Origin of the sequence: Reichenbachiella versicolor (assembly GCF_003171675.1) — a bacterium.
In the GTDB taxonomy this organism is placed as follows: domain Bacteria; phylum Bacteroidota; class Bacteroidia; order Cytophagales; family Cyclobacteriaceae; genus Reichenbachiella; species Reichenbachiella versicolor.
This window is the reverse complement of sequence record NZ_QFZQ01000014.1, coordinates 1-57,671: the sequence shown is the minus strand read 5'-3', so window position 1 is coordinate 57,671 and position 57,671 is coordinate 1. Positions and strand designations below refer to the sequence as shown.

The window sequence follows — 57,671 nt, the reverse complement described above, 5'->3', positions numbered from 1 at the left end:
AGTCAACCCAATGGTAAATGACATTGCAGCTCCCATTTTAGTTTTAGCAGCTTCATACGGTCGTCAGACAGAGATGAATACACAGCGCCTTAAATATTATCTAGATCACCGTATGGCACAGCAAAATTTAGATTATTGGTATGAAGTCGCTTTATACAAACATACCAAGGGAGAAAAAGAATACTCTATGAATTGGTATATGTCAGAGGACTGTCGTAGACGAATGGATTTGAGATTTGATGAACAAGTTGAGCAAGGAGGTTCGATTTATAGATTTATAGCCGACTTTAAGAGACAAAAAAATGCCGTTAAATGACTATTGGTTCAATGAATCGTTAAGGTTTTTCGATTATTGCCCCTAATGGCTATAAAGACCATTTTTTTGTTATTTTTGCTCCGTTTTTGAAAACAAGCATTACAGCACAAAAAATATGTCTCAAAGTATAAAGCTTAAGAAGGGGTTTGACATCAACCTCAAAGGAAAAGCTGAAAAGAAAATCGCAGAGCTCGCGCAGCCTGAGACTTTTGCTATTAAGCCGACAGATTTCTTGGGAATGTCACGTGCCAAGTTGCTAGTCAAAGAAGGTGAATCTGTGAAAGCAGGGACTCCTATTATGATTGACAAAGCAGTGGAGGACGTGTTCTATTGTTCTCCTGTCAGTGGTGAGGTCGCAGAGATTGTTAGAGGAGCCAAGCGAAAAATCTTGGAAGTAAGAATCCTAGCTGACAAAGAAATCGAGTATGAATCTTTTGGTCAGCAAGATGTAAGCAGCCTAACTAAGGCAGCTGCTATTGATTTAATGAAGAAAAGTGGCGTCTGGCCAAATGTCATCCAAAGACCTTTTGGGGTAGTGGCTGATCCAAATGACACTCCGAAAAGTATCTTCATTTCAGCTTTTGATACTCACCCACTAGCTGCAGATCAAAATTTCACCCTTCAAGGAGACGAAAAATATTTCGAAGCAGGAATTGAAGTTCTTTCTAAACTGACTGAAGGTAAAATTCACATAGGAGTGAACAGTGAGTCAGCGGACTTCTTCAAATCTTCAAAAGCACAAGTAAACACGGTAAGTGGCCCGCACCCAGCAGGTAATGTTGGAGTTCAGATTCACCATGTTGATGCGGTCAATAAAGGTGAAACAGTCTGGACGGTAGCTCCTTTTGGTGTAGCTCAGATAGGGAAACTTTTCTTAGAAGGAAAATATGACGCATCTAGAGTGGTTGCTTTTACCGGATCAGAAGTTTTAACTCCTCAGTACTACAAAACATATACTGGAGGATGTATAAATAAAATGGTTGATGGTACTACCAAGGATGGATTTGTTAGATTCATATCAGGAAATGTACTGACAGGTACTCAGATCAACTCTACTGGTTATCTAGGGTTCTATGACAATCAATTGACTGTTATTCCAGAAGGCGATCAGTACGATTTTATGGGGTGGATTCTTCCAACTACTGAGAAGTTAAGCTTTCATAAAGCTTTTGGTCTTTTGTCTTTCTTAGGAGGAAAGAAGAAAGAGTTCACTTTGACTACCAATATGAGAGGTCAACATAGAGCTTTCGTTCAGTCGGGAGAATTTGAGAAAGTAGTTCCCATGGATGTACTTCCTACTTATTTGTTGAAGGCAGTATTGTCAGAAGACTTTGAGCAAATGGAAGGGCTTGGAATATATGAGGTCATAGAAGAAGATTTAGCGCTATGCGAATTCATCGATGCATCTAAGAACGATGTTCAGGCGATCTTGAGAGAAGGTTTGGATTTGGTTAGAACTAGTTAAGAATTAGAGATGAAGTTTATAGAAGATATTTTTGCGAAAATTCGCCCAAACTTCGAAAAAGGAGGAAAGTGGGAGAAGTTCTACTATGTATATGAAGCGCATGAGGTGTTACTATTAGCTCCAAATAAGACCACAGGTCCTACAGGAGCTCAAGTTCGTGATGCTATTGATCTGAAGCGTATGATGATGACAGTTATCATAGCTATGATTCCGTGCTTGATATTTGGTATTTGGAATGCAGGTCATCAACATTATATTTCTATCGGAGAAGTTGCTTCTTTAGGAGATAAGTTTTTGACAGGTGCAATATTAGTCGTTCCTATTATAGCGGTTTCTTACGGAGTCGGTCTAGGAATAGAATTTACATTCGCTACGATCAATAGACACGAAGTGGCAGAAGGGTTTTTAGTATCTGGTATGTTGATCCCTTTAGTTATGCCTGCATCTATTCCATTATGGCAAGTAGGTTTAGCTACAGCTTTTGCAGTGATACTAGGTAAGGAAGTGTTTGGAGGTACAGGTATGAACATATTGAACGTTGCGTTGATAGCTAGAGCTTTCTTGTACTTTGCTTATCCATCTCAGATATCGGGTGATGTTTGGACTTATTTTGGAGATGCTTCACCAGTAGAAGGGTTTTCAGGAGCGACTCCATTGGCAATTGGGGCTCTTTCGGTAGAAGGAACTCAATCTATGGTCAGTCTACTAGATGCACACTGGTATGAAGGAATGTTTAGTTTCCAAAATATGTTTATTGGGATAATGCCTGGAAGTATCGGAGAAACATCTACTTTGATGTGTTTAATTGGAGCTGTTATTTTAGTAGTGACAGGTGTAGGAAGCTGGAAAATCATTGTAAGTGTTTTTGCAGGTGCTTTTGGAATGGCTACAATCTGCAACATTTTTGGAGCTAACGAATACATGTTACTCCCTGCTCATTATCATTTAGTGATAGGAGGTTTGGCTTTTGGAGCTGTTTTCATGGCTACTGATCCAGTATCAGCTGCACAAACTGAAACAGGTAAATGGATTTATGGATTCTTGATCGGTGCATTGACAATCATCATCAGAGTTTTCAACCCAGCATATCCTGAGGGAATTATGTTGGCAATATTATTAATGAACGTTTTCGCTCCATTAATTGATCACTATGTGGTAGGAGCTAACATTAAAAGAAGATTGAAACGTGCAACAGTCTAATACATACATACTCGTTTTTTCCGCTGTATTGACAATAATACTTGGCGGATTGTTGTCTGGTGCTAATCAGTTTTTGAAACCGTTCCAAGACAAGCAAGTAGAGCTAGATACTAAGAAGAAGATCTTGGGTGCTGTAATGGATATCTCTACTATTGAAGATCCGAATGCGATTTTGGCGCTTTATGACGAAAGGATTTCTTCTACTGTTCTTGACATTAACGGTGACGTGATGGAGAAAGATGAAAAAGGGAATGCTTTGGTAGCTGAAAAAATAGATTTTCAGAAGAATCATAAGAAAGATATTCAGACTAGACCATATCCTATATTCATGTTTATGAATGAGTCTAATAAAGAGCAAGTAGATGCTTACATTATACCTATGTTTGGTGCAGGTCTTTGGGATTGGATATCTGGATTCGTAGCATTAGAGTCTGATTTGAATACTGTGAAAGGTGTTGCCTTTGATCATAAGTCAGAAACACCAGGTCTAGGTGCTAGAATCACGGAAGAAGGTGTGAAAGCTCGATACATTGGGAAGAAAATTTTTGACGAGCAAGGTACTTTACAGTCAGTGTCCATGGTAAAAGGGGAAAAAGGAGATCCTTTGGATGAACATCATATAGATGGTATGTCTGGTGCTACTTTGACTGGTAAAGGAGTGAATGCTATGTTGAGCGATTACTTTGGATACTATTCAAAGTTTATCGAAAAAACTAGAAATGCTTCTGCAGTAGTAGCTGAGCCAGTTGCTGAACCTGTAGCTGAGGCTCAGGAGGTAGAGGTTGTTGAAGAAAATATTTAAAACTGTATTAATAAACTGATATGAGTACAGAAACATTGGAACAACCAATAGTAAAAGAGCCTGCAGAGCCGCTATTGTCCAAAAGAAGAAAGAAGTTTATCACTGATCCATTGAATGATGACAACCCCGTAACTATTCAGGTTTTGGGTATTTGCTCTGCACTGGCAGTGACTGTGAAAATGCAACCTACTTTGGTAATGTCGGTTGCCGTGGTATTTGTAATTGTGTTTTCTAATATGATCATTTCATTGATCAGAAATTTGATCCCATCTAGGGTAAGAATTATCGTTCAACTAGCGATCATAGCAACACTAGTAACATTAGTAAGTGAGGTATTGAAGGCTTACTTATTTGATATGTATAAAGTATTAGGAGCATTTGTTGGATTGATTATTACAAACTGCATTGTGATGGGTCGATTAGAGGCATTTGCAATGGCCAATAAAGCTTACGATTCAGTATTGGATGGTTTAGGAAGTGGCTTTGGATATGCATGGATCATTTTGGCTGTGGCATTTGCTAGAGAGCTTTTTGGTTCAGGGACGGTATTTGATATTCCAGTATACGATACTTTATATAGTATTTCTGGCGGGATAATCGATATCCAAACGAATGGTTTGATGGTAGATTCAATTGGTGCCTTCATGGTGTTAGGAATTATCATCTGGGTACAAAGAACTAAAAACGGATACGTAGAGCACTAAGAGCATGGAAGCATTAAATATTTTCATAAAAAGCGCATTTATTGACAACATGGTCTTCGCATACTTCTTAGGTATGTGTTCTTTCCTAGCAGTGTCTAAGAAAGTGTCTACAGGTCTTGGCCTAGGTGCAGCTGTAATCTTTGTATTGACGATGACCGTGCCGATCAACTGGTGTCTTCAGGAGTTTGTCTTGAAAGAGGGTGCATTGACGTGGATAAGCCCGAGTTTCGAGACAATTGATTTAACATTCTTATCATTTATCATGTTTATCGCAATTATTGCGGCAATGGTACAATTGGTAGAGATGATTATCGAGAAGTTTTCTCCATCGTTATACGGATCTTTAGGTATCTTTTTACCATTGATCGCTGTAAACTGTGCAATCCTTGGAGCATCACTCTTTATGGTTCAAAGAGATTATACAATAATAGAGGCTACTGCTTATGGATCAGGGTCTGGTTTTGGATGGTTTTTAGCCATTATAGCTTTAGCCGCTATTAGAGAAAAATTGAAGTATTCTCATATCCCTAATGGATTGAAAGGGCTTGGTATTACTATGATATTGACCGGGCTTATGGGAATTGCATTTAAGTCATTTATTGGTATTGTTCTATAATTAGGATTTATTTCAATGTTAAAACCCTGATTTCGTATAACGGAATCAGGGTTTTTTTATAAAGCTACTTAGGAGTTTAATGTTGTTATCTTATCAAGACCCTTCTTAAAAGAACACTAATTCAACAATGATATATGATGACAGCTCTGTTAAATTTTGACTTCAACGGTTACAGCTTTACAAACCATTTCCCAGAGGTGCTCTAAAGGTATAATTTCAAAGTCTCCAAAAGGGTTGTGAGATTTTTTCTCCGACATTTTAGTCAGATAACTTTCTACTCGAGGTATAGTTTCAGAGACATTGTAGTTACACTTCCTAAGTGTAACTAACAATTTGTAAAACTGCTTCTCTCTACTGTATTTGCCAGGATCACTTAGTTTTTCTGAGTAGAATTGGTCAATAGAATCCATTTTAGCTTCGGCAGTTTTAAAGCTATCTTTCAATGCGTGTAAGAACTCTATGACTAGTAAAGAGATAATATAACCTTTTTGCTCCTTGAAATATGACCTTTTGGCAATATGAATGTCAGTAAACCTGATTCTTTTTTGAATTTCGAGTTCCGGTGCAGCAAAGTTTAGATATAATTTAAACAACTTCCATCGGCTAGTGATTTCAGTTGAAACCTTACTAAACCCAGTATTCTTCCAAACATTTTTTAAAATAAGATGGGCTTCTGCGTAATTTTTGTCGTGCAAGGCCAGTAAAAAATTCAATTCAGCTTTTAAATACCATGAGTTAGTGGTTTTGTCTATATCAGTGTAGTCACTTTTAATGACCTCTAAGCCGTTGGAATATTCCTCCAAGAATAGCAATGCTTTGGCCTTTAGAAGCGAATTTTGATTGTAATCAAATAGCTCTTGATTGATAGACATGTTTCTTACTTCAATGGCAGCCTTGTCCAAGTAAGATACTAATCCAGTGAAATCCTTTTCTAAGAAATACTTTGAAATTTTAAGTTGATAAATAAATTCAAAAATACTGAAAGCATGTGTTGATTCATACAATTTATCTAGTTCGGAGATTATTTGCAGAATTACTGGAAGACTCGTATTTCTTGAGTGTATGCTCTTTGATAGTAGTAGCTGCGCTCTGAGAAAATTGTCTTCAGCTTCTTCTTCTTTTCTTTTTTTGTTTCTTAGATCTTGAAGATCCTTTACCGTTTGATCAAAATCTGTTGGTTTATGAAGTGCTGACAACATTTTTCGACGAAGCTCCATAGCTTCAACAAGTTCACAAGTGAATTGACATTCGTTTCCAATAACTAATACCTTATTGAATAACTTTTCAGACATGTCCAATTCTCCCAATTCAAATAGAATTTTCGCTTTGTGAAGATATTCTTGACACTCGAGTTTCTTCTGAGTTTTGAAACTGAAATCTGGCGTTTCAAAATCTAAATGATAAATAAGATCAAATAGCTTATACCGTAGCCTAGACTTAAGCATTCTAAAGCGCTGGTCATAAATGTCTGCGCCGTACATATTTTCAGCAGTAACTTCATCATTAATGAACTCTCCGTTCAGGACACCATTATATAGCTGCTGTTCTTTTCCAGGGTCTGATACATTGCCTGATAGGTCAATAACATCAAAATTACTTTTTAGTCTACTATTTATAAGCTTAACTAACTTGTTGATTTCTTTCATGCTACTCTAAGTATTGGGGCCAACCCACATGGAAGATGTAATCTATATACTACTGAATTAGTGTACAGATTTTCCATAGCTTGGTGAATTCTTCGTTTGCAATATATCACTAATTGGTTTTTGAGAGAATACTTTGAGGAATATCTTGGTAAAACAGGACTACTAGAATGTGAGTTATTTGCATTTTTTTTGATTTTATTAAAACAGTACATAGGATTCGCACTTTCGATTAATTTTACTGGTATAACGTCTTATTGCGGTAGTTATGAAAAAAATCAAGCTTTATTTTTATCTCGTCTATGTAGTTTTTTTGGCGTTCTCAACATTTGTTGCTCTTAAACATGAGGATTTGGTGTTGATTTGGAGTTGGGATCCGATTGATACATGGACCGGATTAATTCGTTTTGTTCTAAAGCTTGGAGGAATTGGTTTGGTTCTACTTGTTCTTGAGGTGATAGTTGAGAATATTCATATTCTTTCTAAAAACAGGAAGATAAAGTCTCTAGAGAAGGAAATATTAGAGTTGAAAGCTAGAATGTATGATCAAAGTAATGAAGAAGAGTTGGTAGTTACTGAGGAAGATGATCCTTCTGAAGAAGGAGATGAAAAAGACGAAGAGAAACGAAAAGAGAAATTGGATTAACCTAATATGTTAGCAAAAACATTCGGTAGCGCCGTTTTTGGCGTTGATGCGCATGTGATTACGATCGAAGTCAATGTCACAGCAGGTACAAAGTTCTATATGGTAGGGCTGCCAGATTCGGCAGTTAAAGAAAGTGAGCAGAGGGTTGAATCAGCGTTGAAGCAAAATGGCTATCATATGCCACGAACTAAAGTAATAATTAATTTAGCTCCAGCTGATATTAAGAAAGAGGGTTCAGCGTATGATTTACCTATAGCATTGGGAATAATGGCTGGATCAGAACAGCTTTTCGCTGAGAATCTAGAGCAGTATATCGTAATGGGTGAGCTGGCTTTAGATGGTTCTGTTAGACCGATAAAAGGGGCCTTGCCAATTGCTATTGAGGCTCGTAAACAGGGGTTTAAGGGATTGATTTTACCAAAACAAAATGCTACTGAAGCTGCTATTGTTGACAAGCTAGATGTTATTGGAGTAGACTCACTTACGGAAGCAGTTGAACACCTGTCAGGGGAGAAACCAATCGAACCAATTGTATATGACACTCGAGATATATTCGAGACTCAAGTAAATGAATACGCAGCAGATTTCTCCAATGTACAGGGACAAGAGAATATTAAGAGATCTCTAGAAATAGCAGCTGCGGGAGGTCATAACGTTATTATGATTGGACCTCCTGGTGCTGGTAAAACGATGCTTGCAAAAAGACTTCCTTCTATACTACCTCCCTTAACGTTACATGAATCTCTTGAAACGACGAAGATTCATTCTGTAGCTGGTCAGTTAAAAGAAGATTCTTCATTGATAGCTTCAAGGCCATATAGGAGTCCACATCATACCATTTCTGATGTAGCCTTAGTTGGAGGAGGGGGTGTTCCTCAACCGGGAGAAATTTCTTTGGCAAATAATGGTGTTCTTTTCCTCGACGAACTTCCAGAATTTAAAAGGACTGTATTGGAAGTGATGCGTCAGCCCTTGGAAGAAAGGAAAGTAACAATTTCTAGAGCCAAGGTTTCAATAGATTTTCCGGCCAATTTTATGTTGATTGCAAGTATGAACCCTTGTCCATGTGGGTATTATAATCATCCGGAAAAAGAGTGCGTATGTGCTCCTGGAGTTGTACAGAAATATCTTAATAAAGTAAGTGGACCTTTACTTGATAGAATTGATTTACATGTAGAAGTAACCCCGGTATCATTTGATCAACTTACTGATGATCGAAAAACCGAGTCTAGCGATGAGATTAGGGAACGTGTTATATCTGCGCGTTTGATACAGTCTGAAAGATTTAAAGATCATCCTGAAATATTCAGCAATGCAATGATGAATTCGCAAATGGTGAAATCAGTATGTCAGATTAATGCAGCAGGGAAAAATCTATTAAAGACCGCAATGGAAAGACTCGGTTTGTCGGCAAGAGCCTATGATCGAATATTGAAAGTTGCACGAACAATAGCGGATCTGGATGGGAAGGATGAAATTTTAATTGAACATTTGGCAGAGGCTATTCAATATAGAAGTCTGGACCGTGAAGGGTGGGCTGCTTGACAAGATAGAATATACCTAAGACTAGAAATAATTTCGCTGTAAAAACGCAGTTTTATTTTTAGCACCTTTAGAGTAGATTAGCGCAAACTATAACCCACGAACCCTAAACGTTGGAATTATGAATAATGGAGAGAAAACACGCTATTCTGATGAAGAATTGAAGGAATTTGAAGTCTTGATCAAAGAAAAATTAGAAAAGGCGTGGAACGAATTGAACTATATCAAGGAGTCTATTACTAGAAGTAAAGATTCAGGTACTGATGGTACTTATGGAAATGTAAAGACTTTAGAAGATGGAGCTGATACTGCTGAGAAAGAGAGCTTAAATCAATTGGCAGCACGTCAGCAAAAGTTTATCACCAATCTTGAGAACGCACTGGTGAGAATTAAGAACGGCACCTATGGTATTTGTAAAGAAACTGGAAATTTGATTAGTAAAGCTAGGTTAAGAGCAGTTCCTCATACCACCATGTCAATAGATGCTAAGATGAAGCAAAACGGTTAATATTTGGACTTTCTCGTAAATCATATTGAGGCATTGATTTTTTGTGCGCCGAAACCCATAGAGGTTAAGGATATGAAGGAATGCTTGAGTGAAATGTTTGAGGCAGAGGTTCCAATAGAAGATATTGAACAGGCGATTGGGATACTTCAGGAAAAATATAAAGAAGATCAATACTCGTTTGAGCCGATACAAACTGGAGGAGGGTATCAATTCTTAACCAAACCGGCTTATCAAGCGAGTATTGGTATTTTACTGAAGCAACAGTCTAAAAAAAGATTATCAAATTCTTCTTTGGAGACACTAGCTATCATAGCTTATCGTCAACCGATCACTAAATCTGAAATGGAGCAGATTCGTGGAGTGAATTGTGACTATGCAGTTCAGAAACTATTAGAGAAAGAGCTTGTTGAAATCAAGGGTAAATCGGAGGCCATTGGACGTCCTTTGATCTACGGAACAAGTGATAATTTTATGGATTATTTCGGGATTAACAATATTAATGAGCTCCCAACCTTAAAAGACTTCTCTCAAAAAGAGAACGAGATCGGAGAAGCAAGTGAATAGCATTCCATAGTTTTGCAGCAAAATTGGTCAAATGCGAAGAACTCCATCAAAAAATAAGAATACAGATTCAAAAAAAACTTCTTCTATTACCTATCCAGCTAGGTTGAATAAGTATATAGCCAACGCAGGTATATGCTCTAGGAGAGATGCAGACCTTCTTATTGAAGAAGGTAAAATCAAACTGAACGGTAACATTGTAACTGAACTTGGGACCAAAGTCGAGAGAGGGGATCAGGTAATGTTTAATGACAAAGTGATCTCGCCACAAAATTATGTTTATGTACTTCTTAACAAACCTAAGGATTATATCACGACTATGGATGATCCACAGGAAAGACGCACAGTTATGCAACTGGTTGAAGGAGCTTGTGATGAGAGGATATACCCAGTAGGAAGATTAGATAGGCAAACTACGGGGCTACTATTGTTTACTAATGATGGAGAACTTTCTCAAAAGCTGACTCATCCATCATACAAGATAAAGAAGATTTATCAAGTTGGGCTGGATAAACCAATTACTAAACAACATGTAGAAGAAATAGCTGCAGGCATCAAGCTGGAAGATGGTCCGGTATCTGTTGATGATATAGTTGTGTTAGATGAGTCAAAAAAGAATTTGGGAGTTCAGATTCACGTTGGTAAGAATAGGATAGTAAGAAGGATTTTTGAGCACTTTGGATACGAAGTGACGAAATTAGACCGAACGCTGTACGGTAACCTTACTAAAAAAGAACTCCCAAAAGGAAAATGGAGAATGCTTACACCAAAGGAAGTGGTTCTACTTAAAAGATTATCATAGGAAAGCCAGTGATGAATTTTCATCATCACTGGTCGTCTGTATTTTTCTCAGCTTATTTGATAAATACTTCTTTAGGATCTTGAGTGGTTTCATTTCCTAATTTGTCAATAGCTTTTATTTTATAGCTAATTAATCCTTTAGTGCCTAGGACTATAGGTTTAGTGTACAAAATTTCGGAACCTTGATTTATAGAGTAATAAAGCTTGTCAGTGTCAACTACAGCATCTGTTCCAGATAGGAATAGTTTTATTCCTTTTGGGTATACATTGATTACTTTTCCGTCCTTTTCATCAAGTGCTATTGTTCCGATTTTCTCCATACTTACTGTAGCTCCTATTTCAGGACCGGTATTATCTATTACAAAAGAGAATGATTTTGTATTTCTATTATTTACACGATCAGTTGCGTAGAAATCTACAGTGTAGAAACCTTCTTCACTTATTGAAAATGGATCAGAATATGTTTTTCCTTCACCTCCATTCACTTTATACCCAATAGTCCTTACTCCGCTTTCCTCATCGAATGCAGTTAATGTGACTTTAGATTTACTGGTAATAAAAACGGTATCTCTATTTTCATACTTTTCACCTTTAAAAGAAAAGCTAATTTCAGGAGCATCCATATCTATATCTAGTGAGCTTCTATTGAAGTTAGACTCCTCTATACGACCTTCCAATTTGTTATTTACTTTGTCTGTAGCATAGTAAGTTACAATATGGTTTCCTTTGGATTTGTCTAAAGTAAATGGCTCATAGTACCTTTCTTCTTTAGCTCCATCGACAGAATACATAATATTTTTAACTCCAGCTTTATTGTCTTCAGCGATGAGTTTTACTTTAGTTCTTGTAGAAACAAATACTCGACCTCTGTTCTGATATTGATCGCCAACGATAGAAGCATCTACTTTCGGTTCTTGTCTATCGAGATAAAAGTCGATTGTTTTCTCTTGCTCTTTATTTCCAACTTGATCATACCCATAATAGGTAATCGTATGATTTCCATCTTCCAGTCGAGATAATGAAATATTGTTGTAAAAAACTTTTTCGGTACCATTATCTATCCTAAAACCAATTTTCTTTATTCCGGAAGCCATATCTCTAGACTTCAATGTAATTGTTGTTCTAGGGGAAAAAATCATTCCACTTCGATCCCCATTTACAATGTATTCTGTCATAGGTGCAGTAGAGTCAACTCTAAATTGGAAAATTTTTATGGCTTCTACATTGCCAGTATTGTCAGCTGAATAAATTTTAATATCATACTCTTTATCTTCTGTGAATGTTTGCGCTCCTTTAAATTCTAAGAAATCAGCATTGTTGATAGAAACAAAAGTCTTTTGAACACCGGAATGCTTGTCAAAAGCTGTACTATTCATTTCTAGGGACTTGCCATAAAATACTTTTCCATCCCTTGATTTAAACTTATTAGCACCTTTGAAATTAACCGTAGTTACAGGGGCAGTATTGTCTCTATATACTTCAAACAGGACTTCTGTTTTAGGAGAGATTTGTTTCAATGTGGAATCTGCAGCCCAATTGGTACGGAAGTAGTTAATACCTTCCGTGTCTAGATAAAGGGGGTTAGTGAACTGCGGATGTATTTGGCTCTCTAACCGTTGAGCGTTTTTACCCTCAGGGTTGTCTGAAATAAAAATATAAACAGGCTTTTTACCGTGCCAATAGAGTTTATTGTCTTCGCCTATATAATGTTTAGGTTCAATATTCGGTTTAGTTTGCGAGTATGCTACAAAGGGAAGGAGTAGAATCAACATCAACGCCTTTTTCATCATATTATTTATGTTAATATGGGTAAAAAATTTCAACTAAGAATGCTTTATTTAAGCATGTAAGATCAAGAAAAAATTATTAACATCGCATATGCTTATTAATAAAAATAGGCTATTCATTTAAAATAAGATTCTTGTTAAAAACTACCTGTTTATCCATCGTATTCACCTTAATTTTTCTATCTGGGCAGGCCCAGATAGATCTAGCAGATCGTCACTATGAGCAAGGAGACGAGTTTTTGCTTTACAACAAACATGATAGTTCGGTTTATCATTTTGAGAAAGCCAGAGAGATTTATCTTAAGGAAAGTTACTGGAGAGGAGTTGTAGCGTCAGACAATAAAATTTCAGAAAACCTTTGTGGGACTTTTGAGTTAGACGAAGCCCTTAGATTAGCTCAAGAGGCTTTTGATATGGCAAAGGAGTATTTAGGTGCGTGGGATATCGAACGTGCAAATGCTCTTAATAATATTGGTAATATTCACTATCTCACAGGGCGTCATGAGTTAGCACTTAAAGAGTATGAAGAGGCTTTAAAGATTGCGAATCATGAAGTGCATGATGAGGTGCTTTTTTCTGCTCCTACTAGTTTGGGGATTGGGAATGTATATTTCGGTAAGCACCAATACGAAGAAGCATTTAGACATTTTCAAACTGCACTTGAATCAAATATTAGGATTTTAGGCAAGGATCATCCGTATGTTGCTAATTCCTATTTGAGCCTAGGTAATTTGTATCGAAATAAAGGTTCTTACAATCTTGCGACTCAGTATTATGAAAAGGCATTATCTATTAATAAAAAAGCTTTCGGAGAGAATCATCCAGATGTAGCAACAACTTATGTCGGCATCGCAGATATATATAAAACTAGTGGACAAAATGATTTAGCACTTCAGTACTACAGACAGGCTCTCGTTATTTATCAGATGTTTTTGCATGAAATGAATCCAAAGTATGGGGCGATCTTCTTGGGTTTTGCAGATATTTATAAGAATAAGTCAAATTATGATAAATCACTGGAATACTATCAAAAAGCCGTTAACCTCTTTGAACAGACAATAGGTTTAGAACATCAGAGTACGGTTCGCGCGTATCTTGGAATGGGTAATGTATATATGTACCAAGAGAGATTTAGAGAAGCACTTGATTACTATAATAAGGTGATGGAAGTCAATTGGAATCTAGTAGGGGAGAATCATGTCAATACTGCTAGAGTCAATAATAATCTTGGTAGTATCTATTATTTCTTTGGTGATTTTGAGTTGTCAATACGTTATTGTGAAAGAGCATTGAAAATTGACAAGGCAATCCATGGGAATACTAATCCTGATGTAGCAGCAGACTACTATCAATTAGCTAGAATCTATGGTGAGACTGGCAGAATACAAGAAGCACTCAACTACTGTCAGGAAGCTATTAATTCCAGTATTATCGATTTTGAAGAAAAAAATATCTTCGTTAATCCGGTATTGACCAATTTCTTCAATAATTACGAGCTGATGCTATACATGAGTTATAAAGCAGAATTGCTTGAAGAGGGATTTAGTCGAAGTAAAAACGTCAAAGGACTTGATGTTTCGCTCAATAGTTTTGTGAAAAGTGATAGTCTAGTAGAGCAGATTAGACAAACTTATTATGATCGTCGAGACCAAATTCAACTTAGTAAACTTTCATCTAAGGTTTATGAATCATCTGTGAATGCCTCTTATGCATTAATGAATTTAATATCTCCAAGTAATGTAAGTTATATAAGTCCTGATGCTACGTATAAAAACAAAAAGGCGGAGTATGAGAATAGGTTTTTCTACTTTACTGAAAAGAAGAAAGGAGCTATTTTGTTTTCATCATTGGCAGAGTCCAATGCAAAGTCATTTGGAGGGTTACCTGATGAATTGCTCGATAGAGAAATTGAACTTAAGGAAATAATAAACAGCTACACTCAAGAACTATCTGCTAATCCAGATAGTGCCATGCTAGAATATTATCAACGTGAACTATTCAAGGCTAATAGACAATACGAAGAGTTGATCGAACGCATGGAACATGATTATCCAAAGTATTACGACTTAAAATATGATGTTAGTGTTACCCCTCTTGAGGATATTAAGTCATTTTTGGATGACTCTACTATGATGCTCTCGTATTTTCTCACTTCTGACAGTATTTATATTGCTCAAATTGATAATCAGGAAATGAGAATCGAGAAGAGATATAAGAAAAAAGATTACGATAGAAGTGTGAAAGCTATACGAAAAGGAGTTCTCTTCAAGAGTAATGAAATTTACCTTAGATATGCTAGAGAAATGTATGAACAGCTGTTTCCAAAAGATGTTCCAGATAGAATTAAGAATATAATAATCGTCCAAGATGGTATTATGGCAACTATTCCTTTTGAGCTGTTATTGACCGAGAATTTTCCAAATTCTGATAATATTGACTTCAGTAAATTACCCTATTTAGTACGAGATTACAATCTTTCATATACGTTTTCGGCGAACTTACTTTATAAAACCTTTAAAAATGAGAAACTCATAAGAGCCAAGGCTGATCAGGAAGGAATGGTGTTAGCACCAGTTACTTTTGGTCACGCAGTGGATGCATTGAAAAATGCTAAAAAGAAATCTTACGATGATGATCAAAAAGCATATAATCTGAGAAGAGGTATTAATATGCCTACTTCCGAATTGATTCCATTGCCAGGTACTGAGATAGAAGTCTTGACAATAGATTCTATATTTCACGATAATGGTAAAATAGCTGATGAATTCATTTATTATGACGCTAAGGAAGAAGTGGCAAAGTCAGGAGAGATGGGTAAGTATAAGTATATTCATATCGCTTCTCATGGTTTTGTAAACCAAGATGAGCCAGAATTCTCGGGAATTATGCTGACTATGGATACATTGACCAATGAGGAAGATGGTATTTTATTTTCGGGAGAAATATACAATATAGACCTGAACGCAGAGTTAGTAACACTATCTGCGTGTGAAACAGGTTTAGGTAGAATTGAAACTGGTCAAGGAATAATCGGATTGACCAGAGCTTTAATATACGCTGGAGCAAAGAATTTGACAGTTTCTCTCTGGAAAGTGTCAGATGCTTCAACAAAAGATCTGATGATTAATTATTACAAGAACTTTTTACCATTCCATGTGCCCAAAGAATTTGATCAAAGCTTGAGTTATTCCTACGCGTTGCGTAAGGCAAAACTCAAGATGATTGATCAAGGTGGGCAGTTTGCCCACCCATATTATTGGTCTCCATTTGTTCTAATGGGAAAATAAGTGGCTTATTCAACAGTTTCTTTTACCGGCTTTGGTTTAAAACCATTTTTGTACTTTTTCTTTCGTGTTTTCCACACTTTGTAGTTGTCTTTATTGCCGACTTCGAATTGGAATGACATGTGATCAGAGCTTGTTACCCATTCAAGATTCGTTGAATCATTGTTTTTTGGATTATTATCAAGATGAATAATCATTGTAAATTCGGAAGGCATCACATTTATACAAAATGCTCTGGCAACTTCTTTGTGTGGATAGACAGTTTTGCGTTTGCCCTCATCATCTAGTAAGTCAAGGAAAAAACATTTACACGCTTTGTTCCAGCGCTGTTTCATGATTTTAGACTTGAGCGTTACCAGATTCTCAGAACCTTTTCGCTTTATTTTTCTGTCTTTTCTTTTAATTTTACCTCTGTTGGAAACTTCATAGTTGGAAAATCCATCTATGTCTTTCCAGACTTCTTTTTCTCTCTCTATTCGCTGCAAGCTCATAAGCTTTATATATAATTAATTCTTCTACTGCAAGTAAATGTAATACGGTTATCAGCTATTAATTTTGGACTTTCGATGAATACCCGTATAATTTCTACGATTTTTTAAATAAGTGACTAAAAACCATGGTATTATATAATGTAACGGTTAATGTGGATAAAACAGTTGAGAAGGATTGGCTGGCTTGGATGCAGAAAGAACACATCCCTGAAGTGATGGCTGCTAAGCTATTTGAATCATATAAAATCTTTAGGTTACTAGTTAATGAAGATCAAGGCAATACTTATGCCATTCAATATTTTGCAAAGAATGTAAATAAGGTTTTGTCGTTTCAAGCTAATTATGGTGAAGCATTACAAGTTAAGGTTTATCGTAGATACGGTGACAAAGTTGTAGATTTTAGAACAATGTTGGAACAAATATATTAAAACTGTAGACTACAATTTACCCATTCGTTGTCGAAAGTTGCTCCATATTTTTTATAAAAATCTAAGGCGGGCGTATTCCAGTCTAACGCCTGCCACATCATGCCTGTGCACCCGACTTCTTTGGCATAGTTTATAGTAGCATCCATGAGAGCGGAACCTACTCCTTTACCTCTGTAGGATTCTGTTACTATTAAATCTTCAAGATAGAGTCTTCTGCCTTTCCAAGTAGAATACCTATAATAGTACAAAGACATGCCTACTGTATTGCCTTCTTCTTCGGCTATCAAAAATCCGAAGACTGGATTGTCGCCAAATCCGTCTTCTTCCATCATTTCAATTGTATTATCTACTTCGTTTGGTGCTTTTTCAAATTCAGCCAATTCTTTGATTAGTTCAAATACTTTTGGTAAATCTGTTTTTAAGCCATTTCGAACTGTTATTGCCATCAGGAAATTTTATCAAATCTTGTGTAAGGTCTTAGTGCTAATGGAATATTGATTCCATCTGCAGTCTGACCGTTTTCTAATAGTGCAGCCATTATTCTAGGTAATGCTAATGCACTACCATTTAATGTATGGGCAAGTTGCTTTTTATTATTAGAGTCTTTGTATCTCAACTTCAACCTATTCGCTTGGTAGTTTTTAAAGTTACTTACAGAACTTACTTCCAACCACTTCTTTTGAGCTGCCGAGTATACTTCGAAATCATAAGTGATGCAAGAAGTGAAACCAAGGTCGCCAGCACATAGCTTCAATAACCTGTAAGGAAGTTCTAATTTTTTTAACAATGATTCTACGTGTTTAACCATTGTGTCCAAAGTCTCAAAAGATTTGTCAGGATGCTCGATTTGTACAATCTCTACTTTATCAAATTGATGAAGTCTGTTAAGTCCTCTGACATGTGCCCCCCAAGATCCAGCTTCTCTTCTAAAACATGGGGTGAAACCAACATGTTTGATAGGGAGATCTTTTTCGTCGACTATTTGGTCTCGATATAGGTTTGTTATCGGTACTTCTGCAGTAGGTATTAAATATAAATCAGAATTAGTCAATTGATACATCTGACCTTCTTTGTCAGGCAGTTGACCTGTTCCATACCCAGATGCTTCATTTATAACTATTGGAGGTTGAACTTCATTATAACCAGCTTCTTCGGCTTGATCCAAAAAGAAATTAACCAATGCTCTTTGGAGCTTAGCACCTTTTCCTTTGTAAACAGGAAAGCCAGCTCCAGTTATCTTGATTCCAAGATCAAAGTCAATAATGTCATACTTTTTAATTAGGTCCCAATGAGCTAGACTGTCATCAGTTAATTGTGGTAAGGAGTCAACAGTAAATAACACTTCATTATCTTCCTCTGTTTGACCAGTGGGTACATCTTTATTTGGGATGTTTGGGATTTGATAAAGTTTGTTTTGAAGATCTGCCTTTATTTCCTCTAATTTGGTTCCTAACTCTTTGGTTCGAGCCTTAAGTTCAGAAGACTTTATTTTGACGGCTTCAGCTTCTTCTTTTTTGCCCTGTTTCATCAATGCTCCTATAGATTTTGCAGCATTATTAGCTTCAGCTAAGAGTTCATCTTGTTTAGTCTGAGTGGATTTGCGATCACTATCCAAAGAAATAATTTCATCTAGTAGCATCTCGGCATTTTCGATTCCTCTTTTGAGAAGTCCAGCAGTGTAGACATCCTTATTTGCAATGATCTCTGAAACAAGTAACATAGTCGTGTATTTATTAAAGATCGCAAATTTATAATAATGCCTGATTTAGGAGAGTAATAGGGCTGTTTTATAAAAGGAAATATATTTCCAATTGTTTGTGAAAGATCGTGCATTGCCATATTATTGTGTCATATTATTCATTCGGGCTTATTTATTACGCATTTCGAGCAAAATACCTTAAGCCGTACTTCAAATTATATTCTTATAATTTTCTTTTCTAACAAAATAAGTGCTTGCTCCGAAGCGAGCATCCTCATCGATTAATTATATGTACAACATCGAAGAACTTAATGACAGGCTACTTTCTGAACTGAGAGAAATCGCAGAAGGTCTAAACATTAAAAATTACAAAAAAGCTGCTAAGAAGGATCTTATCTATATGATATTGGATGAGCAGGCAGTCAATCCAGCTGCGGTAGGAGCAGAAGCCGATCAGAAAATCAAGTCTACAAGAGATTCAGAATCTATCGTCGTAAAAAGTACTCCAGAACCTGAAGAGAAGAAGGAGGAGGAGAAGCCTGCTAAGGAACAAAAAGTTAAGTCTGATGAAAAGACTGATGACGTATTGGCCTCATTTAATTTAGAAGCTGCTGATAAGGAAGCTGGCGAGAAAAAGGAAAGAAGGCCAAGAAAACCTCGACAAGAAAAACAACCTCAGGATAAAGCGAAATCAGAGAATTCTTCTCAGGATGAAAAACCAGAAAAACAGGAGAATACCAACACTAACGATAGAAAAGAGCGCCAAGATAAGCGTCAAGAGCAAAAGAATAAAAAAGCAGAGTATAACGCTGTGATTAAGGAGTTCGATGGCGCTATAGAAAATGGTGGTGTTCTCGAAATAATGCAGGATGGATATGGATTTTTGAGATCAAGTGACTACAATTATTTAGCCAGTCCAGATGATATTTATGTTTCTCCATCACAGATTAAGCTTTTTGGTTTAAAAACAGGAGATTCGGTTATAGGATCAATTAGACCTCCTAAAGATGGAGAAAAGTACTTTGCGCTACTCAAAGTTACTACTGTAAACGGTAAGACTACAGAGGAAATCAGAGATAGAGTACCATTCCAATACTTAACACCACTTTTTCCTGAAGAGAAAATCAACTTGAGTACAAAGTCAGGTGATTATTCTACAAGAGTAATGGACATGTTTGCCCCTATTGGTAAAGGTCAGAGAGGTATGATCGTGGCTCAACCGAAAACAGGTAAGACCGTTTTGTTGAAAAACGTGGCAAATGCTATCGCTGAAAATCATCCTGAAGTTTACTTGATGATCTTACTGATAGATGAAAGACCCGAAGAAGTGACAGACATGGCTAGGAGCGTGAAAGCAGAAGTAATAGCTTCTACTTTTGATGAGCAAGCTGAAAAACATGTGAAAGTGGCAAATATTGTTCTCGAGAAAGCTAAGAGAATGGTAGAGTGTGGTCATGACGTGGTGATTCTATTGGATTCTATTACAAGGCTAGCTAGAGCACACAATACAGTAGTACCGTCAAGTGGTAAAATTTTGTCTGGTGGAGTTGATGCTAATGCTCTTCACAAGCCAAAGAGATTTTTTGGTGCTGCGCGTAATGTTGAGAACGGTGGTTCATTAACTATCCTAGCAACAGCACTGATTGATACGGGCTCTAAGATGGATGAAGTAATTTTTGAGGAGTTCAAAGGAACTGGTAATATGGAGCTTCAGTTGGATAGAAAACTAGCTAATAAGCGTGTATTCCCTGCAATTGATATTCCAGCTTCTGGTACTCGTCGTGAGGATTTACTGATCGAAAAAGAAGAACTTTCAAGAATTTGGATTTTGAGAAAATTCATGGACGATATGAATTCGTCGGAAGCTATGGAGTTTTTACTACAAAAGATGAAAGGAACAAGAAACAACGAGGAGTTCTTGATTTCAATGAACGGATAAAAACCGGATAGGACACAAATATTTTAATGCCATTTCAGTTTTCTGGAATGGCATTTTCTTTATTTGACAATTATCATTTCTAAAATATTAAATATAGCGAGTAGACCTTTTTGTCTATATTTGGCTACTCAGAGTTAAGCTTGGAAAGCTTACATTCACTTTGGATATACTTAAAAGCGATTGCTATGAACAAAATTGATGAAAGCCTATTAAGTACTTGGAATATGTATGGGCACTATGTCGCATATACTATTGCAGGGGCGGGTATTTTAATCCTATTAGGTCATTGTATCAAGCTGATAATCACAAAAGATTACAAGTCGAAGTATGATTATATCAATATGTATGAGATTAATTTACTTTGGTATAGCTCACTTTTAATAATTATAGCTGCGGCTGTATTTGTAAACACACTAGTAGGGGAAACTGATTTTGTTTGGTTTTTTGCAAGATTGTTTATGAGTACTATGCTTGCCATCATTGCTGGTGTTATCATTCAAAACATTTTGAAGTTTTACTACCCGTTTTATATAGAAAAGAGGTTAAAGGTTTTGAGGTTTACTCCAAGAATCTCTCCAGATGGTAGAAAAATGAAATTGTTGAGTGAAGAAGAAGAGGATGTATATTTGGATGAAGGTATGCAAGCTGAAGAAGATGCTTTTTCTGTAGATTATGATGTATGGATTGACGAAGAGTCTGGTTATACTAAAATTGAGAAATACAATGGTAGGCTTCATGCTTTGAGATGCGACGAGTGTAACTATCAGACACTAAAAGTCACCAAGGAAGAAATTATTAAATCACCGACAATAGAAGAAGAGGGAGAACTAATGAAGTTTTTTACTTGTACCTATTGTGGTCATAAGGAAAGAAGGTCGTTTAGTATCGCTAAACTTAGAAGTTTACAAGATGCTTAGTAAGCGAAAACAATAAAATTAAATGGTCTCATCAAGTGAGACCATTTTTGTTTTAAGAGATAGAACTCCAGCTGAGAAGACTCTTTTTCTTTTGATTAATACTCTTCAGAATATTTGCATGTTTCGGTAAGGAAAGTTCTGGGTCTTCAGATATAATTTTTCTTGCTTCTTCTCTTGCAGTTTTTAGAAGTTCTTGATCAGTAGTGATGTCGGCTACTTTTAAGTCTAACAATCCACTTTGCTGTGTACCCATAAGATCTCCAGGGCCTCGAATTTCCAGATCTTTTTCGGCGATTTTAAAACCATCTGTTGTATCTACCATACATTTGATCCTTTCCCTAGCTTCTTTACTTAATTTACTTCCAGTCATTAATATACAATATGACTGATCAGATCCCCTGCCAACTCTTCCTCTTAACTGGTGAAGCTGAGATAGTCCAAAGCGTTCAGCGTTTTCGATAACCATTACACTTGCGTTGGGGACGTTTACTCCAACTTCTATCACAGTCGTTGCAACCATTATTTTGGTTTGACCAGAAACGAATCGATTCATTTCATAATCTTTGTCTTTGGGTTTCATTTTTCCATGAACAATGCTCAATGGCACCTTAGGAAAAGATCGTGATATCGACTCATATCCATCCATTAGATCCTTCAATTCTAGTGTTTCAGATTCTTCAATTAATGGATAGACAATATAAATCTGTCTTCCTTCATCAATCTGTTTTTGGATGAACCCAAATAGTTTTAGTCGGTTATTGTCATTAAGGTGAGTGGTTTGAATGGGTTTTCTTCCCTTAGGAAGTTCATTGATAGTAGAAACTTCTAAGTCACCATATAGTGTCATAGCTAGAGTTCTTGGAATAGGTGTAGCAGTCATTACTAATACGTGAGGGAAAGCATTTTTATTCTTCTGCCAAAGTCTTGCACGTTGAGCAACGCCGAATCGATGTTGTTCGTCGATTACTACGAATCCAAGGTTCTCAAATTGTACATCATTTTCAATAAGAGCATGAGTTCCAACAAGAATGTGTAGTTCACCAGTAATAAGTTTTTGCAAAAGATCTCTTCTTTTAGCCTTACCAGTAGACCCAGTAATCAAACCGATAGTGATATTTAATTTTTTACAAAATGTTTCTAATCCTTGAGCGTGCTGTATTGCCAAAATTTCAGTGGGAGCCATGATAGCTGCTTGATATCCTGAACTGATCGCTATCAATGCACATATGAAGGCAGTTACAGTTTTACCACTACCTACATCCCCTTGAAGTAATCGATTCATCTGATAGCCAGAATGAAGGTCAGCATAAATTTCTTTGATAACCTCTTTTTGAGCTTCCGTAAGGTTGAAAGGAAGAATCTCTTCGTAAAACTTGTTGACTAAATGAGTCTTAGCAAATTGAATCCCTTGATACTTTTGTTCTCGAATTTTCTTTTCCTTGAACATTCTCAGTTGAATAAAAAAAAGTTCCTCGAACTTCAACCTTTGAAGGCTTGAATTAAGCTTGGCTTGATCGTTAGGCAAGTGGATACTGATAATGGCAGCTTGGTAGGTTATTAGTCCAAGTTTTTGAAGAAGCCAACTGTCTATAGATTCTTCTATATGGAAGTCCTGCTTTCTCACAACTTCAAGTGTTAGCCTGGCTATTGCTTTTGAATCTAGGTATTTTCGTTTGAGTTTTTCGGTAACGGAGTAAACGGGTAGCAGCTGATTAGTACCGTTTTGATTTTGAGTAGTAATAGGTTCTATTTCAGGATGGCTGATGTTGTATTTTCCATTGAATTCTGAAGTTTTCCCATATACCAGATAGGCTACTCCGGTTTTGATCTTACTCTTCATCCAATTTACCCCTTTGAACCAAACAAGTTCGATTTCTCCAGTTTGGTCATTTAAAATAGCGGTTAAACGTTGTTTTTTAGTAGCTCCAATTACAGATACATTTGTGATGATACCTTTGATCTGCACATTTCCTTCTGCAAATCTTAATTGTGAAATCCGATGAAAAGTTGATCTGTCTTCGTACCTGAAAGGAAAGTGAAGTAATAAATCATGGATTGTAAAAATGCCAAGCTCTTCGTTAAGTAATTTAGCTTTTGCAGGCCCTACACCTTTTAGAAACTCTATTTTAGTTTCAAGGTATTTAGACATTAGCTATTCGGTTTTTTCCACTCTAGGGTGTTTAGCATGTGCATCATATCCTGTTTTATATGATCTATTACTGGCTGTAATGAGTCATTGGCAGTGGCTGTTTTGAAGTATAATGCAGCTCTTAGAAAGTTCTCTGTAGAATCAGTTAAATGAAACTGAAATTGGCTAGGGACCTCACCAGAAAGTTCCATTAAAGTAGCCATCATGCCATTGTCTAATTCTATTACAGTCTCATCTATAGCATAAGCTTTAATGTTGTGTTTAGCAGTTAATTTGTACGCATCCATTAAATGCTCTTCTAGTTTAGATCGGTCATGGTTGACAGGCTTGTAGGTTACTTTTATGTTAGCATCAAGTTTAGGATAATAAATGTCTAACCAATACCTTTCAGCCATCCAGGAAGAATCTTTCAGGATTTTGGCATTTTGAGGGTACTCGAATGAATAAGGGAAAGAGTCAGGAAGCATAATAAATTCAGAGGTTCCTATTTCAATTCTATTGTAACCTTTAGGCTTAGGAGAAAAGTCTTGTTTACAAGAAGCCAATAAAAAAAATGCCAATATCAAGATCCAACTTTGTTTCATCCTATCTTTTAATAAATACTCTTACCTTCTTTATTCTTTTATCATTTACGGCAACAATAGTAAATTGGAACTGCTCGTAAGTAATTTTTTCTCCAGCATTAGGAAGTTTACTGTGAATTTCAAGAATCAATCCACCAAGAGATTCACTTTCCCCTTTGACCTCTTCAAAAGATTTTGAATCTACATCTGCTACTTTACAAAAGTCAGTTAAGGAAGTTTTAGCTTCAAAGACAAATGTATTATTGTCTAGTTTGTTGAAAGCAATATCACTCTCTTCATCGTATTCATCACTTATTTCACCAACGATTTCTTCAATTACATCTTCCATGGTAATTAAACCAGAGGTTCCTCCATATTCATCTACTACAATAGCGATGTGAATTCTTTTTTCTTGAAAATCTTTGAATAAAGAATCAATTTTCTTTGTCTCAGGGATGAAAAAACTAGGTCTCAAGAGCTCTTGCCATCTAAAATCTTCTTCCTCAGAGACATGAGGTAGAAGGTCTTTTATATACAGGATACCCTCAATTTTATCTATAGTTTCGTTGTAGATAGGTATTCTTGAATATCCTGTTTTATTAATTTGATTCATTAATTCATGGAAATCAGTCTCTAGGTCAAAAGCCGTGATATCCATTCTTGATTTCATAACTTGTTTGACACTTAATGTGCCGAAGTTTACTATACCTTTTAGAAGTCCTTTTTCTTCATCAGTAGTTTCAGTATCTGTAGCCATTTCAAGAGCTTCATTTAACTCTTCGACAGATACATTATATCCTTTTCTTTCAATACGCTTTTCAATAATGTCACTGACATTGACTAGAAGCCAAGAAAGTGGTCTAAATATTTTAAAAGATATGGTTAACAATTTGGCAGTCCTTTTTGCAAAGACGATACTATTTTGATTGGCATATACTTTAGGAACTATTTCTCCTATAAAAACAATCAATATGGTCACGACGACTGTTAATGTAGCCATGATTGTAGCCTCGCTAAATTGATTAATGAATAGACTCAAAGTAACATAACTCGATAGCATGACAATAGAGATATTGATCAAGTTGTTTAAGATCAATATGGTAGCCAATAGCTGCTTAGGATGGGCAATAAGTTTATTGATAGTCTCCAGAGTTCTGTCATTGTCATCCTCTAGATCATGAGGGCGAAGTGAAAAATACGCAACTTCAGATCCTGATATTAAAGCAGAAGCCATGAACATCAATATGATGACGCTTAGGTATACTGCTATACTTAGGTAAACTTCTGGTTGACTAAAAATTGCAACTAAAACTGAAAATCCCGGGAGTGGGTCGTCCATTTATTTGTTGATTCGTTAAACTTAAAATGGTAGATCGTCTATTTCTTCGGAAGTCTCTACCGTTGGTGTTGCCACGGGTGCAGCACTTGGAGTTGCCATAGGAGCTGATCCAGTTTCTATACTATCTGGTTTTGGTCCTACTAGTGTCATTTCTCTGCCCACCACTTCTGTGATGTATTTAGTGATTCCTTCCTTATCCTCATATGATCTAGAAGTCAATTTGCCTTCTATATATACTTGATTACCTTTTTTAAGAAATCTCTCTGCGATCTCGGCTAGTGGAGTCCATAGCACTACATTGTGCCATTCTGTATTAGTCACACGCTCTCCAGCTTTATTTTTGTAGGTTTCACTTGTTGCAATTGAGAAGTTTGCAACAGCTCTACCATTTTCCAAATGTCTTACCTCAGGATCTCTTCCAAGGTTTCCTAGGAGAATAACTTTGTTTACACCAGCCATAATTTTACAAATTGTAACTCGATTGAGTGAAAAATTAACAATAATCCCAATCTTTTAAAAATGCTTCGATGGGTTTAGGAACAGCAAAACTATGTATTTCTTCAATTTTGATGCGTCTCATCTTCAAGTCTTTTTCTAATTTAACGAGTCTTTTGAAATTAGTCTTGAGCTCAAAAAAATCAATATTAAGCCGCTGGTGGGTGAGAATATGACGTGTTTTTCGTTTGAATATTGCTTCTAAGAAGATTTTCTGATTAGTTTCAATATCTGACATTGAGTCTTCTAGATAAAACTCAAAGAGATTTTTCCAGATGTTTTTTGTATCACGTTGCTGAATGAGAATGTTAATACCATCATGGATAATAAGGTATTTTAGGTGCCTTTCCTTGACCTTGACTTTTTTAGTTTTAACTGGGAAGTTAGTTTGTGTTCCATTTTTTCTTGATGCACAGTACTCTGCAACGGTACATTCGTTGCATTTCGGATTTTTAGGAGTGCATACTAAAGCACCAAGCTCCATAACTGACTGATTGAATGTTCCAGGGTTTGAAGAGTCAATTAAGGATTCTCCCGTCTCATAAAATGTGTTAAAGGTTTTACTATTTGAAATGTCATCACTGATTTCGAAAATTCTAGAAAACACTCGGTATACATTACCATCTACGACTGGTATTGGTTCGTTAAAACATATAGAAGCGATTGCTGCCGCGGTGTATTTACCTACTCCTTTCAGTTTAAGTAATTCTTTATAAGAGCATGGAAACCTTCCGTTGTATTGATCCACTATCATATTAGCGCAGATATGCATGTTTCTTGCTCTTGAATAGTATCCAAGTCCTTGCCAGAGTTTTAGGATGCTATCCAAGTCTGCGTTAGCAAAAGAATGAATATCTGGGTATGATCCGACAAATGCATTATAATATGGTAGCCCTTGGGCAACACGGGTTTGCTGAAGTATGATTTCAGAGAGCCATATCTTATATGGGTCATTTGTTTCACGCCACGGCAGTTTTCGGTGACTTAGATTGTACCAGTTGATCAAGAGCTGCGCTATTGGAGGTGTATGGGGGCTGATAGTATTGATTTTCAATGATGAAGATTATTTCAGTATAATTTAAAATTTGATTTACTTTGCGCTTCGAATTCGCAAGTGATTCGGGAAGACCCTCATTATGAGGTGTCTAGCAAAAAATCAAAGTACAATATTAAAATTTATTTGTAGTGACGAAAGCAGACGTTATCAACGAGATCTCTGAAAAAACAGGAATTGACAGATTGGATGTGCAGGCTTCAGTAGAAGCGTTTTTTTCAGTAGTAAAAGACTCGATGGCTGAGGGAGAGAACATTTATGTAAGAGGCTTTGGTAGTTTTGTAAATAAAAAAAGAGCTAAGAAAATTGCTAGAAATATTTCAAAAAATACAGCAATGGTCATCGATGAGCATTATATCCCAAGCTTCAAGCCTTCTAAGGTGTTCGTAGAAAAAATCAAAACTAGTGACAAAATCAGTTAAAAAATGAACAAGTACCGTTTGGGGCTCATAATAGTAGCCATTATTTTAATTGGTATACTTTATAGCCTTCCAAGAGTAGTAGTCGATAATGATTCTGCTACAGAAGCGGTGATACAAGAAGAAAATATCGAGAGCTCTCATGAGTTTACTATGAGTGCTCTCGATGAAGCAGCAATAGCATCTCTTCAAAAAAAGCTTTCATTATCAACTGATAATGAAAAAAATGCTATCTTTGCCGACTCTTTGGCTAGGATATACTTGTCTTACAATGAGTTAGATAGTTCAGCTTTATACATTGATTCAATAATCAAGTATCAAGAGTCTGTCGAAAATTATCTAAAGGCGGGTGAGCTTTACTACCAGATTTATGGTATATCCCTTAATCAGGAGAAAGCAAAAGCTTGGGCTATGAAGGCAGGAAAGTACTTTGAAAAAGTACTCGAAACTTCAAATAATCCAGACACAAAAGCCAAATTGGCGATGACCAAAGTCATGACTACCAATCCTATGGAAGGAATCATGATGTTAAAAGGAGTACTAGAAGAGTATCCAGAAAATAAAACTGCTTTATATAATATGGGGTTGATGTCTGTTCAATCTGGTCAATATGAAAAAGCAGTTGGAAGATTTGAAAAGTTGATGACAATTGATCCTACTAATACTCAAGCTGCTTATTATTTAGCAGTGAGTTACTATGAAAGTGGTAAAAAGAGTGAAGCCAAGGAGATGTTTACTCAACTAAAAAATGAGAGTAAGGATCCGGCAGTTTTATCATCTGCGGAGCAGTACTTGAAAATATTAAACGAATTATAAAACATTAAAGAAAGAAATTATGCCTTGCGGTAAAAAAAGAAAAAGACATAAGATTTCGACTCACAAGAGAAAGAAGAGATTGAGAAAAAACAGACACAAGAAGAAGTAATTTGTGTTAATGCATCTGGCTCACTGTACTTGTTACATTTAGTCAGATGCATTATTTGTTAATTGAGTACCTGATTATTTTATTCTAATGTGCTCAATAACTACATTTTTTAATCTTTAAATCCATACGGAATTGAGTACTGAATTAATCATTAATTCAACTCAGAATGGATGTCGAATTGCTCTTTTAAAAGATAAGAAATTATCCGAGTTCCATCAAGACGAAGATGAACATAAGTTTAATGTAGGAGATATTTTCCTAGGACAGGTAAAAAAAGTTGTTCCTGGCCTTAACGCTGCTTTCGTAGATATTGGTTACGAAAAAGATGCGTTTCTACATTACTTGGATCTCGGCCCCCAATTACAATCGCTTAATACTTATACCAAGCAGGTTATCTCTGGTAAGAATAAAGGGAAAAATCTTGCTGGCTTTAAGCGTCAACCAGATATTAACAAGTTGGGGAAGATGAATCAGGTTTTAAATAAAAACCAAAGAGTTCTAGTACAGGTTGTTAAAGAACCTATTTCTACGAAAGGGCCTCGTTTATCCAGTGAGTTGTCGATTGCCGGCCGTTATTTAGTGCTGGTGCCGTTTTCAGATACAGTTAGTGTGTCCAAGAAAATCGGCGATAGTGCGGAAAGGAAACGCTTACTCCGCCTGATTACTTCTATTAAGCCTGAAAATTTTGGTATCATCATCCGTACCGTAGCTGCTGGCAAAAATGTCGGTGAGCTAGATCGTGATTTATCTAATTTGTTAGATAAATGGTCTTCTGGTATGAAGATGCTCAAAAAAGTAAAGCCTAATGAAAAGGTAATTGGAGAGATTAATAGAGCGAATTCTATTTTACGCGATGTATTAAATGAATCATTTGACAGTATAGTAGTAGATGACAAAGATCTATATGTACAAGTCAAAAACTTCATTAAAGAAATTGCTCCTGAGAAGGAGAAAATTACGAAGCTTTATAATGGTAGAGCAAAAATCTTCGAAGCTTATGGAATTGAAAAACAGCTAAAAGGTCTGTTTGGTCAATCTGTAAGCATAGATGGTGGTGGATACTTGATTATAGAGCATACTGAGGCGCTTCATGTAATTGATGTCAACAGTGGGAATAAATCCAATGCTGAAGATAATCAGGAAAGTACGGCGCTTAAAGTTAATCTCGACGCTGCCAAAGAAATTGCGCGTCAGTTGAGGTTGAGAGATATGGGAGGAATTATTGTGGTTGACTTCATTGATATGAGGAAGGCAGAGAATAAGAAACTCCTTTTCAAGGCGATGAGAGATGAAATGAAGACTGATAGGTCTAAATTTACAATTCTACCATTGTCGAAGTTTGGTTTGATGCAAATCACTCGTCAAAGGGTAAGGCCAGAGTTAAATATAAAAACTCGTGAGGTTTGTCCTACTTGCAACGGTACTGGAAAGATAAGAGCATCTATTCTAGTGAGTGATAAGATCGAAAAAGATCTAGAGCATATTTTAACAAAGCAAAATGAGAAAAAACTTACCATTGCTCTTCATCCATTTCTATACTCTTATTATACGAAAGGGATATTTTCGAAAAGGTTTAAATGGTATTTAAAATACAAAAGATGGATCAATCTAGTTGAAGATTCATCAATGGCTATTATGGAATATCAATTCATTAATGGTCATGGCGAAGAGATCGAACTTTAGTTCGATCTCTTTTTTTCCTATTTCCCTAAGTTTTCAATAAATGCAGTTAGCAAGTTTGCTTGCTTTGGTATTGAAAACCTTTCTTTCCCTAGTAATTCAGATTTAAGTTTAGCATTCTTTAAAAGAGCTTGATCTTTTAGAAAAGGTGAAATCTTATTAACAAAGTCTTTGGTACTGTCGTGTTGAAAACTAAAACCGACACCTTCTGTTTCTATCAAATCTTTAGTCCACCCACCGAAGTTTGTGATTACTATGAGTTTTGCAGCAAAAGCATCGAATAGCTTGTTGGGGCAACCAGTAAATAAAGAATCATAATTCGCAAACGAAATCAACATGGCATCAGACTTTGTCAACTGGTTACAGACGCCTTCCTTGGACAAGTGTCCTAAAAATTCACAATTAGAAAGGCCTTTTGCTAAATTTTTCATTTGACTTTGCTCAGCTCCATCCCCAATGAAAAGAAAGCGAATAGGTAGGTGCTGTACATCCTCAATTATTGGAATCATGCGACATAGATCATTAGCTATTCCGAAGTTCCCAGCATATGTAATAGTAAAGGTTTGTTGATGAAGATGTTTTTTTGCCGTCATTTTGAATAAATCAAGATCTGCCATGTTGTAGATCGTTTCTATAGGCACATTTGGGGCTATATCTCTAATATGTTTTGTTATTGGTGGTGATAGTCCAACTGATCCTTTCGCTGTTTGATAGAATTTTTTTTCAAAACCATATAATAAATCTTGGATCCAAGAGGCTTTAAAGTAACCCATTTCTATGGGGACACGTGGCCACAAATCCCCTACTTCAACTATATAATCAGTGTTTTTGAATTTCTTACAAAAGAGTGCTATTAAACCTGTAGAAAGAGGTGTGGTCATTACATAATTAAGGCTTTCAGTCTCATTTTTTCTCAAGCTCCACCATATTGCTAATAAAGCATATTTCAAATACGCCCAGATGCGTTTCCAGAATCTGTAGGAGTTATCAAACTTGACAGGGAGATATATTATCTCAACATTATTGATAGTATTGGTTCTCTTTTGACCACTGATATCTGAAGTAATGACAGTTACTTGGTGTCCTTTTTTTGATAGGTAATTACTTAGATAATAGGATCTTAGACTACCACCTTCTTGAGGAGTGTTATAAAACTGATGGTAGTAGAATATTCTCACGATCTTAGGAAGTATGTTGTAATTACTTGATGATTTAATTATCGATTCTAATATCGATTCGTAGATTTGATGACTGAAATTCGAAAATACACCGTAAAAATTAGTTGAACTAATTCCCAAATTATCATGAGTCAAGAAACCTTAACAGTCAGACTTAAAAAAATTCATTGTTATCAAAATGATGAACACCGCTATGATGATGTGTTCATTTTGCATAATAAAAAACAAATTTGGCCAGTTGATAAACGTCATGAAGATGTGGGAATAGGTACGTATGATATGATGGTTGATATCAAAGGGCTTATACCAATGGAACCGGTAGTTTTAGAAATTTGGGATCATGATACGTTTAGTCCAAATGATCTTTATGGTAAAGTTACGTTTGTACCAGGGTTTCCAGCCGGAGTACCATATTCTGTAGATATGGTTCCGAATAGTGAAAAGGAAATTGCCAGATACATGATTGATTGGGAAGTGGTAGCAGAATAATCTTACATGAAGAAATTTTTAGTAATTCTGCTGTGCTGTTCTTTTTCTTTTAATAGTTATAGTCAAGAATGGTATGACTTGTACAACCAAGGGACTCAGATGTATGATAATTACAATCTGGAAAAGTCTAAAGAGTTGTCTGAACAAGCTTTGGGACTACTGATCGCCGAAAAGGGGAATAATAACGCTAATGTAGCTGCAGTTCTAAGACAGTTGGTAATTACTTGTTATGAGGGAGATTGGTTAGAGGAAGGTATAAAGTATGGTTCACAAGAGCTGTTAGTTTTAGAAGCTATTGGTAATAAAGATAAATTGGTGTATGGGACCGCTCTTTATAATCTTGGATTGATTTTTTCTGTATCTGAAGACTATTTGAAAGCAAAAGAATTACTGAATCAGTCATTAATTCTCTATGAAGTTTATCATGAATTAGGTAGCCCTGAAATAGCCGAAGTACAAGGGAGTTTAGCTTCTGTAATGTACTACAGTGGAGATAAAGAGCAAAGTGAACTTCTATTCGAAAAGGCCATTGCTATTTTGAATCAACAGGATGAGACCTCACCCGAATTTTTCAATATTGTATATGCCTATTCTGAATTATTAATTGACCTGTCGAAGTATGATCAAGCTATTGAGTCTCTTTTGGATTTGACTGAGTTTTATGATGATAACTCTGCAGATAAAAACTATGGAAGTCTTTTATTAAAGCTTGGATCCACTTTTGAGTTCAATAACGATTTAGTGAATGCAAAAAAATATTATGAAGAATCCAATAGGATATTTGACTTAGTTCAAGCTCCTAACGAGTCAGATAACTTGAATGCCTTGAGTGCTTTAACAACCGTATTGCTCAACGAAGGAGCTATAGAAGAAGCTTTGAGTAAAATGAAGCTTTTGGTTGACGCTCGCTCATCTAAAAAAGATGATGCTTATTACAATTCGTTAGTAAATCTAGGCAAAATTTATTTCAGAAGCTTTCAGTTTGATAAGGCCGAGGAAAGTTTTCAGATTGTTTTAGAAGAACAAGAGTCAGCTAATTCTGAGTCGTATTTTAATGCACTTTCAGGAATGACATTGGTTGACCTTGAAAAAGGGCAATTCAAAAAAGCAGCTGAAGAATCAAAAAAAGGATTAAATGCTATATCAGAGGCCTCACAGATAAAAGTCGATTTATTAATATCTTATGCAAATGCAAATACTGCTTTAGGTCGATATAAAATATCGCAATTAGCATTGGAGGAGGCTTTAGGTTTAGTGGAAACTAATGAAAAGGAACTTGAGATTAAGCTTGGTTTAGTGAGTCTTTATACAACGACTCAAAATTTTGACAAGGCTGAGAGTTTATTCAAAAAATTAAATAAAATATACTCCAAGAAGAAGGAACAAGCACCTCTTCAATATGCCTCTTACCTTGGGGTTTATGCTAATTATTTACAGTATACCTCGCAATACCTAAGTGCTGAAAATGTACTAAATGAGTCTTTAGAAATAAAGAAAAAATTGTTAAGTGTCCAGAATGAAAACTATCTGTCAACTTATTCAACTCTTGGTCAACTAAACTTGACAAAAGGAAAGTATGATAAAGCCAAGTCAATATTCTCCAAAGTATTAGCCACAAAAAAAACTATTCCACAGATTACTAAATATTCACTGGCGTATACCAATGAAAAGTTGGGAATTGTAACTAAGTATCTCGGAGAATATGCTGACGCGGAAAGTTACTTCATGGAGGCAATGAAGCTATATGGAGAAGAGTTTGGAAAGGCTCATGTGTATTATGCAGGCGGATCCAATGAACTTGGATTGCTATATATGAAAATGGGAAATCTTAAGGCTGCAGCTCCTTTGTTTCAGTCGGCACTTTATATCTATGAAAAAGCTCATGGAAGAAATCATGTAGATTACGCATCTGTACTTGAAAACCAAGCAGCACTTTTTAGCCTTCAAGGAAATTATGAAAAAAGTCGTGCTTCATTAGAACAGGTTTTAGAGATTGATAAAGTCTTATTGGGTACTGAACACCCACTTTATGCTAAAACATTACATAATCTAGCAGCTACACTTGAGGAAACAGGTGAATATGAAAAGGCATCAAGATTCTATGAAAAGTCGATTAGAATTTACGCTAAGCACTTTGGAGATGAACACCCTTCCTATGCTACTACTTTATATAATATAGCTGTACTAGAACAGGAAATTGGAAACTATGAAGGGGCCAAGGTTCACTACCAGCAAGTGATAGATATTCGTAAGAAAGTGTTGAATGAAAATCATCCTGATCTCGCATATTCAATCTATGGTAAGGCGTCTGTTGAACAGAAACTGGGTGACTATGAGGCTGCTAGGAAAGACTATCAGTATGCTATAGAGAGCTATATGCACAGTATACAAAATTATTTTCCATCCCTGAGTGAGGCTGAAAAAAGTGCTTTTTATGGTAAGATCAAGCCTGTATTTGAAGCATATCAAGATTTTGCTATAGAATATGTCAGTGAGAGTAGGGGGGATGAATCCTCTCGTGATGAGATACTATCCACACTTTATAATCTTCAATTGAGCACAAAGGCATTATTGCTCAATGCAACAAATAAGGTTCGTAATAGAATCCTAAATAGTGGAAATGATGTGCTTATTGCTAAGTACAACGAATGGAAATCCATTAAAGAAGACCTGGTGAAAGGGCTTAATATGAGTCAGGCAGATTTATTTGCTAATAAAATTGATCTGGTAGCCCTGCAACAGAAGTCAAATCAAATGGAAAAAGAGCTATCCAAACTATCAGAAGGTTTTGCCAATGAGTTTGAAAAAAATATTGTTCAGTGGACGGATGTCAAATCAGCTTTGGTAACCGGAGAAGGTGCCATGGAGATTATTCGTGTAAAAAAGAATATCAAAAATGACTCTGTATACTATGCTGCGCTGATAGTGACTCCTGCTTCAGAGAGTAGTCCAAAACTAGTAATTGTAAAAGATGGACTTAATATGGAGACAAAATTTTTCAAACAGTATAAGAATTTGATAGTCTTCAAGATGGATAACCTTAGGTCATTTGACCAGTTTTGGTCAGCAATTGATAAGGAAATAGAAGATATTGATAACCTATATGTTTCTGCTGATGGGGTATACAATAAGATCAATGTAAATACTCTGTTTGATCCTAGGAAGAAAGAATATGTTTTTGACAAATACTCTATTTATTTATTATCGAATACTAGAGAACTCGTAGAAAATAAGGAGGAGATTAAAGCTCGTCAGACTAGGAATCATGCGACAGTATTTGGATATCCAGATTATGAAATGGGTGGTATTTCTGACGTGACAATTGCTGCTGTTAGCCGAGGATTCGAAAATGGTGTTTCAGAGCTTCCAGGCACACTTGTAGAAATAAATAATATAACCAATACACTAAGTCGCGGTGGCTGGGAATATGATCGTCACGACCGATCCGATGCCAATGAAGAGAATGTTAAGAAAATAGACAATCCGAAGTTACTGCATATTGCCACACATGGATTCTTTATGTCAGATATAAATCTTGGAGATAATGAAAACATAGGGTTACAATCTCGTGAAGCAAAGTATAATCCATTATTCAGATCAGGACTTTTATTAGCAGGGGCAGGAAAAACTTTTCGAGGTGAAAAGCTTGATGGGGGTGAAGATGGGATCTTGACTGCCTATGAAGCTATGAATCTTAACTTAGATGATACAGAGCTAGTTGTGATGTCTGCCTGTGAAACAGGTCTAGGTGAAATTCGAAATGGAGAGGGGGTTTATGGGCTTCAGCGTTCGTTTATTGTTGCTGGTGCTGATAACTTAATCATGAGTCTGTGGAAGGTCAATGACGAAACCACTCAGATGCTAATGTCTAATTTTTATAAAAATTGGGTGGGAGGAAAAACGAAACAAGAAGCGTTTCATGATTCAATTCAAATTCTGAAAAAGAAATTTAAGCAACCATATTATTGGGGAGCATTTGTTATGTTAGGTCATTAATTCTTGTATTTCAATATCAATGAATAGAACATTTCTTTTGCTTTTTTTCAGTATGCTTTGTTATGTTGGAGTATCGCAGGATGTCTCTACACCAGTAGTGGACAAAGGGAGTAAAGTCAGAAATATTAATAGTGACGCAGTGGAGTATGCACCATCCATTTCTGCTGACGGGAAGACTATGGTTTTTGAGGCTAATATTACTGGCCGGTATGAACTCTATGAGGCTAAATTTGAAAATGGTGAGTGGTCAGCTCCAATTAGTATTGATAGTGTGAATAATTATGGTAGCCCAAATGATCTAATTGGAGGTCCAAGTATATCATTTGATGGGAATACGCTGTTTTATTTTAGTTCTTTTTCAGGAGGAATGGGGGCAGAAGATATTTATTATTCTGTCAGAACAGAGAGGGGATGGTCACGACCAAAGAATATTGGTGCACCTATTAATTCTTCGGAGTATGAAGGGTTTCCATCAATCTCTGCGGATGGTAAGTCTATGTATTTTGTAAGGTTCAAACCTGAAGGACCGAGAGACAAGGAACTGAAAAAGATTTTTGATAGTAAAGTCTGCTACACAATATATCAGTCCAATAAACAATTGGATGGTACTTGGTCTAAACCAATTCCTCTTCCTGAGCCTATTAACGAAGGATGTGAAAAAGCTCCGAGGATCATGGCGGATAATAGAACCCTAATCTTTTCAAGTTATAAGTTAGACGGTAAAGGGAGTTATGATATGTATCAGTCACAGCTAAATGACGCTGGTGATTGGGGTACGCCGATTCCTTTGGACTTTCTTAACTCAGAGAAAAGTGATCAATTTGCTTCTATTTCTGCGCAAGGAGATAAGTTGTTTTATGCTTATAATTCCCAGGACATTTATGAAGTAAGCATTCCAGAAGAATTTCAGCAATTCAGAAATAATGTTATTCAAGGGTATGTGAAAAATCACGAATCCAATAATGGTATTGCGGCAGAGATTTTTGTTAGAGATGCATATACTTCTGAAGAAGTAATGCAGATCCAAAATAATCCAATTGACGGTAGATATAGCATTGTATTAGCAACCGGACGAAGTTATACAGTAGAATATCGAGCAGAAGGTTATACAACATATGTTAATTCTTATGATCTATCGTTGGTAGATGAGTATAGGGAGATTCAAGAAGATGTAACGCTTTATGAGAGTAGTCAGCTTTATCTAAATATCTATGATGGGGAACTTTACTATCCCATTGAGACAGATATAGAGGTAGTTGAAAAAGAGTCTGGTACTACAGTTCTTGATACGGTAAGTCATAATGTAACTGGTTCTCTAAAATTAGCTCTTTCTATAGGTAAGATTTATCAGGTTAATGTGAATAAACAAGATTTCTATTCTCAGTCTTTTGATTTTGACTTGTCAGGACTAATTGTTTTTCCAGAGTTTGAGAAAGACATAGAGCTATTACCAATCAAAGAAGAAGTTGAGATTAATATATCTGACCTTACAAACAATCGAAAAGTACGATCTAGGGTTCGCATTCGAAATAGAAACCGTGATGAGGTGATTGATATAGAAGGGAATCAAACTGTCGCTTTAAGAGTAGGGGACCGATATGAAATAGAAGCCACTAGTGATCAAGGGTATGCTTTCAACTCTACAGTTATAGATGTAGGAGGTGGTAATAATCCTGAGGTGGCGCTGAAACTGCAGCCATTACTAGTTGGGACGAATTTGACATTAAAGGATATTTTGTTTGAATCTAATTCGGATCAATTAACTGAAAGCTCTTCAGCTGAACTCAATCGTGTCGTAGGATTGATGCATAATAACCCCACTTTGGAAGTGGAAATTGCAGCACACACAGATGATGTTGGTTCGGGCGCTTATAATAAATTATTATCGGAGCGCAGAGCACAGAGCGTAGTAGCATTTTTGATCGAGAATGAAATAGCTGATCAGCGATTTCAGCCAGTAGGCTATGGAGAGGATCAGCCTCTCGTTCCCAATGACAATGATGAAAACCGAGCAAAAAACAGACGTGTAATTCTTAAAATTTTGGCGATATGAAAATGAAGATCTTATATATCGCAGTTTTAGTCATGTCGATTAGTAAAGTATCGATAGCTCAAAAAAGACCAAAATTAGAAGATGCTCTGCCAAATATTTTACAACAAGGACCACAAACTGCTGTAGCTCAATTAAAAAAATATTTGTCAGAAGATAGTATCAAGAATGTAGCGCCTTATTTACAGCTAGGTTTGATCTATCATCAGCGATTTATTGAAAGTGATCCTTTAAGAGAATATGGCCGAGCTATAGCTAATATAGAATTGTCCGATTTAGCCTTTGAGGAGGTAATTAAACATTTTGATGAAAGGTCTGCAGCTAGGAAAAGTGGTCAGTTCATAAACTTTTTAGTAATTGATGAGAGAGGTAAAGCCGTAGTATCATTTGATTCGATTCAAAATACTATTGAAAGATCTCGAGCAATTCAGCAAAGATTTATGAATAATGTGCCCAAAATTGTTGACGCGTTTGGGAAGAGCTATTCAGCTTATTCTAGTGCAGTTAACCAGTTTACTGACATCATCGGTGATTATAAAACAGTAAAAGAACTTTACTTGCTATATGATGATCAGCTTGCCGAAAGGTTTGAAAAACTCAAGTCCACATATCTTGACGCAATCAAATGGTTTGGAGAGTATCAATCACGAAAAGACACATTCGATATTGGTTATAGCCAAAAACTAAATATACAGACTATTGATATCTATAGACTGGATGGATTGAGTGCGGAAATTAATTTTTTGGCGAATGATATTGAAGTATGGAATTATGGTCAATGGGTAGATGATACACATGATTATGTAAATGAAAAAATTAAAGAATTGAGAGAGCAGATGGTACACAATGAGAAATTGATCAAGTCCAAGCTCGATCGAGTAGAGCAAGATTTTTCCTCGGGACAGTATGAACAGCTGACAGTGGATAAACAGTTTATCAATAATCTCAGAAAGTACGATTTAGGATCTGTAATAGAGCCACTCTTTCAATTTAAAGAATATAAACATGCATTATTGCATCAAGAGCATTGGGCAAAGGCCATTCAGACCAATACAGGTCTAGATTATGATCAAAAGATGTCGAGTTATGGTAGGATGCTTTATACTACTAAACAAGCTCAAGATTTGCTAGATAAAATAGTAGAAAGAAACACAGAGTCTTCATATAGTAAGTATCAAGATTTCTTGGATCGGTATTATCAAGGTATAGATGGAGTTAAAGTTTATATTAATCAAGAGAAATCTCAATGTAGGTCAGATTTTAAAAAGTATTTTGGTACGATAACTGAACTGGCAAGAGCAAAGTTTGAACAAGGTGATCAGGGTGAAGAGTTGAGTTATGGAAAGTACAATATCCCTAATTATATTATGCAGGATGAATCTAACAAGAATAATCCTGACCAGTTACACACCTTGTACCAGGTAACTAATATTGATGATAGTGAATATTTGGCAGGTAACTTTTACAATTCCAAAACGGAGAAAGTTACCGCTTATGTCTGTAAGAAACAGCCTAATGGTAAAGTGACTTGGTTGCAAGAGATTAGCCTAAAAACTAATGAATCAGATCAACTATTAGATACAAGACTTACGGCTTTTACAGATACTCAGTCAGGGTGTACTGTAGTTGTAAATACCGCGTCAGATGAGGGAGGGAGAAAAAATTATATCATCAGATATGATGAACAGGGAAATGAGGTTGCCAATATTGAGCTTCGCAATAGTAATTATCCTCGAAGTATAAATTATATTCAAGACACACAATCATATATAATTACATTCAAAGGGGAAGATGAAGAATATAAGTTGAATGATACGTCTTCTCTTTACATTAGTCATGTTAATAGTAATGGTGAGGTTGTTTGGGAGACTGTTGTCCCTGTTGTGGGTAATGTGACCGGATTGGCTGGTGTGGAAGACGGATTTGTAGTTTCAGGGAATTATATTTCGATCATAAATTTGAATAAGGAAAAAGTAATTTCAGAATCTGGAGAATCAACATTCGTGTTAAAGCTGAATAATGACGGTAAGCTGAAAAAAGAATTGTTTTTACAAAAGAGAACTCCTTACTATACCGATATTTTGTTTAAATCAGGAGATCATGCTATCAATATCATTGGTAGTAAAACAGAGCATAAAAGAGGTTTTCAAATAGAAAATGATAACGCTGTCATAGTTCATTTTATAGTTACAAAGGACTTGGAAATCGTTGCCGATTCTTTTGACTAAAATTCTTTTACGCTCCCACTAACAAATTTTCCTATAGTAAAAAAGGCTGTCTACCTCGTCTAGGTGAACAGCCTTTGTATATGAATGATAAGACTAAATTATGTGCTTTCCAGTGAGTTAATTCTAAAAAGGTGAAAAAGAACTCCGAAGTGCAGTTCGGAGTTCCAGATCAAAAAGTAGTTTACCTCTTAAACTTCAAACCTTTTATTATGATTATTAACTATGATTCAAAGATAGAATCTGATTGAAGGCATGTGAACCGATTTTCGGTGAATTGACGTTTTCAAGCGGTGAACTATGATAAATATTAGGTGAATTGATATTTGATAAACGTATTATTGACGATTAACTGCGAAATGATAGGTTTTCAACTTTAAATTGTTGGTTTTTAGGCTGGAAGAGTGGGTTGAAACTCATAGTAATGTAAGTGAATTGTTGGGTCGGATAAGCTTTATGGATACTCTTTTGTAGTTATGTACAGTTGGAGAATGGACTAGCCACTAAATATTATTTCACGAAGAAATGGTAAACCAGTAGAGCTATTTTTCATTTTATCTTGAATTCCAATCACAGTCGAATGTGACTTTGTTAGAAACAAAAAAAGCAGATCTATGATCTGCTTTTCGCTCCTCTTGTTGGGCTCGAACCAACGACCCTCTGATTAACAGTCAGATGCTCTAACCAACTGAGCTAAAGAGGAATTTTTAAATTTTGGCGTTACTCTTTTGCTTCATCCAAAATTTGGGACTGCAATATTAGAGACTTGATTTGTAAACAACAAAGCAAGGGGGTAAAAAGATTGAAAAAATATTTTATCAGTGCTATTGCTGAATAATACTTTTAAAAAACAGACATAATGACATTAATTAGAAGTTGTTTTTCTTTAAATGAGACATAATGGCATTTTTCAGTATGATTTTAGGTTGTGGCATAGATTTCTCTATAAACAGGTCAAAGATTTTTAAAATAAAAAATAGAACGATGACACTTATTAAGTACAACAATCCAGCAGTAAGATTTAGAACCCCTAGTGTTTCTAGAATCTTTGATGACTTATTTAATGACAATTTTTTTAATAACAGTAATGAAGCTGATAAGGCTTTTGTTCCTAAAGTAGACGTTTCTGAAACTGACAATGCTTTCGAATTAAGCTTTGCGGTACCGGGGATTGACAAGAAGAACATTAATGTTGATATCAATGAAGGTGTATTGACAGTCAACGGAGAGAGGGAATTTAAAAATGACAAAAAAGAAAAAAACTTTCACTCCGTAGAAACAAGTTTCGGCTCATTCAAAAGATCATTCCATTTGCCAGATAATATTGATGCGGATAAGGTTCAGGCAAATTACAAGGATGGAATATTGGATATAGTAGTTCCAAAAGATGAAAAGAAAATTCAGAAGAAAACAATTTCAGTAAACTAGAGTCAATTGGAACTTCAAGAGTCAATATGGTACGAATTGATATATCAAATCACCCTTATTGCGAGATGAGGGTGATTTGTGTTAAATAAAGTTAATTACTTGATCTAATACTTGGCAAGCTCGTTAATTGCCTTGTCGAATAAAAATGTTTAATGATATGAAGAAGAGACAGTATTTCCTCGGGTTATTTCTAGCTTCCATTCTTGGAGGAGCTATTGCTATCGGAGGTTACCAATTAATCAAACCTCAAGATCAAACTGTTCAAGTAATCAAATCAGAGCCTAGCGCGATAAAGCTTGCTTCTAGTACGGGAATGGCTATGGCAGCAGAGCTCAATTTTGTGGATGCGGCTAAGCTCGTGACTCCAGGAGTAGTTCATATTCGTAGTACTACTGAGGCAAAAACAGGTCAACGAGGACGTGATCCAATGGAGGAGTTTTATAGGCAGTTTTTCGGCTACCCTAATCGCGAGTATAAACAAGCTCCTCGTGTAGGAACAGGAAGTGGTGTTATTATTAGTAAGGATGGTTATATCGCTACAAATAATCATGTGGTTGATGGTGCCACAGATGTAGAAATACTATTAAATGATAATAGGACATTTAAAGCGGAAGTTATTGGAACAGACCCTACTACTGATTTGGCATTATTGAAGATTGATGCAGATGATCTTCCGTTTGTAAAATTAGGAGATTCGGATGCTGCTGAAGTAGGAGAGTGGGTATTGGCTATTGGTAATCCATTTGAATTTCGATCTACAGTAACTGCTGGGATTATTTCTGCCAAAGGAAGAAATATTAATATCCTGAGAGATAAAAACAATATGGCTATCGAATCTTTTATTCAAACAGATGCTGCGGTGAACCCTGGAAATTCTGGGGGTGCATTAGTTAATCTTAAGGGTGAATTGGTAGGTATTAATACAGCTATTGCCAGCCCTACTGGAGCGTTTTCTGGATATTCTTTTGCAGTACCATCATCATTAGTTAAAAAAGTGATTGGAGACTTAAAAGAATTTGGAGTGGTACAACGTGCTTTGCTTGGAATCAATATTGCTGATGTAAATGCAGAATTAGCAGAAGAAAAAGATCTTAAGGTATTAGAGGGGGTATATGTTTTAGGAGTAAGACCTGAAAGTGGAGCAGATGAAGCAGGTATCAGAGATGGTGACGTGATCGTTGCTATCAATGGTGAGAATGTTAAAAAGACGGCTGAGTTGCAAGAAAAAGTGGCTCTTAATAGACCTGGTGATCAGATTTTAGTGACTTTCTTAAGAGATGGAAAAGAAAAGAAAGTAACAGCTACACTCAAAAACTCCTTGAATACGACCAAAGCTATCGCCGCAACCAACAATAGTGTTATCATACAAGGAGCAACATTTGAAGATGTTTCCAACGACGAGGCTAAATCCCTAGGTGTCGATGGAGGGGCTAAATTGGTAGCCTTAGAAAAAGGAAAGTGGAAAGAAGCTGGAATAAAAGAAGGGTTTATTATTACAAAAATTGATAGAAGAGTTATTTCAAATGTAGAAGACCTCTCCGCATCATTGTCTAGATCATTAGATGGATCAGGACTCTTGATTGAAGGAATTTATGAGGATGGATTGAAAGCTTACTATGGTATAGGCTGGTAAGCAAGAGAATAAATTAATTTGATAATTACATACTAACCTCCGACAAGAATATCGTTGGAGGTTTTTTTTATAATTTCTGTCATTATTAGTATCTTGACGGTCGAGTGTCATTTTTTCCATGTCTAATATAAAAGTCAATGTCTGGTAAAACAGCGGTAATTGTTGGAGCAACAGGACTTGTTGGAAGAGAGCTTCTTAACGTGCTTCTAGAGCATGATTACTATTCAAAAGTTTTATTGGTAGGTAGGAGATCGCCCGAAGTCAAAGACAATCGAATAGAAGAGGTGGTTGTTGATTTTAATAGATTATCAGACTACAAGAGTCAAATATCTGCAAACGATTATTACTGCTGCATAGGAACTACTATGGGAAAGGCTAAGAATAAAGAAACTTTCTTCAAAGTTGATTTTAGTTTTCCAATGGAATTGGCAAAAATGGCCAAAGAAGATCCTCAGTTCGAAGTATTTAATGTAGTCACATCTTATGGGGCCAATCCCGAGTCAGGATTATTCTATAATGCGGTTAAAGGGCAGTTAGAAGACGCCCTTCGAGATTTGAATCTGAAAACATTACACATTTATCAGCCATCACTTTTACTAGGCTATAGGCCTCATTTTAGACTTTGGGAGGAATTGGCTAAGATTGTTTCATCAGTTTTTTCATTTTTTATTATAGGTTCTAGACTTCGTTTTTGGGCTATAAAAGGACGTGAAGTTGCAGAAGCAATGTTTTACGTGAGCAAAAGTGGAGAAAGTGGAGTGCATGTACATAAGCCACTTGAAATGAAAAAAACTTCGAGACGAAAAGAATACAAAGTTGATACTACTATTGCAGCGAGTGCTTGAAGCATCGGTAAAAGTAGATGAGAAGGTTATTGGTGAAATTGACCAAGGCTTATTGATACTTGTCGGTATTGAAGAAGAAGATACTCAGGAAGATATTGATTGGTTATCCCGAAAAGCAGTTAATCTCAGGATTTTTAATGATGAAGAAGGAGTGATGAATAAGAGTGTCTTAGACGTCAATGGAGATATCCTCATGATCTCGCAGTTTACACTTCACGCCAGTACCAAGAAAGGAAATAGGCCATCCTACATTAAAGCCGCAAAACCATACGTTGCTATACCTATATATCAATCGCTCATCAAGAAGGTGACTCAGGAACTTGGCAAACCAATTCAGACAGGAGAGTTTGGAGCTGATATGAAAGTATCACTAATAAATGACGGCCCAGTAACAATTTGGATCGATTCTAAAAACAGAATATAATGACAATAAAAGAAGCTCAGGATACTGTAGATCATTGGATCAAAACAGTAGGCGTACGCTATTTCAGCGAATTGACTAACATGACTATTTTGACAGAAGAGGTTGGAGAGCTTGCAAGAATAATGGCACGCACCTATGGTGATCAATCTTTTAAAAAATCTGACTTAGGTAAAGATCTGGGTGATGAGATGGCGGATGTTCTGTGGGTGCTGATTTGTTTAGCTAATCAAACAGGTACTGATCTTACAGAAGCCCTTCAAAAAAATATTGAAAAGAAGACAGTTAGAGATGCTGATCGCCATATTAATAATGAAAAACTAAAGTAAGGCGGTTATCCATTTCTTCAAATCTTCAAAAACCTCTTTTTGTGCTGAATCATTGTGAGGTTCGTGTCGAGTATTTAAGTAGGTTTTGAAATCAGCTAAATTTCCAGCATTTTCAGCAAAACTTGAACTTGCTGTGCTAGAAGTAATCATGTCATCTGATCCATGATAGATTAGAGCTTTTAGCTTTATTTTCTTAGCATTTTTTAAAGCCCATTCTCCTGCATTACGGAACTCTAAGAACATTCTGACGGAGATTTGATCGTGTGTTAATGGATCTTCTAGATAAGCGTCGTTGACGGCTTTGTCGTAGGTAAGTAAGTTTATATCAAGCCCATTGGATTGCTGAAAAGATGGGAATATTTTATTAACAAACTTGGCTAATTTGATTTTTGATTCGGGGATTTTTTTGATTGTTCTTAACCAAGGAGATGAAATGATAGCTCCTACCAACTCATTTACATTTTTCTTTAAGATGTAATTAGCCACAATATTACCGCCCATACTATGTCCAAACAGGAAAATAGGAAGGTCGTTGTACTCAGCTCGTACATACATCATTATTTCTTCGACATCATCCAACATTCTATCGTGAGATGGTGTATGGCCTTTTTTGCCCTCGGAAAGCCCATGTCCGCGAAGGTCAAAACCAAAGACACTTATTCCATTTTTGTTTAAATACTCGGCAAGATGGTCATATCTACCAATGTGCTCCCCCAAACCATGAACAATAATTAAAGCTGCTTTTGGAGACCCTATAAGCCATTCTTGTATATGAAGCTGTACGCCATCTCGAACGATGAGTGAGTATGAATCAGAAGATTGGTTCATGAATACTAGTCTTGTAATACGCTTTGCTTGGAAAAAACTTCTGCCACTTCATCAAGAATAGATAAAGTACCTTCATAGGTAGGAGACTCAACTAATCTGGATCTATACGGTTTGAAATTCGGAATTCCTCTGAAGTAATTAGTGTAATGACGTCTCATTTCAAATATTCCTTTTTTGTCTCCCTTCCATTCTACAGAGAATTTTAGATGCCGCTTAGTAACATCTACTCGTTGCTCCAGGGTAGGCCCTGGAAGGTATTCTCCTGTTTTTATAAAGTGCTTGATTTCGTTAAATATCCAAGGGTATCCAATAGCAGCCCTACCGATCATTATACCATCTACACCAAATTTGTTTTTGTATTCTAGTGCTTTCTGTGGTGAATCAATGTCACCATTTCCAAATATCGGAATATGTATATCAGGATTATTTTTGACTTCAGCGATATGTGACCAATCAGCATCACCCTTATACATCTGTTGACGAGTACGACCATGAATAGACAGCGCTTGTATACCTACACCCTGCAATCTTTTGGCTACTTCCATGATTTTGATATTATCATGATCCCAGCCCAGTCTTGTTTTAACGGTTACAGGTTTATTGACCGCTTTGACTATTTCGGCAGTCATTGCTTCCATTTTTGGTATATCAAGGAGTATACCTGCACCGGCACCCTTACAAGCCACTTTTTTTACGGGGCAACCATAGTTGATATCGATAATTTCTGGATCAGCTTCTTCGGCTATAGCCGCAGCTTCGCGCATGGATTCGATTTTATCTCCAAAAATTTGAATCCCTATTGGTCGCTCATAGTCATAGATGTCTAGTTTTTGAACGCTTTTCGCAGCATCTCTGATGAGCCCTTCTGATGAGATGAACTCAGTGTACATCAAATCTGCACCATTTTCCTTACATACCGCTCTGAAAGGAGGGTCACTCACATCTTCCATTGGAGCTAATAACAATGGGAACTCTCCTACTTCAATATCACCTATCTTGACCATACGCCACGCCTTAAATCAATGATGTCTTTTTTATATTCAGAATATCAAGACATTTTTGCCGCAAAGTTAAAGGTTATCATTGATATGATTTTTTATTTCACATTCTTCAATAATTAATCGTCTAAATAAGACCTTAATAAATGATTAAATATGTCTGATCACGTATCTAAAAGTCCACTACTATTATTAATAGTTTTGACATTGATTTCATTAGGAGTTTATTTGATAGTGCCAAATGTCTATCTACTAATAGGAGCATTAATTACAGGTGTTGATTTGTCTTCCTTAATGACAGCAATGCAACAAGAAGGTCCGCAGCCTCTTTACCAAAATTTGTTTTTAGTTGTTCAAGCACTAGCCGCTGGTACTAGCTTTATATTGGTACCGTTTCTTTTCGTGAAGTATTATGAAAAAGAGGACTTTTCAGAAATCATAAGTTACGAAGGCGAAAACTTTGTGAATATTATATTGATAGCTGCAATGACTATTGTATTTATGATTGTCAACTCTCCATTTATTGAATGGAATATGAATGTACAATTTCCAGAAGGGCTTCATGAAAAGTTAAGGTTGATGGAGGATATGGCAGAAAAGGCGACAAAGTTCTTGACACATTTTTACTCGCTTCCATATTTTCTAGCTTCAGTTATAGTTATTGCCATAATACCAGCTTTAGGAGAAGAGTTACTTTTTAGAGGTATGATTCAGCGCTACTGGATGAAAATTTTTAGCAACCCACACGTTGCAATTTGGGTTACAGCTCTTGCATTTAGTGCTTTTCACTTACAATTTTTTGGGTTTTTACCTCGAATGCTACTGGGAGCCTTGTTTGGTTATGTGTATTTCTATTCAGGTAATTTGTGGTATGCAGTAGCTGCTCATTTTACCAACAATGCTTTTACTATTTTAATGTTGTATTTGTATCAGCAAGGTATTACAGAAATTGATATTGAAAGTACTGATTCAATACCATGGTCTACAGTACTAGTTTTTACACTTATTGGTGTATTTCTTTTTGGCTTTTTTGTGAAGCGAGTACAAAAAAGATAATTTAGGACTCTGAACACTATATGGTCGATTTTGAAAGTAAAGACTTTGGCGTTTGAGAGATTTAAGATACCCTTTCTATTGATGAAGGACTGGCAAAAAGTATTTGATGATAAGATGGAGTATCGAGCAGAAATAGTAGTTGCTGTGTTAGAGGACTCAGGGCTACAACCAGTGATGATAAATAAGCAGGATACTTCATATCAATTTGGGCACTTTGAAGTGCATGTACCAGCCGATAATGTGATCCGAGCGATTAAGATTATAAAGGATGACATCAACTTCGACTAAGAACAAAAAGTTTTCAGACCTAGCTATTAGGCTTGTTACTGGGATTTTAGGATCCGCTTTCATGATTTTTGTTCTAGTTTATTTCAAAGACTGGGGGTTCTTTTGTTCATTTCTATTTCTTACTGTAATGACGCAGTTGGAGTTTTACAAGTTAATCAAGGCTAGTGGCCGAACCCCTGTGAGGAACTATGGAGCATTTTTGGGGGTATTGACCTTTTCCCTTGTGTTTTTGTTTGAAAAGCAAATTGTGGGGTTCGACTGGTTTTATGCAGTTTTTGCCTTATCATCACTTATTTACTTTATTAAGCTTTATAAAATCGGTGAAGAAAAACCGTTCGTCAATATCGCTTTTACCTTTTTAGGCCTTTTTTATGTAGCCGTTCCCATTTCTCTCTTGAACGTTATTGCATTTCATGCAGGTTCATACAGTTATGAATTAGTGATTGGCCTATTTCTAATTCTCTGGGCTAGTGATACTGGCGCATATTTTGCAGGTACAGCTTTTGGCAAAAGAAAACTATTTGAAAGTGTATCTCCAAAAAAGTCTTGGGAAGGAAGTATTGGAGGAGGTATATTATCCTTGGCATTTGCGCTTGGAGTATCGCACTGGTTTAAAGTAATTCCTAGTTGGCAATGGGTTATAATCTCTTTTATAGTGATCGTAGCAGGTAACTATGGGGATTTAGTAGAGTCTCTTTTCAAGAGAAGTATGGATATCAAAGACTCAGGAAGAAAACTCCCAGGCCACGGAGGTTTCCTTGATAGGTTTGATGGACTATTGCTTTCAGTACCATTTATAGTCGTGTTTTTGAGAATGTGCTCGATCTTTTGGGATTAATAATTATAAGCTCATTGTCTCTCAGTAATCCGTTTTTATCTTTGGCATCAAATAACCATGATTAGCAATGACCATTCACAAAGAAGGTAAAGGCATCTTATTATCCCTGTTTATAATTCTTGGAGGCTTAAATGCCTTTTTATACTCTCGCTGGCCCGACATGATTGTGATTCGACAAGCTGTTGGCCTAGTTAGTCTGATTCTCTATTTATTAGTGCTTCAGTTTTTTAGAAATCCTAAGATCAAGGTACAAGTAAATACTAATGAAATATTAGCCCCTGCAGAGGGTAAAGTCGTGGTGATCGAAGAAGTCGAAGAGCCAGAGTACTTTAAGGACAAGAGAATTCAAATGTCCATTTTTATGTCACCATTAAATGTTCACGTATGTCGTACGCCGATCGGAGGGTTGGTGAAGTATATGAAATATCATGCAGGTAAATATTTAGTAGCGTGGCACCCAAAGTCAAGTACCGAAAATGAGCGCACAACTATGGTTGTTGAACATGAATCTGGTGCTGAAATATTGGTAAGACAGGTAGCGGGTGCTGTAGCTAGGAGAATAAAATGGTATCCAAAAGAAGGAGACAAACTTGCAGATGGAGATGAGTATGGGTTCATCAAGTTTGGTTCGAGATTGGATATATACATGCCGCTTGGAACTGAGATAACCGTCAACATAGATGATAAAACTAAGGGAGGTAAAACCGTGATTGCAAAACTGAATTAGTTTAGTACCCAGGCATTAACAAAAAAGGCTTTTTCTAGTAACAGAAAAAGCCTTTTTTGTTAATGCTATTTCACTTATCTAAAGCGACAATTTTCTTTAAGATTATTAGCTTTAGTGAAACACCTAATTAGCGACTATTTAAATATTATGACGGATGAGTGCGTCAAACCATCGCCTTGAATTTTAATAATATGAAGCCCTTTCAGATTTGGAAAATGTAAAGTTTCTAAGTGAAAAGGCTCTTTTGACATAAAGTACCTTTCTTCAACTTTAAACCCTTTTGTATCATAGATTTGAACAAATAATTGACCCTTAATACTAGAGTTTATCACCTTTATGTTTAGATCTCCATTTGTAACTGGATTAGGGAATGCCTTTACATTTTCAACTGTTTCACCTAAGGTTATTTTTTTGATATCGAAAATTTCAAAATCCCCACTCAAGTCAGTTTGTTTTAATCTATAGTAGAATGTTCCGTCAAAAGCTTCATAATCAGTGTATGAATATGACAATAGCTCATTTGAATTTTTAGCACCTTCTATAGTCGCAATAGTTTTAAAATTATAACCATCTATAGACCTCATAACTTCAAAATAGTCATTATCAGTTTCTGAAACTGTACTCCATTGAATTTTTACAGCATTAGAGGTTTTTAACACATTAAAACTATAAAGTTCGACAGGTAATGTAGTTACCATAGGGTCAGTAATGAAGTCGTATAATGTTTGTTCACTATCATCACCCGTGCCATCCAGATTTGAAATAGGCTCTTGTACAGAAGTAGCTGCAGTAGCTGCTGTCCCACTCCCATTTATTGTACCGTCTACATAGAGAGACCCTGATCCTGTATAATCAGAGTTGCCATTATTGGGGAGAGTTAAATCTCCTGTTACGGCTATATTGCCACTATTGCTCAAGTCAACCTTATTTCCAGCATCTAAATCACCAAGAACTACTAGTAAACCATCAACTTTCAGATTGATAGAATTAGCATCAAAAGAAAGAGACCCATTGACTACTAAAGTGTCTTTTATTAATAGTTCAAATGTATTTGTACCAATTGAAGCAAAAGATAAAGAACCACTGGTAATGTATCCATTTATGGTTATATCATTGTTGTAAGTAATATTAGTAGTCCCAGGGGAATTCACACCGTCCCAAGAAGAGTCGTTTTCCCAATTTCCAGTTAGACCTACAATAGTAGATATTTGAGCATACGAAAAAGTCGTAGCAAAAAATAAAAAGCCGAATATTAAATATGGTAAGTTAGTTCTCATATCTAGTTAATTTGATTTTAAATCTAACTTGAAAGCTTCGTCATAAAACCAGAATTATACTTAATTCGTGGATGTATTTACTTAGTGAAACACCTAACTGTCAAGTGATTTAAATAGTTTATAATTTGAATTCTGGATGTAAAAATCAAGAAATCACTTCGAATTTGAGTTGAGATTTCGATTAACGGACGATAATTCGCGGTTGAATAAACCAAATAGATTGTTAGAAGGTCATAATTGTACCTCATAGTGATTGGTTAAAAAAGTTCTTTTTAGCAGTTTCTATACTAATTAAGAGAGTCTATTAAGAGGTATTCGATGAGTCTGACCACTGATTATCTTAACAGTAGCTTAACATACCATATATATTAACCGTATTTTTATATAGGTTAATAATGAATGATATGAAAGCAACAAGAACATTTGATTTTGCTTATAATCAGTTGCACAGCTTTCCTTTAAAAGAATGCTTGAATCACAAAGTAAATGGTGAATGGGTAAGTTATTCCACGCAAGAGGTTATAAATATATCTCAGAGACTAAGCCTAGGTTTTTTGAAACTAGGGCTCAAACCAGGAGATAAAGTTGCACTTATTTCAGATAATCGTCCTGAATGGAACTTTGTGGATTTGGCTTGTCAGCAGTTAGGAATAGTCACCGTACCTCTTTATCCAACTATTAATGTAAAAGATTATAAGTACATCTTCGAGCATGCAAGAGTAAAAGCTATTTTTGCAGGCACTCGAGATTTGATTGAGAAAGTTCTTGAGTCAACAATAGAAATACCAGTCGATTTAATTTATTCTTTTGATAAGTTAGACGGCATTGCTCACTGGAGGGAGGTTGCTGAATTAGATGCCACATCAGACCTAGAAATAGTTGAGGATTATAAGGATATAATTAGGCCTGATGATTTATTGACAATAATATATACTAGTGGTACCACAGGGTTTCCAAAAGGAGTAATGCTTACTCATTCCAACCTAACTACTAATGTCAATGCGCTCATTACCTTAGCAGGCCATATGCTTATTGATGGTAAGGATAGAGCTTTAAGCTTCTTGCCGATGTGCCATATTTTCGAAAGAGTCACAGGTTATTTCTATTTTCAGAAAGGGGTAAGTGTTTATTATGCAGAGAGTATGGAAACGATAGGAGACAATCTTCGTGAAATTAAACCTCAAATGTTTACATGTGTGCCCCGTTTATTAGAAAAAGTATACGATAAGATCGTAGCTAAAGGTCATGAATTAAAGGGAATTAAAAGAAAGCTGTTCTTCTGGGCTCTTAGACTGGGGCATCGATATGATCCAAATATAAATTTAGGTTGGTGGTACAATGTCCAGCTTAAGATTGCTCGTAAACTGATCTTTTCTAAATGGCAAGAAGCTTTGGGAGGAAATATTCAATTGATTCCCTCAGGAGCTGCAGCTTTACAGCCCAGACTGGCAAGAATATTTTGGGCAGCAGGCATTAAAATATTTGAAGGTTATGGATTGACAGAGACTTCTCCAGCTATCACTTTAAACCACCCAGATGACATCCGTATTGGATGTGTAGGAAAACCAATCCCTGAAGTAGAAGTAAAGATTGCAGATGATGGAGAAATTCTTTGCAAAGGACCAAACGTCATGAAAGGCTATTATAAAAATGATGAATTGACAAAAGAAGTCTTACAAGATGGTTGGTTTCATACAGGGGATATTGGAATAATGGAGGATGGTTTTGTTCGAATTACTGATAGAAAGAAAGAGATGTTCAAAACATCTGGAGGGAAATATATAGCCCCTCAGATGATGGAAAATAAGTTCAAAGAGTCAGAATTTATAGAACAAATCATGGTTTTGGGAGAGGGTCAAAAGTTTCCGTCTGCTCTTATTGTACCGAATTTTGAAATATTAGAAGAGTGGTGTGATGAAAACAAGGTTGATTCTAAGAATATTGAAGAATTGGTTAAAAACCCTAGAATTCAAGATCTCTATCAGATAGAAGTAAGAAGGTTTAATAAAGAATTTGGACAGTGGGAACAAATCAAAAAGTTTGAGTTAATAGATAAGTCATGGGGGATAGATACTGGGGAACTTACACCGACTCTGAAACTAAAAAGGAGGATTATAAAGGAAAAATTCAAGGAGTTAATAAAAAGTATATACGATTTGGCTCAATAAATTCACTAGAATCGTATGTGACTGAACACTCAATTACTTCATTAAAACCTAATGAATAAAAGATTTTTAATATAAGGTCTTAGTAGAAAGCATCTTCAAAATGTACTAGTCCAGACTCTACGCTGATAGAAATAATATCAAAACGTACTAATCCTTCCCATTTATTAGTGAATATGTAGTTTTCAGCAGCTTGCAATATCATTTTCTTTTGATTCTTCGATACAAACTCTTCAGGATATCCGTACTTATCACCTTTTCTAAACTTTACTTCTACGAATACAAGTAGCTTTCCTTTGGATACTATCAAATCAATTTCAGCATGTTTATGTCGATAGTTTTGTGAAACTAAAGAGTATCCGTTTTTATAAAGATGTGAGAGTGCGATAGATTCTCCTTCTCTGCCGATACTTTGTGAGCTAATCATATTTTGTAAAGTAAGGTTTCAAATATTTAAAGTTTCTCGAAACTTATTTGGTAACGCTCAATTACCTGCGATATCGCAGGTAATTATAAGTTGGTTTCTAAAAAAAGATGCTAAATTTTTAAAATCTATCAAAAAAACCTCAGAAAAACACAATTTACACTCGGTTGATGGCTGTTATTTTGAAAAATTTTCAAAATTTATCTTTTCGAGCTACGTCAATTATGAATCTCATAATACAGTCAGCGATTTTTCGAGATTATTCTAATAATTGAGCCAAAAAACCATTTTTTGGTTAAAATTCTAAGTAGTTCTACGGGCAATGGTTACTATTGCAACTCCTTACGATTAAAAACGCACCTGAATTGATCTTTTTTGCAAAGTTTTCTTTGAAGCTGGCAAAATTTTAAACCTCTCTGGATCGCTTTTGTCGCAAGTGAGAAAAATTACCCTTTGAATCAGTCATTATTAGAAAAATCACCAAGTCGTGGTGGTTCATATACTGAATATTCTATAAACATATTTTTAACTAAAAATTATTGCTATGACAAACTTGTTGACGAACGCAATGACAGTCAGCGCTGAGGTAGCTCAAGAAGCCTCAGAAGGAGCAGTAGCTCTTTTCACAGCGAATAACGTCTGGATGATGTTAGCCACTGGGTTGGTATTCATCATGCACCTTGGATTCGCAGGTGTTGAAGCAGGGTTTGGACAGTCTAAAAACACTGTAAACATCCTATTCAAAAACACTATTACTCCTATCATAGGTATTTTGACATACTGCCTATGTGGTTTTAACCTGATGTACCCAGGTGATTTCAACGGCATTTTCGGATTTGCTGGTTTTGGAATTGGCGCTGGTGACGGTGCATCAATTGATTACGCAGGTGGAGGATATACTTACTGGACTGATTTCTTGTTCCAAGGTATGTTCGCAGCAACAGCGGCTACTATCGTATCTGGTGCGATAGCTGAGCGTGTAAAAGTTTCTGCATACATGATCTTTACTGTATTGTATGTTGGCTTCGTTTACCCATGGTTAGGTTCATGGAAATGGGGTGGCGGATGGTTAGACGGCATGGGCTTCTACGATTTCGCAGGTTCTACTTTAGTTCACTCTGTAGGTGGATGGGGTGCATTGGCTGGTATCATTGTAATCGGGCCACGTCTTGGAAAATATGTTGATGGAAAAGTTATTGATAAGCCAGGTGCTTCAGTACCTCTAGCAGTTATAGGTGTATTCCTTCTTTGGTTAGGATGGTTTGGATTCAACGGTGGGTCTGTTCTTTCTGCTGATCCAGATTTGACTTCTTATGTATTAGTTACTACTTCTCTAGCAGCATGTACTGGTGGTCTTTTTGGATTCTTCACTGCATATTTCGTATTCAAGAGACTAGATCTTGGTATGGTATTGAATGGAATTTTAGCAGGTCTAGTTGGTATCACTGCTGGTGCTGATGTTGTTTCTATCAATGCTTCTCTTATTATAGGTGCAGTAGCAGGTGTGATCGTAGTATTCTCAGCTATTACACTTGATAAGTTCAAGCTTGATGATGTTGTAGGTGCTGTTTCAGTTCACTTGAGCTGTGGTATCTGGGGTACACTTGCTGTAGGAATCTTTGGTATTGGTGAGTTCTCATTCATGACTCAGTTAATCGGAGTATTGGCTTACGGAGCGGTTGCATTCCCAATTGCTTTCATTTTATTCTTCATCTTGAAGTCTACCTTAGGTGTAAGAGTATCAGAGCAGCATGAAACTGAAGGTCTTGACTCACATGAGCACGGTATCAGAGGATACACTATCGTTTACGACGATTAATTAAAATATAATATATAACTCCTGCTTAGTGCATGTTTTAACATTCGCTAAGCAGGTTTGATAAACATTATAAACTCTAAACATTTTTTTACGAATGAAATTATTTACTAAACTATTTGCAGGCGCGGCTCTAGTAGCTTCTAGTTTCGCTGCAACTGCTCAAGACGGCCCTGAGCTTACTATCTCTGGTAGCGTTGATGCATATTTTAGATCAAACTTTTCTCCAACTAATAATGGTCCTGAGCAAGCACCAGGAACTTCTTTCGCTAATGGAAATGGGTTCTCTCTAGGTATGGCTAATGTTGTTTTAGGGCTAGAAGGTGAAAAATCTGGATTTGTTGCTGATCTTGTTTTCGGACCAAGAGGTGCTGATGCTGTTTTTGGTTCTCAGCAAGGTCTATCAATCCCTGTTGCTTTTGATCCTGCTACTGGTGAACCAACAGAGTATGAAGATGTACTAATCAGTGGAAACTCAACAATTGTTAATCAATTGTATGCATATTGGAATGTTTCTGACGCTGCAACCTTGACTATAGGTAACTTTAATACTTTCTTAGGTTATGAAGTTATTTCTCCAGCAGCTAACTTTAATTATTCTACTTCTTATATGTTCTCTTACGGTCCATTTTCTCATTCTGGGTTAAAACTGGATTACGCTATTAGTGACGATGTAAGTGCAATGATAGGTGTTTTTAACCCTACTGACATGACTGAGTACAATCCAGTAGATACTTATACTGTTGGAGCTCAGTTAGGAGTAGGAGGAGTTTATTTAAACTTGTTATATGGAGATCAAACTGGATCTGCTGATAATGTAGATGCAACATTCCAAGTTGATTTAACAGCTGGATGGGATCTTACTGATGCGTTCTATTTTGGCCTAAACACTACTTACAATACTACTTCTGTGGAAGGTGCTGATGATAACCCTTCTTTCTATGGTGTAGCGGGTTATTTACAATATGCTCTTTCTGATGCGTTCTCTTTAGGTACTAGAATTGAGTATTTCGGAACATCAGGTTACATCGGAATTGTAGGTGAAGATGAGGATGGTAAAGGATCTGCGCTTGATATTACAGTATCTGCTCCATATAAAGTAGGTGACCTTACTATCATTCCTGAAGTTCGTTTTGACACAAACTCAGAGAAAGATTATATCGATGGTGATGGAATGCCAACAGAGAGTCTTTCTTCATTCACTCTTGCAGCAGTTTACGCTTTCTAAGAGATTTAAACATTTCATAAGTGTTTAAGCAATATTGAAAATTTGGGGTTGGCCATAGGGTAACCCCAAATTTTCTTTTTTGTATATTGCGTCTCATCGATACTTAGAGAACAGGTAGTGCCGCACGGAAATATTTACAGCAAGCAATAAGTATTTTAATTAATCTCAATCAATTATTTCTACATACCAACTCATAACCAATATTCTACCTATGAGGTAGATTGATAATGACTTTTTAAAATTTTTTGAAATATTTCTAAATACTTTATTAAAAATGGCAAAATCTAAATTAGAGTACATCTGGTTGGATGGTTATGCACCAACTCAGAGCTTGAGAAGCAAGACTAAAATCGTTTCTGATTTCAGTGGTAAGCTAGAAGATTGTCCAGAGTGGTCTTTCGATGGATCATCTACTGAGCAAGCTGAAGGTGGTTCTTCTGACTGTCTATTGAAGCCTGTTTTTATTGTTCCAGATCCTGCTATTGCAAACGGATACTTAGTAATGACAGAAGTTCTTAACGCTGATGGGACTCCTCATGAAACTAACGGTAGAGCTACTATAGAGGATGATGATAATGATTTCTGGTTCGGTTTCGAGCAAGAGTACTTCTTGATGGATACTGAAACTAAATTGCCTCTTGGGTTCCCAGTAAATGGATTCCCTGCTCCACAAGGACCATACTACTGTGGTGTAGGTGGACAAAATGTATTCGGTAGAGACTTCAAAGATGAGCACCTTGATTTGTGTCTAGATGCAGGTCTTAATGTAGAAGGAACTAACGGTGAAGTAGCTGCTGGTCAGTGGGAGTGGCAAGTATTTGCTAAAGGTGCTAAGCAAGCTGGAGATGAAATCTGGATTGGTAGATACCTGATGGAAAGACTTTCTGAAAAATACGGATTATATATCGAGTACCATCCAAAGCCATTAGGTGATACTGACTGGAATGGATCTGGTATGCACGCTAACTTCTCAAATGAGTATCTAAGAACTGCAGGTTCTAAGGAGAAAATAGAGAAAGTATGTGAAGCTTTTAGAGGTGTAGTAGATGAGCATATTGCCGTATATGGTGCTGACAACGATCAAAGGTTGACAGGAAAGCACGAAACAGCAGCCATTACTGACTTCTCTTATGGTCCTTCTGACAGAGGAGCTTCTATTCGTATACCTGTTTATACAGTGACTCATGGGTGGTCAGGATATCTAGAAGATAGAAGACCTGCTTCTAATGCAGATCCATATAAAGTTGCTGCTAGAATTATCAAAACAGTTAAAACTGTTACAGGTTGATCTTAGTTTCAATTGAAAAAATTAAGGGTTTCGGTTTAGGAACCCTTTTTTTTTCTGAAAGTCTCTTCATACCAATGCATAGATTACCTAAATAACTGATGATCTAAGCTGTTTTCTATTAGAGAAAAATTTTTTCTACGTGCTCTACGGCAACAACTGTGGGTGCTTAGC

Annotated in this window: 50 protein-coding genes and 1 tRNA gene (1 of these 51 running past the window's edge); 35 read left to right on the top strand and 16 right to left on the bottom strand. The window is 36.2% G+C overall.

What is annotated here, in order from left to right; translation table 11 throughout:
• From DKG80_RS20360 to nqrE, 6 genes are all read left to right on the top strand, one after another.
• A protein-coding gene (locus DKG80_RS20360; protein ID WP_109833231.1) for a patatin-like phospholipase family protein crosses the window boundary here: on the top strand, positions 1-316 show its end. 1,790 nt of this gene lie to the left of the window's left edge; only the last 316 of its 2,106 coding nucleotides appear in the window; its start codon lies off the left edge, out of view; its stop codon occupies positions 314-316.
• Between the two features lie 115 nt (positions 317-431).
• Complete coding sequence (locus DKG80_RS20355; RefSeq protein ID WP_109833230.1) at positions 432-1,781, top strand: Na(+)-translocating NADH-quinone reductase subunit A; 1,350 nt, start codon at positions 432-434, stop codon at positions 1,779-1,781.
• A 9-nt stretch (positions 1,782-1,790) separates the two neighbouring features.
• Positions 1,791-2,981, top strand: coding sequence for an NADH:ubiquinone reductase (Na(+)-transporting) subunit B (locus DKG80_RS20350; RefSeq protein WP_109833229.1), 1,191 nt, complete (start codon positions 1,791-1,793; stop codon positions 2,979-2,981).
• Complete coding sequence (gene nqrC, locus DKG80_RS20345; protein ID WP_109833228.1) at positions 2,968-3,783, top strand: NADH:ubiquinone reductase (Na(+)-transporting) subunit C; 816 nt, start codon at positions 2,968-2,970, stop codon at positions 3,781-3,783. Before DKG80_RS20350 ends, nqrC begins: the two co-directional genes overlap by 14 nt.
• A 20-nt stretch (positions 3,784-3,803) precedes the next feature.
• Positions 3,804-4,487, top strand: coding sequence for an NADH:ubiquinone reductase (Na(+)-transporting) subunit D (locus DKG80_RS20340; protein WP_109833227.1), 684 nt, complete (start codon positions 3,804-3,806; stop codon positions 4,485-4,487).
• Between the two features lie 4 nt (positions 4,488-4,491).
• Positions 4,492-5,103: an NADH:ubiquinone reductase (Na(+)-transporting) subunit E gene (gene nqrE, locus DKG80_RS20335; protein ID WP_109833226.1), complete on the top strand. Its 612-nt coding sequence runs from the start codon at positions 4,492-4,494 to the stop codon at positions 5,101-5,103.
• A 149-nt stretch (positions 5,104-5,252) separates the two neighbouring features.
• Here nqrE and DKG80_RS20330 read toward each other — a convergent pair whose 3' ends face one another.
• Positions 5,253-6,749 (bottom strand): hypothetical protein, encoded by a 1,497-nt coding sequence (locus DKG80_RS20330; protein ID WP_109833225.1) that lies wholly within the window; start codon positions 6,747-6,749, stop codon positions 5,253-5,255.
• 265 nt (positions 6,750-7,014) lie between these two features.
• Between DKG80_RS20330 and DKG80_RS20325 the strand changes: the two genes are divergently transcribed.
• From DKG80_RS20325 to DKG80_RS20305, 5 genes are all read left to right on the top strand, one after another.
• Positions 7,015-7,392: a hypothetical protein gene (locus tag DKG80_RS20325; RefSeq protein WP_109833224.1), complete on the top strand. Its 378-nt coding sequence runs from the start codon at positions 7,015-7,017 to the stop codon at positions 7,390-7,392.
• Positions 7,393-7,398: 6 nt separating this feature from the next.
• Positions 7,399-8,937 (top strand): YifB family Mg chelatase-like AAA ATPase, encoded by a 1,539-nt coding sequence (locus DKG80_RS20320; RefSeq protein ID WP_109833223.1) that lies wholly within the window; start codon positions 7,399-7,401, stop codon positions 8,935-8,937.
• A 118-nt stretch (positions 8,938-9,055) separates the two neighbouring features.
• Entirely contained in the window at positions 9,056-9,442 is a 387-nt protein-coding gene (locus DKG80_RS20315) for a TraR/DksA family transcriptional regulator (RefSeq protein WP_109833222.1), read from the top strand.
• Between the two features lie 3 nt (positions 9,443-9,445).
• Entirely contained in the window at positions 9,446-10,006 is a 561-nt protein-coding gene (scpB, locus tag DKG80_RS20310) for an SMC-Scp complex subunit ScpB (RefSeq protein ID WP_109833221.1), read from the top strand.
• Positions 10,007-10,037: 31 nt separating this feature from the next.
• Positions 10,038-10,805 carry a pseudouridine synthase gene (locus tag DKG80_RS20305; RefSeq protein WP_109833220.1) on the top strand — a complete coding sequence of 256 codons (768 nt, stop codon included), beginning with the start codon at positions 10,038-10,040 and terminating at the stop codon, positions 10,803-10,805.
• Positions 10,806-10,857: 52 nt separating this feature from the next.
• Here the strand turns inward: DKG80_RS20305 and DKG80_RS20300 are convergent, their stop codons facing one another.
• Positions 10,858-12,594 (bottom strand): OmpL47-type beta-barrel domain-containing protein, encoded by a 1,737-nt coding sequence (locus tag DKG80_RS20300; protein ID WP_109833219.1) that lies wholly within the window; start codon positions 12,592-12,594, stop codon positions 10,858-10,860.
• Between the two features lie 131 nt (positions 12,595-12,725).
• Between DKG80_RS20300 and DKG80_RS20295 the strand changes: the two genes are divergently transcribed.
• Positions 12,726-15,878, top strand: coding sequence for a CHAT domain-containing protein (locus DKG80_RS20295; RefSeq protein WP_109833218.1), 3,153 nt, complete (start codon positions 12,726-12,728; stop codon positions 15,876-15,878).
• Positions 15,879-15,883: 5 nt separating this feature from the next.
• On the opposite strand, the gene DKG80_RS20290 is transcribed toward DKG80_RS20295, so the two are convergent.
• A complete protein-coding gene (locus DKG80_RS20290) occupies positions 15,884-16,366 on the bottom strand; it encodes an NUMOD4 domain-containing protein (protein WP_109833217.1) in 483 nt (160 codons plus the stop codon).
• A gap of 125 nt (positions 16,367-16,491) precedes the next feature.
• Between DKG80_RS20290 and DKG80_RS20285 the strand changes: the two genes are divergently transcribed.
• A complete protein-coding gene (locus DKG80_RS20285) occupies positions 16,492-16,794 on the top strand; it encodes a DUF4286 family protein (RefSeq protein WP_109833216.1) in 303 nt (100 codons plus the stop codon).
• On the opposite strand, the gene DKG80_RS20280 is transcribed toward DKG80_RS20285, so the two are convergent.
• A complete protein-coding gene (locus tag DKG80_RS20280; protein ID WP_185140185.1) occupies positions 16,791-17,240 on the bottom strand; it encodes a GNAT family N-acetyltransferase in 450 nt (149 codons plus the stop codon). The genes DKG80_RS20285 and DKG80_RS20280 overlap by 4 nt on opposite strands.
• Complete coding sequence (gene serS, locus DKG80_RS20275; protein ID WP_109833214.1) at positions 17,240-18,514, bottom strand: serine--tRNA ligase; 1,275 nt, start codon at positions 18,512-18,514, stop codon at positions 17,240-17,242. The genes DKG80_RS20280 and serS overlap by 1 nt, the downstream gene beginning before the upstream one ends.
• Before the next feature lie 268 nt (positions 18,515-18,782).
• Between serS and rho the strand changes: the two genes are divergently transcribed.
• The gene (gene rho / locus DKG80_RS20270) at positions 18,783-20,432 is read left to right on the top strand and encodes a transcription termination factor Rho (RefSeq protein ID WP_109833213.1); all 1,650 of its coding nucleotides are present in this window, start codon (positions 18,783-18,785) and stop codon (positions 20,430-20,432) included.
• 185 nt (positions 20,433-20,617) lie between these two features.
• A complete protein-coding gene (locus tag DKG80_RS20265; RefSeq protein ID WP_109833212.1) occupies positions 20,618-21,349 on the top strand; it encodes a hypothetical protein in 732 nt (243 codons plus the stop codon).
• A 52-nt stretch (positions 21,350-21,401) separates the two neighbouring features.
• Here the strand turns inward: DKG80_RS20265 and recG are convergent, their stop codons facing one another.
• The 5 genes from recG to mutY are packed head-to-tail and all read right to left on the bottom strand — an operon-like array spanning position 21,402 to position 26,949.
• Positions 21,402-23,498: an ATP-dependent DNA helicase RecG gene (gene recG / locus DKG80_RS20260; RefSeq protein WP_109833211.1), complete on the bottom strand. Its 2,097-nt coding sequence runs from the start codon at positions 23,496-23,498 to the stop codon at positions 21,402-21,404.
• On the bottom strand, positions 23,498-24,082 hold the full coding sequence (gene gldD, locus DKG80_RS20255; protein WP_109833210.1) for a gliding motility lipoprotein GldD: 585 nt from the start codon (positions 24,080-24,082) through the stop codon (positions 23,498-23,500). Before gldD ends, recG begins: the two co-directional genes overlap by 1 nt.
• Position 24,083: 1 nt before the next feature.
• Entirely contained in the window at positions 24,084-25,400 is a 1,317-nt protein-coding gene (gldE, locus tag DKG80_RS20250; protein WP_109833209.1) for a gliding motility-associated protein GldE, read from the bottom strand.
• 21 nt (positions 25,401-25,421) lie between these two features.
• A complete protein-coding gene (locus DKG80_RS20245) occupies positions 25,422-25,859 on the bottom strand; it encodes a single-stranded DNA-binding protein (protein WP_109833208.1) in 438 nt (145 codons plus the stop codon).
• 34 nt (positions 25,860-25,893) lie between these two features.
• Positions 25,894-26,949, bottom strand: a complete 1,056-nt coding sequence (gene mutY, locus DKG80_RS20240; protein ID WP_221409169.1) for an A/G-specific adenine glycosylase — start codon at positions 26,947-26,949, stop codon at positions 25,894-25,896.
• Positions 26,950-27,080: 131 nt separating this feature from the next.
• Here mutY and DKG80_RS20235 point away from each other — a divergent pair, with 131 nt between their 5' ends.
• The 3 genes from DKG80_RS20235 to DKG80_RS20225 all read left to right on the top strand — a co-directional run bounded on the left by DKG80_RS20235 (position 27,081) and on the right by DKG80_RS20225 (position 29,976).
• Positions 27,081-27,371, top strand: coding sequence for an HU family DNA-binding protein (locus DKG80_RS20235; RefSeq protein WP_109833207.1), 291 nt, complete (start codon positions 27,081-27,083; stop codon positions 27,369-27,371).
• 3 nt (positions 27,372-27,374) lie between these two features.
• Positions 27,375-28,184, top strand: coding sequence for a tetratricopeptide repeat protein (locus DKG80_RS20230; protein WP_109833206.1), 810 nt, complete (start codon positions 27,375-27,377; stop codon positions 28,182-28,184).
• A gap of 241 nt (positions 28,185-28,425) precedes the next feature.
• The gene (locus DKG80_RS20225) at positions 28,426-29,976 is read left to right on the top strand and encodes an Rne/Rng family ribonuclease (protein WP_109833205.1); all 1,551 of its coding nucleotides are present in this window, start codon (positions 28,426-28,428) and stop codon (positions 29,974-29,976) included.
• Positions 29,977-29,993: 17 nt separating this feature from the next.
• On the opposite strand, the gene DKG80_RS20220 is transcribed toward DKG80_RS20225, so the two are convergent.
• Positions 29,994-31,151, bottom strand: coding sequence for a glycosyltransferase family 4 protein (locus DKG80_RS20220; protein WP_162556017.1), 1,158 nt, complete (start codon positions 31,149-31,151; stop codon positions 29,994-29,996).
• Between the two features lie 126 nt (positions 31,152-31,277).
• Here DKG80_RS20220 and DKG80_RS20215 point away from each other — a divergent pair, with 126 nt between their 5' ends.
• The 4 genes from DKG80_RS20215 to DKG80_RS20200 are packed head-to-tail and all read left to right on the top strand — an operon-like array spanning position 31,278 to position 39,914.
• Complete coding sequence (locus tag DKG80_RS20215) at positions 31,278-31,640, top strand: C2 domain-containing protein (protein WP_109833203.1); 363 nt, start codon at positions 31,278-31,280, stop codon at positions 31,638-31,640.
• A gap of 6 nt (positions 31,641-31,646) precedes the next feature.
• Positions 31,647-35,636, top strand: coding sequence for a tetratricopeptide repeat protein (locus DKG80_RS20210; RefSeq protein ID WP_109833202.1), 3,990 nt, complete (start codon positions 31,647-31,649; stop codon positions 35,634-35,636).
• A 19-nt stretch (positions 35,637-35,655) separates the two neighbouring features.
• Positions 35,656-37,689 (top strand): OmpA family protein, encoded by a 2,034-nt coding sequence (locus tag DKG80_RS20205; protein WP_109833201.1) that lies wholly within the window; start codon positions 35,656-35,658, stop codon positions 37,687-37,689.
• Entirely contained in the window at positions 37,686-39,914 is a 2,229-nt protein-coding gene (locus DKG80_RS20200; RefSeq protein WP_109833200.1) for a hypothetical protein, read from the top strand. Before DKG80_RS20205 ends, DKG80_RS20200 begins: the two co-directional genes overlap by 4 nt.
• A 626-nt stretch (positions 39,915-40,540) precedes the next feature.
• On the opposite strand, the gene DKG80_RS20195 is transcribed toward DKG80_RS20200, so the two are convergent.
• Positions 40,541-40,614 (bottom strand) — tRNA-Asn (locus DKG80_RS20195).
• 281 nt (positions 40,615-40,895) lie between these two features.
• On the opposite strand from DKG80_RS20195, the gene DKG80_RS20190 reads away from it, so the two are divergent.
• The 5 genes from DKG80_RS20190 to DKG80_RS20170 all read left to right on the top strand — a co-directional run bounded on the left by DKG80_RS20190 (position 40,896) and on the right by DKG80_RS20170 (position 44,567).
• Positions 40,896-41,339 (top strand): Hsp20/alpha crystallin family protein, encoded by a 444-nt coding sequence (locus tag DKG80_RS20190; RefSeq protein WP_109833235.1) that lies wholly within the window; start codon positions 40,896-40,898, stop codon positions 41,337-41,339.
• A 157-nt stretch (positions 41,340-41,496) separates the two neighbouring features.
• Positions 41,497-42,972 (top strand): Do family serine endopeptidase, encoded by a 1,476-nt coding sequence (locus DKG80_RS20185; protein WP_109833234.1) that lies wholly within the window; start codon positions 41,497-41,499, stop codon positions 42,970-42,972.
• A gap of 137 nt (positions 42,973-43,109) precedes the next feature.
• The gene (locus DKG80_RS20180; RefSeq protein ID WP_109833199.1) at positions 43,110-43,817 is read left to right on the top strand and encodes an NAD-dependent epimerase/dehydratase family protein; all 708 of its coding nucleotides are present in this window, start codon (positions 43,110-43,112) and stop codon (positions 43,815-43,817) included.
• Positions 43,789-44,241, top strand: coding sequence for a D-aminoacyl-tRNA deacylase (dtd, locus tag DKG80_RS20175; protein WP_109833198.1), 453 nt, complete (start codon positions 43,789-43,791; stop codon positions 44,239-44,241). The genes DKG80_RS20180 and dtd overlap by 29 nt, the downstream gene beginning before the upstream one ends.
• A complete protein-coding gene (locus tag DKG80_RS20170) occupies positions 44,241-44,567 on the top strand; it encodes a nucleotide pyrophosphohydrolase (RefSeq protein ID WP_109833197.1) in 327 nt (108 codons plus the stop codon). Before dtd ends, DKG80_RS20170 begins: the two co-directional genes overlap by 1 nt.
• On the opposite strand, the gene DKG80_RS20165 is transcribed toward DKG80_RS20170, so the two are convergent.
• Both DKG80_RS20165 and dusB read right to left on the bottom strand, forming a co-directional pair.
• A complete protein-coding gene (locus DKG80_RS20165; protein ID WP_109833196.1) occupies positions 44,559-45,395 on the bottom strand; it encodes an alpha/beta hydrolase in 837 nt (278 codons plus the stop codon). The genes DKG80_RS20170 and DKG80_RS20165 overlap by 9 nt on opposite strands.
• 5 nt (positions 45,396-45,400) lie before the next feature.
• Positions 45,401-46,399 (bottom strand): tRNA dihydrouridine synthase DusB, encoded by a 999-nt coding sequence (dusB, locus tag DKG80_RS20160; RefSeq protein ID WP_109833195.1) that lies wholly within the window; start codon positions 46,397-46,399, stop codon positions 45,401-45,403.
• A 150-nt stretch (positions 46,400-46,549) separates the two neighbouring features.
• Between dusB and DKG80_RS20155 the strand changes: the two genes are divergently transcribed.
• From DKG80_RS20155 to DKG80_RS20140, 4 genes are all read left to right on the top strand, one after another.
• Entirely contained in the window at positions 46,550-47,449 is a 900-nt protein-coding gene (locus tag DKG80_RS20155; RefSeq protein ID WP_109833194.1) for a CPBP family intramembrane glutamic endopeptidase, read from the top strand.
• An 81-nt stretch (positions 47,450-47,530) separates the two neighbouring features.
• Entirely contained in the window at positions 47,531-47,737 is a 207-nt protein-coding gene (locus tag DKG80_RS20150; protein WP_109833193.1) for a DUF2007 domain-containing protein, read from the top strand.
• Positions 47,718-48,575, top strand: a complete 858-nt coding sequence (locus DKG80_RS20145; protein ID WP_109833192.1) for a phosphatidate cytidylyltransferase — start codon at positions 47,718-47,720, stop codon at positions 48,573-48,575. The genes DKG80_RS20150 and DKG80_RS20145 overlap by 20 nt, the downstream gene beginning before the upstream one ends.
• 67 nt (positions 48,576-48,642) lie before the next feature.
• Complete coding sequence (locus DKG80_RS20140; RefSeq protein ID WP_109833191.1) at positions 48,643-49,302, top strand: phosphatidylserine decarboxylase family protein; 660 nt, start codon at positions 48,643-48,645, stop codon at positions 49,300-49,302.
• A gap of 134 nt (positions 49,303-49,436) precedes the next feature.
• On the opposite strand, the gene DKG80_RS20135 is transcribed toward DKG80_RS20140, so the two are convergent.
• Positions 49,437-50,579: a T9SS type A sorting domain-containing protein gene (locus DKG80_RS20135; protein WP_109833190.1), complete on the bottom strand. Its 1,143-nt coding sequence runs from the start codon at positions 50,577-50,579 to the stop codon at positions 49,437-49,439.
• Positions 50,580-50,983: 404 nt separating this feature from the next.
• Between DKG80_RS20135 and DKG80_RS20130 the strand changes: the two genes are divergently transcribed.
• Positions 50,984-52,747, top strand: coding sequence for an AMP-dependent synthetase/ligase (locus tag DKG80_RS20130; RefSeq protein ID WP_109833233.1), 1,764 nt, complete (start codon positions 50,984-50,986; stop codon positions 52,745-52,747).
• Between the two features lie 79 nt (positions 52,748-52,826).
• Here the strand turns inward: DKG80_RS20130 and DKG80_RS20125 are convergent, their stop codons facing one another.
• Positions 52,827-53,171, bottom strand: coding sequence for a YraN family protein (locus DKG80_RS20125; RefSeq protein WP_109833189.1), 345 nt, complete (start codon positions 53,169-53,171; stop codon positions 52,827-52,829).
• 565 nt (positions 53,172-53,736) lie between these two features.
• Between DKG80_RS20125 and DKG80_RS20120 the strand changes: the two genes are divergently transcribed.
• From DKG80_RS20120 to DKG80_RS20110, 3 genes are all read left to right on the top strand, one after another.
• Positions 53,737-54,987: an ammonium transporter gene (locus DKG80_RS20120; RefSeq protein WP_394342258.1), complete on the top strand. Its 1,251-nt coding sequence runs from the start codon at positions 53,737-53,739 to the stop codon at positions 54,985-54,987.
• Between the two features lie 94 nt (positions 54,988-55,081).
• Positions 55,082-56,212, top strand: a complete 1,131-nt coding sequence (locus DKG80_RS20115) for an outer membrane beta-barrel protein (protein ID WP_109833188.1) — start codon at positions 55,082-55,084, stop codon at positions 56,210-56,212.
• A 274-nt stretch (positions 56,213-56,486) separates the two neighbouring features.
• A complete protein-coding gene (locus tag DKG80_RS20110) occupies positions 56,487-57,500 on the top strand; it encodes a glutamine synthetase beta-grasp domain-containing protein (protein ID WP_109833187.1) in 1,014 nt (337 codons plus the stop codon).
• Positions 57,501-57,671 lie beyond the last annotated feature (171 nt).

Coding starts and splice junctions, on each gene's coding strand:
- nqrE (WP_109833226.1), top strand. CDS start 4,492: ATGGAAGCATTAAATATTTTCATAAAAAGCGCATTTATTGACAACATG.
- DKG80_RS20120 (WP_394342258.1), top strand. CDS start 53,737: ATGACAGTCAGCGCTGAGGTAGCTCAAGAAGCCTCAGAAGGAGCAGTA.
- DKG80_RS20350 (WP_109833229.1), top strand. CDS start 1,791: ATGAAGTTTATAGAAGATATTTTTGCGAAAATTCGCCCAAACTTCGAA.
- recG (WP_109833211.1), bottom strand. CDS start 23,498: ATGTCTAAATACCTTGAAACTAAAATAGAGTTTCTAAAAGGTGTAGGG.
- dusB (WP_109833195.1), bottom strand. CDS start 46,399: ATGGTCAAGATAGGTGATATTGAAGTAGGAGAGTTCCCATTGTTATTA.
- DKG80_RS20140 (WP_109833191.1), top strand. CDS start 48,643: ATGACCATTCACAAAGAAGGTAAAGGCATCTTATTATCCCTGTTTATA.
- DKG80_RS20125 (WP_109833189.1), bottom strand. CDS start 53,171: ATGATTAGCTCACAAAGTATCGGCAGAGAAGGAGAATCTATCGCACTC.
- DKG80_RS20165 (WP_109833196.1), bottom strand. CDS start 45,395: ATGAACCAATCTTCTGATTCATACTCACTCATCGTTCGAGATGGCGTA.
- DKG80_RS20325 (WP_109833224.1), top strand. CDS start 7,015: ATGAAAAAAATCAAGCTTTATTTTTATCTCGTCTATGTAGTTTTTTTG.
- DKG80_RS20145 (WP_109833192.1), top strand. CDS start 47,718: ATGACATCAACTTCGACTAAGAACAAAAAGTTTTCAGACCTAGCTATT.
- DKG80_RS20170 (WP_109833197.1), top strand. CDS start 44,241: ATGACAATAAAAGAAGCTCAGGATACTGTAGATCATTGGATCAAAACA.
- DKG80_RS20210 (WP_109833202.1), top strand. CDS start 31,647: ATGAAGAAATTTTTAGTAATTCTGCTGTGCTGTTCTTTTTCTTTTAAT.
- DKG80_RS20180 (WP_109833199.1), top strand. CDS start 43,110: ATGTCTGGTAAAACAGCGGTAATTGTTGGAGCAACAGGACTTGTTGGA.
- DKG80_RS20300 (WP_109833219.1), bottom strand. CDS start 12,594: ATGATGAAAAAGGCGTTGATGTTGATTCTACTCCTTCCCTTTGTAGCA.
- DKG80_RS20355 (WP_109833230.1), top strand. CDS start 432: ATGTCTCAAAGTATAAAGCTTAAGAAGGGGTTTGACATCAACCTCAAA.
- DKG80_RS20115 (WP_109833188.1), top strand. CDS start 55,082: ATGAAATTATTTACTAAACTATTTGCAGGCGCGGCTCTAGTAGCTTCT.
- DKG80_RS20185 (WP_109833234.1), top strand. CDS start 41,497: ATGAAGAAGAGACAGTATTTCCTCGGGTTATTTCTAGCTTCCATTCTT.
- DKG80_RS20135 (WP_109833190.1), bottom strand. CDS start 50,579: ATGAGAACTAACTTACCATATTTAATATTCGGCTTTTTATTTTTTGCT.
- DKG80_RS20155 (WP_109833194.1), top strand. CDS start 46,550: ATGTCTGATCACGTATCTAAAAGTCCACTACTATTATTAATAGTTTTG.
- DKG80_RS20290 (WP_109833217.1), bottom strand. CDS start 16,366: ATGAGCTTGCAGCGAATAGAGAGAGAAAAAGAAGTCTGGAAAGACATA.
- DKG80_RS20150 (WP_109833193.1), top strand. CDS start 47,531: ATGAAGGACTGGCAAAAAGTATTTGATGATAAGATGGAGTATCGAGCA.
- gldD (WP_109833210.1), bottom strand. CDS start 24,082: ATGAAACAAAGTTGGATCTTGATATTGGCATTTTTTTTATTGGCTTCT.
- DKG80_RS20190 (WP_109833235.1), top strand. CDS start 40,896: ATGACACTTATTAAGTACAACAATCCAGCAGTAAGATTTAGAACCCCT.
- DKG80_RS20215 (WP_109833203.1), top strand. CDS start 31,278: ATGAGTCAAGAAACCTTAACAGTCAGACTTAAAAAAATTCATTGTTAT.
- DKG80_RS20200 (WP_109833200.1), top strand. CDS start 37,686: ATGAAAATGAAGATCTTATATATCGCAGTTTTAGTCATGTCGATTAGT.
- DKG80_RS20340 (WP_109833227.1), top strand. CDS start 3,804: ATGAGTACAGAAACATTGGAACAACCAATAGTAAAAGAGCCTGCAGAG.
- DKG80_RS20130 (WP_109833233.1), top strand. CDS start 50,984: ATGAAAGCAACAAGAACATTTGATTTTGCTTATAATCAGTTGCACAGC.
- DKG80_RS20265 (WP_109833212.1), top strand. CDS start 20,618: ATGAACAAAATTGATGAAAGCCTATTAAGTACTTGGAATATGTATGGG.
- serS (WP_109833214.1), bottom strand. CDS start 18,514: ATGTTACTTGTTTCAGAGATCATTGCAAATAAGGATGTCTACACTGCT.
- DKG80_RS20205 (WP_109833201.1), top strand. CDS start 35,656: ATGAATAGAACATTTCTTTTGCTTTTTTTCAGTATGCTTTGTTATGTT.
- DKG80_RS20230 (WP_109833206.1), top strand. CDS start 27,375: ATGAACAAGTACCGTTTGGGGCTCATAATAGTAGCCATTATTTTAATT.
- DKG80_RS20285 (WP_109833216.1), top strand. CDS start 16,492: ATGGTATTATATAATGTAACGGTTAATGTGGATAAAACAGTTGAGAAG.
- DKG80_RS20305 (WP_109833220.1), top strand. CDS start 10,038: ATGCGAAGAACTCCATCAAAAAATAAGAATACAGATTCAAAAAAAACT.
- DKG80_RS20110 (WP_109833187.1), top strand. CDS start 56,487: ATGGCAAAATCTAAATTAGAGTACATCTGGTTGGATGGTTATGCACCA.
- DKG80_RS20280 (WP_185140185.1), bottom strand. CDS start 17,240: ATGGCAATAACAGTTCGAAATGGCTTAAAAACAGATTTACCAAAAGTA.
- DKG80_RS20330 (WP_109833225.1), bottom strand. CDS start 6,749: ATGAAAGAAATCAACAAGTTAGTTAAGCTTATAAATAGTAGACTAAAA.
- gldE (WP_109833209.1), bottom strand. CDS start 25,400: ATGGACGACCCACTCCCGGGATTTTCAGTTTTAGTTGCAATTTTTAGT.
- rho (WP_109833213.1), top strand. CDS start 18,783: ATGTACAACATCGAAGAACTTAATGACAGGCTACTTTCTGAACTGAGA.
- DKG80_RS20315 (WP_109833222.1), top strand. CDS start 9,056: ATGAATAATGGAGAGAAAACACGCTATTCTGATGAAGAATTGAAGGAA.
- DKG80_RS20320 (WP_109833223.1), top strand. CDS start 7,399: ATGTTAGCAAAAACATTCGGTAGCGCCGTTTTTGGCGTTGATGCGCAT.
- DKG80_RS20245 (WP_109833208.1), bottom strand. CDS start 25,859: ATGGCTGGTGTAAACAAAGTTATTCTCCTAGGAAACCTTGGAAGAGAT.